49 protein-coding genes and 1 riboswitch are annotated in these 56830 nt (G+C 54.8%); of the genes, 21 read left to right on the forward strand and 28 right to left on the reverse strand.

Translation table 11 applies throughout. The features are described from left to right. The 12 genes from FDX01_RS23855 to FDX01_RS13950 form a co-directional block, all read right to left on the reverse strand. The coding region (locus FDX01_RS23855) for a fatty acid desaturase (RefSeq protein ID WP_249360988.1) at window positions 1–585 on the reverse strand (585 nt) is incomplete at its 3' end. Further along, window positions 572–1696, reverse strand: coding sequence for a sterol desaturase family protein (locus FDX01_RS13900; protein WP_137399954.1), 1125 nt, complete (start codon window positions 1694–1696; stop codon window positions 572–574). The genes FDX01_RS13900 and FDX01_RS23855, both read right to left, overlap by 14 nt. After that, window positions 1689–2306 carry a phosphatase PAP2 family protein gene (locus FDX01_RS13905; protein WP_137399955.1) on the reverse strand — a complete coding sequence of 206 codons (618 nt, stop codon included), beginning with the start codon at window positions 2304–2306 and terminating at the stop codon, window positions 1689–1691. The genes FDX01_RS13900 and FDX01_RS13905 overlap by 8 nt, the downstream gene beginning before the upstream one ends. Next, the gene (locus tag FDX01_RS13910; protein WP_137399956.1) at window positions 2303–3589 is read right to left on the reverse strand and encodes a F390 synthetase-related protein; all 1287 of its coding nucleotides are present in this window, start codon (window positions 3587–3589) and stop codon (window positions 2303–2305) included. The genes FDX01_RS13905 and FDX01_RS13910 overlap by 4 nt, the downstream gene beginning before the upstream one ends. After that, entirely contained in the window at window positions 3586–4392 is an 807-nt protein-coding gene (locus FDX01_RS13915) for an MBL fold metallo-hydrolase (protein WP_137399957.1), read from the reverse strand. Before FDX01_RS13915 ends, FDX01_RS13910 begins: the two co-directional genes overlap by 4 nt. After that, on the reverse strand, window positions 4370–5386 hold the full coding sequence (locus FDX01_RS13920) for an NAD(P)-dependent oxidoreductase (protein ID WP_137399958.1): 1017 nt from the start codon (window positions 5384–5386) through the stop codon (window positions 4370–4372). The genes FDX01_RS13915 and FDX01_RS13920 overlap by 23 nt, the downstream gene beginning before the upstream one ends. Further along, the gene (locus FDX01_RS13925; RefSeq protein WP_137399959.1) at window positions 5383–6390 is read right to left on the reverse strand and encodes a 3-oxoacyl-[acyl-carrier-protein] synthase III C-terminal domain-containing protein; all 1008 of its coding nucleotides are present in this window, start codon (window positions 6388–6390) and stop codon (window positions 5383–5385) included. The genes FDX01_RS13920 and FDX01_RS13925 overlap by 4 nt, the downstream gene beginning before the upstream one ends. A gap of 101 nt (window positions 6391–6491) precedes the next feature. Beyond that, entirely contained in the window at window positions 6492–7169 is a 678-nt protein-coding gene (gene narI / locus FDX01_RS13930; RefSeq protein ID WP_115258301.1) for a respiratory nitrate reductase subunit gamma, read from the reverse strand. Next, complete coding sequence (gene narJ / locus FDX01_RS13935; protein WP_096756787.1) at window positions 7169–7879, reverse strand: nitrate reductase molybdenum cofactor assembly chaperone; 711 nt, start codon at window positions 7877–7879, stop codon at window positions 7169–7171. The genes narI and narJ overlap by 1 nt, the downstream gene beginning before the upstream one ends. Beyond that, window positions 7876–9414 carry a nitrate reductase subunit beta gene (gene narH / locus FDX01_RS13940; protein ID WP_096756786.1) on the reverse strand — a complete coding sequence of 513 codons (1539 nt, stop codon included), beginning with the start codon at window positions 9412–9414 and terminating at the stop codon, window positions 7876–7878. The genes narJ and narH overlap by 4 nt, the downstream gene beginning before the upstream one ends. Next, the gene (locus tag FDX01_RS13945) at window positions 9411–13154 is read right to left on the reverse strand and encodes a nitrate reductase subunit alpha (RefSeq protein WP_135911913.1); all 3744 of its coding nucleotides are present in this window, start codon (window positions 13152–13154) and stop codon (window positions 9411–9413) included. Before FDX01_RS13945 ends, narH begins: the two co-directional genes overlap by 4 nt. Before the next feature lie 515 nt (window positions 13155–13669). Next, a complete protein-coding gene (locus FDX01_RS13950; RefSeq protein WP_115258300.1) occupies window positions 13670–15061 on the reverse strand; it encodes a NarK family nitrate/nitrite MFS transporter in 1392 nt (463 codons plus the stop codon). A gap of 339 nt (window positions 15062–15400) precedes the next feature. Between FDX01_RS13950 and narX the strand changes: the two genes are divergently transcribed. Both narX and narL read left to right on the forward strand, forming a co-directional pair. Next, window positions 15401–17197, forward strand: coding sequence for a nitrate/nitrite two-component system sensor histidine kinase NarX (narX, locus tag FDX01_RS13955; protein ID WP_117342901.1), 1797 nt, complete (start codon window positions 15401–15403; stop codon window positions 17195–17197). Beyond that, window positions 17190–17840, forward strand: a complete 651-nt coding sequence (gene narL / locus FDX01_RS13960) for a two-component system response regulator NarL (protein ID WP_003020756.1) — start codon at window positions 17190–17192, stop codon at window positions 17838–17840. The genes narX and narL overlap by 8 nt, the downstream gene beginning before the upstream one ends. A gap of 19 nt (window positions 17841–17859) precedes the next feature. On the opposite strand, the gene FDX01_RS13965 is transcribed toward narL, so the two are convergent. The 7 genes from FDX01_RS13965 to nasR form a co-directional block, all read right to left on the reverse strand. Then, on the reverse strand, window positions 17860–19245 hold the full coding sequence (locus FDX01_RS13965) for a YchO/YchP family invasin (RefSeq protein WP_137399960.1): 1386 nt from the start codon (window positions 19243–19245) through the stop codon (window positions 17860–17862). A 103-nt stretch (window positions 19246–19348) separates the two neighbouring features. Beyond that, window positions 19349–21949, reverse strand: coding sequence for a nitrate reductase (locus tag FDX01_RS13970; RefSeq protein ID WP_137399961.1), 2601 nt, complete (start codon window positions 21947–21949; stop codon window positions 19349–19351). Further along, a complete protein-coding gene (gene nirB / locus FDX01_RS13975) occupies window positions 21946–26013 on the reverse strand; it encodes a nitrite reductase large subunit NirB (protein ID WP_137399962.1) in 4068 nt (1355 codons plus the stop codon). Before nirB ends, FDX01_RS13970 begins: the two co-directional genes overlap by 4 nt. A gap of 9 nt (window positions 26014–26022) precedes the next feature. Beyond that, window positions 26023–26811, reverse strand: coding sequence for an ABC transporter ATP-binding protein (locus tag FDX01_RS13980; protein ID WP_115258295.1), 789 nt, complete (start codon window positions 26809–26811; stop codon window positions 26023–26025). A gap of 9 nt (window positions 26812–26820) precedes the next feature. After that, on the reverse strand, window positions 26821–27696 hold the full coding sequence (gene ntrB / locus FDX01_RS13985) for a nitrate ABC transporter permease (protein ID WP_117342905.1): 876 nt from the start codon (window positions 27694–27696) through the stop codon (window positions 26821–26823). A gap of 1 nt (window position 27697) precedes the next feature. Beyond that, on the reverse strand, window positions 27698–28957 hold the full coding sequence (locus FDX01_RS13990) for a CmpA/NrtA family ABC transporter substrate-binding protein (protein WP_137399963.1): 1260 nt from the start codon (window positions 28955–28957) through the stop codon (window positions 27698–27700). A gap of 226 nt (window positions 28958–29183) precedes the next feature. Further along, window positions 29184–30365: a nitrate regulatory protein NasR gene (gene nasR, locus FDX01_RS13995; protein WP_115258292.1), complete on the reverse strand. Its 1182-nt coding sequence runs from the start codon at window positions 30363–30365 to the stop codon at window positions 29184–29186. Window positions 30366–30438: 73 nt separating this feature from the next. Between nasR and FDX01_RS14000 the strand changes: the two genes are divergently transcribed. Next, window positions 30439–30792 carry a DsrE/DsrF/TusD sulfur relay family protein gene (locus FDX01_RS14000; RefSeq protein WP_096756774.1) on the forward strand — a complete coding sequence of 118 codons (354 nt, stop codon included), beginning with the start codon at window positions 30439–30441 and terminating at the stop codon, window positions 30790–30792. A 263-nt stretch (window positions 30793–31055) separates the two neighbouring features. Then, window positions 31056–31301: a DUF1883 domain-containing protein gene (locus FDX01_RS14005; protein ID WP_096756773.1), complete on the forward strand. Its 246-nt coding sequence runs from the start codon at window positions 31056–31058 to the stop codon at window positions 31299–31301. Between the two features lie 47 nt (window positions 31302–31348). Here the strand turns inward: FDX01_RS14005 and FDX01_RS14010 are convergent, their stop codons facing one another. Further along, window positions 31349–32044 carry a gamma-glutamylcyclotransferase gene (locus FDX01_RS14010; protein ID WP_137361821.1) on the reverse strand — a complete coding sequence of 232 codons (696 nt, stop codon included), beginning with the start codon at window positions 32042–32044 and terminating at the stop codon, window positions 31349–31351. 398 nt (window positions 32045–32442) lie between these two features. Here FDX01_RS14010 and chaA point away from each other — a divergent pair, with 398 nt between their 5' ends. Then, window positions 32443–33543, forward strand: a complete 1101-nt coding sequence (gene chaA / locus FDX01_RS14015) for a sodium-potassium/proton antiporter ChaA (RefSeq protein WP_115258290.1) — start codon at window positions 32443–32445, stop codon at window positions 33541–33543. A gap of 105 nt (window positions 33544–33648) precedes the next feature. On the opposite strand, the gene kdsA is transcribed toward chaA, so the two are convergent. The 6 genes from kdsA to hemA are packed head-to-tail and all read right to left on the reverse strand — an operon-like array spanning window position 33649 to window position 38953. After that, on the reverse strand, window positions 33649–34503 hold the full coding sequence (gene kdsA, locus FDX01_RS14020) for a 3-deoxy-8-phosphooctulonate synthase (protein WP_096756770.1): 855 nt from the start codon (window positions 34501–34503) through the stop codon (window positions 33649–33651). A 35-nt stretch (window positions 34504–34538) separates the two neighbouring features. Then, window positions 34539–35348 (reverse strand): invasion regulator SirB1, encoded by an 810-nt coding sequence (gene sirB1, locus FDX01_RS14025; RefSeq protein WP_137399964.1) that lies wholly within the window; start codon window positions 35346–35348, stop codon window positions 34539–34541. Window positions 35349–35350: 2 nt separating this feature from the next. Further along, window positions 35351–35743, reverse strand: coding sequence for an invasion regulator SirB2 (sirB2, locus tag FDX01_RS14030; protein ID WP_096756768.1), 393 nt, complete (start codon window positions 35741–35743; stop codon window positions 35351–35353). Continuing rightward, window positions 35740–36573, reverse strand: coding sequence for a peptide chain release factor N(5)-glutamine methyltransferase (gene prmC / locus FDX01_RS14035; protein WP_137399965.1), 834 nt, complete (start codon window positions 36571–36573; stop codon window positions 35740–35742). The genes sirB2 and prmC overlap by 4 nt, the downstream gene beginning before the upstream one ends. Continuing rightward, on the reverse strand, window positions 36573–37655 hold the full coding sequence (gene prfA, locus FDX01_RS14040; RefSeq protein ID WP_137399966.1) for a peptide chain release factor 1: 1083 nt from the start codon (window positions 37653–37655) through the stop codon (window positions 36573–36575). Before prfA ends, prmC begins: the two co-directional genes overlap by 1 nt. Window positions 37656–37696: 41 nt before the next feature. Then, window positions 37697–38953, reverse strand: coding sequence for a glutamyl-tRNA reductase (gene hemA / locus FDX01_RS14045; RefSeq protein ID WP_096756765.1), 1257 nt, complete (start codon window positions 38951–38953; stop codon window positions 37697–37699). Between the two features lie 212 nt (window positions 38954–39165). On the opposite strand from hemA, the gene lolB reads away from it, so the two are divergent. The 12 genes from lolB (at window position 39166) to FDX01_RS14105 (ending at window position 50971) form a co-directional block, all read left to right on the forward strand. Further along, entirely contained in the window at window positions 39166–39789 is a 624-nt protein-coding gene (gene lolB / locus FDX01_RS14050; RefSeq protein ID WP_137399967.1) for a lipoprotein insertase outer membrane protein LolB, read from the forward strand. Further along, the gene (gene ispE / locus FDX01_RS14055) at window positions 39786–40637 is read left to right on the forward strand and encodes a 4-(cytidine 5'-diphospho)-2-C-methyl-D-erythritol kinase (RefSeq protein ID WP_135911905.1); all 852 of its coding nucleotides are present in this window, start codon (window positions 39786–39788) and stop codon (window positions 40635–40637) included. Before lolB ends, ispE begins: the two co-directional genes overlap by 4 nt. Before the next feature lie 266 nt (window positions 40638–40903). After that, entirely contained in the window at window positions 40904–41851 is a 948-nt protein-coding gene (prs, locus tag FDX01_RS14060; RefSeq protein ID WP_001518537.1) for a ribose-phosphate diphosphokinase, read from the forward strand. 124 nt (window positions 41852–41975) lie between these two features. Then, window positions 41976–43655, forward strand: coding sequence for a C4-dicarboxylic acid transporter DauA (dauA, locus tag FDX01_RS14065; protein WP_137399968.1), 1680 nt, complete (start codon window positions 41976–41978; stop codon window positions 43653–43655). Window positions 43656–43761: 106 nt separating this feature from the next. Then, a complete protein-coding gene (locus tag FDX01_RS14070) occupies window positions 43762–44304 on the forward strand; it encodes a GNAT family N-acetyltransferase (protein WP_135911904.1) in 543 nt (180 codons plus the stop codon). A gap of 216 nt (window positions 44305–44520) precedes the next feature. After that, window positions 44521–44748: riboswitch (cobalamin riboswitch) on the forward strand. Window positions 44749–44948: 200 nt separating this feature from the next. Next, the gene (locus tag FDX01_RS14075) at window positions 44949–46001 is read left to right on the forward strand and encodes an ABC transporter substrate-binding protein (RefSeq protein ID WP_137361825.1); all 1053 of its coding nucleotides are present in this window, start codon (window positions 44949–44951) and stop codon (window positions 45999–46001) included. A gap of 65 nt (window positions 46002–46066) precedes the next feature. Then, window positions 46067–47131: an iron ABC transporter permease gene (locus FDX01_RS14080; protein ID WP_137399969.1), complete on the forward strand. Its 1065-nt coding sequence runs from the start codon at window positions 46067–46069 to the stop codon at window positions 47129–47131. Then, on the forward strand, window positions 47128–47949 hold the full coding sequence (locus tag FDX01_RS14085) for an ABC transporter ATP-binding protein (RefSeq protein WP_135911902.1): 822 nt from the start codon (window positions 47128–47130) through the stop codon (window positions 47947–47949). Before FDX01_RS14080 ends, FDX01_RS14085 begins: the two co-directional genes overlap by 4 nt. 18 nt (window positions 47950–47967) lie before the next feature. Further along, entirely contained in the window at window positions 47968–48408 is a 441-nt protein-coding gene (locus FDX01_RS14090; RefSeq protein WP_096756757.1) for a pseudoazurin, read from the forward strand. A gap of 26 nt (window positions 48409–48434) precedes the next feature. Beyond that, a complete protein-coding gene (petA, locus tag FDX01_RS14095) occupies window positions 48435–48983 on the forward strand; it encodes a ubiquinol-cytochrome c reductase iron-sulfur subunit (RefSeq protein ID WP_115258279.1) in 549 nt (182 codons plus the stop codon). A 1-nt stretch (window position 48984) separates the two neighbouring features. Further along, complete coding sequence (locus tag FDX01_RS14100) at window positions 48985–50157, forward strand: cytochrome b N-terminal domain-containing protein (RefSeq protein WP_137399970.1); 1173 nt, start codon at window positions 48985–48987, stop codon at window positions 50155–50157. 4 nt (window positions 50158–50161) lie between these two features. Next, window positions 50162–50971 carry a cytochrome c1 gene (locus FDX01_RS14105; RefSeq protein WP_137400029.1) on the forward strand — a complete coding sequence of 270 codons (810 nt, stop codon included), beginning with the start codon at window positions 50162–50164 and terminating at the stop codon, window positions 50969–50971. A gap of 46 nt (window positions 50972–51017) precedes the next feature. Here the strand turns inward: FDX01_RS14105 and ychH are convergent, their stop codons facing one another. Further along, window positions 51018–51296, reverse strand: a complete 279-nt coding sequence (gene ychH, locus FDX01_RS14110) for a stress-induced protein YchH (protein ID WP_045443721.1) — start codon at window positions 51294–51296, stop codon at window positions 51018–51020. Window positions 51297–51570: 274 nt separating this feature from the next. Between ychH and pth the strand changes: the two genes are divergently transcribed. The 3 genes from pth (at window position 51571) to FDX01_RS14125 (ending at window position 54583) form a co-directional block, all read left to right on the forward strand. Beyond that, window positions 51571–52155, forward strand: a complete 585-nt coding sequence (pth, locus tag FDX01_RS14115; protein ID WP_046275292.1) for an aminoacyl-tRNA hydrolase — start codon at window positions 51571–51573, stop codon at window positions 52153–52155. A gap of 115 nt (window positions 52156–52270) precedes the next feature. Continuing rightward, window positions 52271–53365 carry a redox-regulated ATPase YchF gene (gene ychF, locus FDX01_RS14120; protein WP_096756754.1) on the forward strand — a complete coding sequence of 365 codons (1095 nt, stop codon included), beginning with the start codon at window positions 52271–52273 and terminating at the stop codon, window positions 53363–53365. 501 nt (window positions 53366–53866) lie between these two features. Then, entirely contained in the window at window positions 53867–54583 is a 717-nt protein-coding gene (locus FDX01_RS14125; protein WP_096756753.1) for a YebC/PmpR family DNA-binding transcriptional regulator, read from the forward strand. 232 nt (window positions 54584–54815) lie between these two features. Here FDX01_RS14125 and FDX01_RS14130 read toward each other — a convergent pair whose 3' ends face one another. After that, window positions 54816–55913 (reverse strand): alkene reductase, encoded by a 1098-nt coding sequence (locus FDX01_RS14130; protein WP_137399971.1) that lies wholly within the window; start codon window positions 55911–55913, stop codon window positions 54816–54818. A 102-nt stretch (window positions 55914–56015) separates the two neighbouring features. On the opposite strand from FDX01_RS14130, the gene FDX01_RS14135 reads away from it, so the two are divergent. Then, window positions 56016–56830 (forward strand): LysR family transcriptional regulator (locus FDX01_RS14135; protein ID WP_249360989.1); only part of this gene is annotated, 815 nt, incomplete at its 3' end.

Below are 56830 nucleotides of genomic sequence, written 5' to 3' on the forward strand. Positions count from 1 at the left end.
AACCGGCGTCAGTCCGCAGCGATCCAACCAGTCGACCACCCAGATATACCAGGGAAATGTCAAACCGGCCACCAACGGCCAGTAAAAACGCTGCGCACGCATAAAAGGTTGCCAGCGCTGCCAGGGGGTCTGGCGCAATAAACCGTTTTCAGCGGTATCCGGATCGTAACACTCAATATTGGTAAACCCGTGATGAAATCTGACGTGACGCACGCGCCAGCTGTCAGCATCCAGGCCCAACGGCAGAGCCGCCAGAAAACTGAGTCGAGCATTGGCACGCTTCCCTCGCACAAACGCATTATGCGAGGCATCATGCACCACGTTTACGGCCAGCAACATCGCAAATAGCATCATTGCGAGATACGCCAGCGCAAAGACCCATTTTGCCTGCGCCCCCAAGGCAATGAGATAGCAGGAAAGCCAGGCCACAACCAGCACCATCGCTTTAAAGATGGCCCATCGGTCGGCGTAGCGTCGATCGTTATGCGCAGTCAGCAAGGCGCGAGACTGAATCTGCAATGCATTAACCAACGCCGGGTCATCCGCAGGAAAGGTCAGTCGTGTCTGCGGATTAAACAGATTCACGCGCCGCTCCTGCTGTTCGGCTACCAACCCCGCAGAGGACCATCATGCCGTGGATAACCAGCAGGACAGGCGTCACCTGCCAGAGAAGTTCATGCCACGCAAACAGCAGCGGATGGACCAATAACAGTAGCGTCACCCCACCCCAGACGCGATTCCCCCAGCGCTGTCCGTCGCTGATACCACCGAGCGCGACTGTGCCTGCCGCCAATAGTACAACCAGTAGCGCCTGTTCAGGCGACATGCTTTCGATTTGGTAGCCATACCGCTGGATATAGCCCAGAACCAGAACAAATAATAACAGCGCCCCCGTAATAAGGATCATCACCCCGCCACTACCCTGACGCTCGATCTGACGTTGAGAAGGCGCTAGCCCGAGCAGCTTGCGAAAAGGCAGATTGCTTTCGCGTAGCGGGTTACCTGAAAGCTGGCTGCCTTTCACCCCGTACTCAACCGATCCTACCGGCGGCGCTTTACAATACGTGCCGAATAGTCGATCCCAGATAAGAAAGGTGCCGCCATAATTGGTATCGGCATAGCGTTTTTCATTCAGGTGGTGTACACGATGGTGAGACGGCGTAATAAATATCTTTTCCAGCCAGCCAAGACGGGGGGTAAGCGCATTATGGTTAAAAAACTGAATAGTGTAGTGGATGACCGAAACGGTCAGGTACACCGTCAGCGGAACGCCGCACACCGCCAGCACCATAAAAAATGGGATCCCCGTAAGCGATGAATACCAGGAATTTCTGACCCCCAGAGACAGGTTATAGTGTTCCCCCTGATGATGGACAACATGCACCGCCCACAGCCAGCGCCGCTCGTGATGGAGGCGATGCAACCAGTAGAAGCAGAAATCCCACGCGACCACCGTAAACAGCCAGATCCAGCCTGCGGCAACCCCATCAAAAAGATGCAAATTTGCGTACTGGAGGAGCAGCGCATAACACAGCACTTCCAGGCAGCGAAACATCCACAGCACAATATGCCCGGAATTGAGATTGAAAATAACATCGCGCCAGTCGATTTTCTTCTTGTGCGACCATTGCAGAAAACACGCCTCGCACGTCACCAGTATTAACATAAAAATAATGGGGTACAATAATTCACTCATAACGGATTTCCCTGTGTTGCTTTTTCCCTGCGTCGATATACATTGCCAGCCAGCCGCTTCCTCCGGCCAGTAACACGCCACCCACTAAATCGATAAATAAATGTCTACGCAACTGAAGGATCGCGATAGCAATCGCCAACGCCCACACCAGACTCACCGTAGTTATCACCGTCTGCCGCCGCACAGCGATGGCCCAGACAGTAAGCAACGTTAACCCAGCATGAAGGGAGGGAAAGCAGTTTTGCGGTGAGTCGATACCGATCAACCAGCCCAGTACCTGAGACGACAGTCCGTCACCGGTCAGTGGTGGATACTGCATCGTCGTCGGCCACATAAGATAAATACTCCCGGCCCCTATTGCCGCAATCTGCATGGCACGCGTAAGCCAGCGTAATTGCACCAGCGGCACCAGAAAATAGCCTGCTGGAATAAGCAGAAAGAACGATAAATAAAGCCAGACCGCCGTGGGCGAAAAGGGAATCACCCGATCGATGGCCCAAGGCGTAAGCAGCGATCCCTGCCCCTGCAAACGATCGCAACACGAATAAACGATCCCCACTGTGCCCCAGCCCAGCAGCATCTGTTTAAGTCGCAAAAATATCATTCTCATACTGCGTCCCACTGGCGGATAATCCGCCGCCGTTTCGCGTCAAACTGCGTCGGTGGCGATGCTGATATCCGCGTCCACGCCAGACGCGACACATCCACGCCCTGACGGGAAAAAAAATCATTCAGCGCCTGCTGGCACGCTTGTAACGTCGTCGGATCGCAATCTGCGGTAAGCAAGAGCGCGTCGGCGGCCGTCTGCGCCAACCGATAATCGGCCGTGGGGGGCAACGCGATAGCCAGCACCCGGCTGCAGGCATCGGCAAATACGACCTGCTCTCCACCCGCCACGTCAGGTAGCAGCAACTGATCGTCCTGTCGACCCTCAATACGGACAATCGCCCTGGCCGCACTGCCGCAAGGGCACGGCTTATCACTCGCCACCAGTACGTCATTAAGCCGGTAGCGAACCACCGGCTGCGTGCTGCGGGTAAAGTCAGTGATAATCGGAATAAACCGCTGCTCATCCAGCCATTCCGGCTCGACATGAATAAACTCTTCGTTCAGATGCAGCGTACCGCAGGCGCAGGTTGAGGCCAGAAAGCCCTCAGTAGCCTGATAAATTTCACCGACCTCGCCGAATACGTCGCGCAGCAAAGTGCGATCCTGCTCTTCCAGCACCTCCGCCACCGAAATTACTTTTTTCACCTTCAGAGTCAGTGTTCCGGCATGTACGGCCAGCGCCAGCGCGCGCAGTACCTGCGCGGGAGCAACAATCAGCGTCGGTGTCTGCGCCTCAAGCCGTGCGAGCTGCGGCTGAAATGGGGCAAGAAGATCGTAATATTCCAGACTGAGCCAGCGATTATTCACTCTGCGATACAGATTATTATCTGCGCGCAGGAACAATGCCACGCGTTCACCCGCCAGCAATCCATCGGGCAGGACTTTTGCCAGAATAGCCCCCGCCCACAGCAGTTGCTCCTGTGGACTCACCACAAACAGCCCACGTTGTCCGGAGGTGCCGGACGACAGACCCACGCTAAACTCACCGACTCCAGGCGAGAAATCGCGATTGTGCTCACTACGCAACGCACATGCCATCAGGGCATCACGCTGTAGCCCGGCCGTGTTCATCTCATCAAAATGGGTCATCATCCGCGTTTTGTCCATCGTCGGCCATTCGCAAAAAGGCCGCGCGAGATAATCGCGGAACCACGGGCTTTTCACTAACACCCGGCGGCGGAAAGCCTGCATTCTTTTTTGCTGCCAAGCCTCAAGAGAGGCCCTGTCGGTAAAGCGCAGTTTGCGGGTGCAGAAATAGCGCCAGAGAAGCGCGAATGGGATCATAAATCACCCTCATGGCATAACTGAATATCCGTAGCGCCGTTCTGCCAGAGTTGATTTAACCGCGCAAGGGTCTGGTAATATGCAGTGGGATCAGACATGACCAAATTTGCCAGCCGGGACGGGCCTCGCAGCTCACGGTAACTGGCGGGCGACCAGGCCGCATCAGCCGCCAGCAATGTCCATCCATCGTCCGTCAACACAAACGCGCCAATATGCCCAGCAGCGTGTCCTGGAAGCGGAACCAGGATTATCTGCCCATCGCTTCCCGGAAGCACATAGCCACGCTCAAAAGGTGCCAACGCGGCGGGTAATGTCAGGGTCTCAAAACGCTCAATAAACGTTAACGACGACTCGAATTCTGCCGGAAACAGTCCAGGCACAAAGGCCTGGCGCAGGGCGCAAAATCCGCGTAGCGTCCTGACCTGCGCCCACCCTTCACCCGAACAGATGCAGCTAACGTCGGGGAAATCACGTAGTCCGGCCACATGATCGGCATGAAAATGCGACAGAATAATAGCGCTGATATCACCGCTGACCAGCCCTCGTGCAAGCAACTGTCGGGCCAACGAGGCGTTTGGGTCGAAATAGACTGGCGTCACCTGGCGGTAGAGTCGAAAAACGCCAGAACGGGTGTATTGCTCAAACCACGAGGCGTAACCGGTATCCCATAGCCAGCGTTGATCGCCAGCTTCCAGCAAGTACGCCCGCGACGGGAATTTGCAAACGCGCAACCCGGCGCCTTTTAGCGCCATACACCCTATATGTGTGCAGTACCCAACCTCAAAAGCGGTGATAGTTGCCATGCTTTCTCATCCATTCGCCGGTCATCGCAATGCCTTCCGTCATTGAAATTCGCGGCCGATAACCCAGTTCATTGGTGGCTTGTTGTGTACTCAGTGTCATATCAAAACAGACGGTGCCTGCACTGTAGCGGGTTACCGGCGGCTCTTTATCAAGACAGCGTCCGATGAGTTCCATTCCGCTGGCGAGCAGAGACAACAGTGGCCACGGCACCTGACACAGGCGATAACGTAGCCCAAGCTGTTCTCGCAACAGCGCATCAAGCATCACCTTCAGCCGCTGGGGTTGATGGTTAGTCACGTTATAGACGCGACCAGAAGGCAGCGACGCCACCGTCGTAGCCAGCTCCATGGCATACACCACGTTCTGCACGAAAGTGAGATCCAGCAGCACCTCACCGCCGCGCGGTAAACGTAGCACGCCGCCATCCCGATGAAGCTGCTGTAGCAGCCGCGGGACAATCACATTATCGTATGGGCCAAACAGGCCGCGCGGACGCAGCATAATAAATGTCGTCGCTGAAAACGTGCGCACCGCGTCGGTAATCACCTGCTCTGCGGCATATTTACTGTCGGCATAGTGACTGCTAAAGCGGCGTGCAAGGTAGCTCTCTGGCAGATCATAGTGGTGACGGAAATCGAAATACACCGCCGGGGTGGAAATATGAACGAAGCGCGGGATCTGCGCCCTGCCCGCCGCCTGCGTCAGCCGATGCGTGACCAGAACGTTGTTCTGGTAAAAATCAGTGCGGCTACCCCACGGCGACGACTTTGCCGCACAGTGCCACACGGCGTCACAGCCGTCGACCAGCCTGAAAAAGTCCTTATCGCTGGCGCACGTTAGATTGAGTGGCACAAACTTCGCGCCCCATTGCGTAAGCGCTGCACCCTGAGTCGAATTACGCCCGATAGCCACTACGTCGTGTCCGGACATCAGTAAAGATTCTGCGGCGTTGCGTCCCAGTCCACTGGTTGCGCCGGTCAGCAGAATTTTCACGGTATAAAGACCATACCCGCCAGCGTCAGCCCTGCTGCCGTCCCTATCAGCATTGCCGGTTGACCTGCGACCAGTCGTCCACTAACGATAGCCTCGTGCAGCGCGGTTGGTATAGACGCCGCGACCTGATTGCCATAATGGCGGTAGATGTCAATGAGAGCGGATTCCGGCACGTGCAGCCGTTTACGCATATGTTCCAGCGACAGATGGCTGGCCTGATGCGGTACCACCGTGGCAATATCGGCCAGCGTAATGCCGCTTTTCGCCAGCAGGCGGGCAAAATAATCCTCAATCAAGGAAGAGGCATAACGAAACAACGATTTCCCTTGCATGTGAAACAGAAAATCACTCTCGATCATCCCTGCACGAGGGTTACGCCGCGTGCCACCCGCGCGAATTTCACACAGCTCGCTACCGTCCGGATACATCTCAATCAGGCTTGCCAGAATGCCGGTTGAACCGTCGCCACGTTCGACAATAACGCATGCCGCGCCATCGCCAAAAATCAGCGAGGATTCTTCATGCCCCCAGTCAATACCGCGCGAGGCAATATCTGCTGACACGATGGCGATACGACGATACGCACCGGTATTTACCAATCCGGCTGCTACTTCCAGTGCGGAAATAAAGCTAACGCAGCTGCTGTTGATGTCGAAACCCGCCATTCCGGCAGGCATACTTGCAGCTTTTAGAATATGGGTCGCACTGCACGGGAGAGCCTGAAACGGAATGGCCGACGCGCAAATCAGCAGATCAATGGAAGACGGTGATAACGCCCCGGCGTCAAGCGCATGGTGTAACGCCTGTGCCGCCAGCTCAGCCTGGCTGGCATCGTTGGCCACGTGATAGCGCCAGACAATGCCCGAACGTTTTTCCACATAGCCCGAGGGCTTACCGAGTTGAAGGTCAAGCATTGATGAAGTGATCCGTGTCGGCGGCAGAGCAATACCGGTCGAGACGATTTTTAGCGCCATGTTAACGCCAGGGCGAGCTGAATATTCCATTATGCTTCATTTCTTTATCCCACGATTCGCAGCATGATATCGAAATAAAATACAAAAAAAACCAGGACTTTTGTCCTGGTTTTTTTCATTAATATTTTACCTTAGTGGCGTGCGCGAACAATCTGATACTTGCGGGTCAAATACTCGACCGGCACGCTCCAGATGTGTACCAGACGCGAGAACGGGAACAGCAGGAACAGCGTCATACCGAGCACCAGGTGCATACGGAAGATAAACGCCACACCGTCCAGGTACTGGGACGCGCCGCCGTGGAAGGTCACCACGGACTGTGCCCAGTTGACCAGCTTCATCATCTCACTCCCGTCCATATGCTGGGCGGAGAACGGGATAGTCAGCAGCCCCAGCGCACACTGGATAACCAGAACGGACAGCACCAGAATATCTGCACCGGTGGTAGTGGCACGCACGCGTGGGCTGAACAGACGGCGTTTGAGCAGCAATACACCACCGACCAGACACATCACGCCGGACGCACCGCCTGCAAACATGGCCATTTTCTGTTTCACTTCCAGCGGCAGCCACGCTTCGTACATCCAGTGCGGCGTTAACATCCCCAGGAAGTGGCCGGCGAAAATACCCAGGATCCCGATATGGAACAGGTTTGACGCCATGTTCATCCCTTTGCGATCCAGCATCTGACTGGATGCCGCACGCCAGGTGTACTGCCCGTAGTCATAACGCAGCCAGCTACCAATCAGGAAGACAGAACCCGCAATGTACGGATAGATGTCAAAGAAGAACGTATTCAGGAAGTGCATTATTGCTGTCCTCCGGTGGTGATATTCAGATACTGCGGCGCGACGGCCCCGGCAAAACGACGCTGGTGAGCGGAGATCTCAGATTCACCGCACCCCTGATCGGCAAAGAATTTCACCTGCTCTTCTTCCCAGACAGCGTCCAGCGCCTGCGGAGTATCATCGCGAACTTCATCCGCAATTTTCTCCGCCACTTTGTCGCTATCGATAGCCGCATTCGCCAGTTTCAACAGCAGATCGAACAGCACGGCGTAGCGACTTTCACGCTGTTGCAGACGAGCACTGAGCAGGGCCAGAATCGGGGCGATATCCTGCAAACCACCCAGCGCCTCTTCCTTCGGCAACTGCGCCAGATATTCCAGGTACAGCGGCAGATGGTCCGGTAATTCGCGGCTGTCGAGCTGTAAACCGTGCTGCTCGTACTGCGCCATCAGGTCAACCATCGCCTGACCGCGGTCGCGGGATTCACCATGCACATGTTCAAACAACAGCAGCGAGGTTGCACGGCCACGGTCGAACAGTTCACTGTAGCGGGACTGTGCGTCCAGCATGTCCTGCGCGGTTAAATCGCGCAGGAAGACGCCCAGAGTCTGGGCATCATCTTTGTCCAGGTTTTCAGATGACGCGAGTGCATCGAAAAGTTCCTGCTGATGCTGCCATAAGGCAGCATCCGGGTACTCGAGCAGACGCGAAACAATGACGAGTTCAATCATTGGTGCGGCTCCGTTTTGCTGGTCACATCGACAGCATCGATGCGGCGACTGTTGAACAGATTGAATTTGGTGTCCGAACCGTGGCAACCGTCGCCGAAGGTAAAGCCACAACTGCTTTTCTCCGGGAACGCTTCACGCGCCAGCTCACGATGGCTGCTCGGTACCACGAAACGATCTTCGTAGTTCGCGATGGCCAGGTAGCGGTACATTTCCTGTGCCTGCGCTTCAGTCAGACCAACTTCTTCCAGCGCACGGGTGTCGACTTTACCGTCAACGGTTTCCGCACGTTTAAAGTGACGCATCGCCAGCATGCGCTTCAGCGCCAGTACCACCGGCTGCGTATCCCCTGCAGTCAGCAGATTTGCCAGGTACTGAACCGGAATTCGCAGGCTGTCCACGTCCGGCAGAATACCGTTGCTACCAAGTTCACCTGCATCAGCCGCAGACTGAATCGGTGACAAAGGCGGAACATACCAGACCATTGGCAGCGTGCGGTATTCTGGGTGCAACGGCAGCGCTAGCTTCCAGTCCATCGCCATTTTGTACACCGGAGACTGCTGAGCCGCGTCGATCACGCTCAGCGGAATACCGTCTTTCAGTGCCTGCTCAATGACCGCCGGGTCATTCGGATCGAGGAACACGTCCAGCTGACGCTGGTACAGATCTTTCTCGTTCTCGGTGCTTGCCGCGCTTTCAATGGCGTCAGCGTCATACAGCAGTACGCCTAGGTAACGAATACGTCCGACGCAGGTTTCGGAGCATACGGTCGGCTGACCGGCTTCGATACGCGGATAGCAGAAGATGCACTTCTCTGACTTACCGCTCTTCCAGTTGAAGTAGATTTTCTTGTACGGACAACCGGTAATACACATACGCCAGCCGCGGCACTTGTCCTGGTCGATCAGAACGATGCCGTCTTCTTCACGCTTGTAGATGGCACCGCTTGGGCAGGTCGCCACGCACGCCGGGTTAAGGCAGTGCTCGCACAGACGCGGCAAATACATCATGAAGGTATTTTCGAACTGGCCGTACATCGCCTTCTGCATGTTCTCGAAGTTTTTGTCTTTTGACAGCTTCTCGAACTCGCCGCCCAGGTCGTCTTCCCAGTTCGGACCTTTGGTTATCTTGTCCATACGCTTGCCGGTGATCAGCGAACGTGGACGTGCAATCGGCTGCGCTTTGCTGTCAGCCGGAGCGTTGTGCAGCGTCTGGTAATCGAAGTCAAACGGTTCGTAGTAATCATCGATACCCGGCAGATGCGGGTTAGCGAAGATTTTACCCAGCAGCAGCGCTTTGTTACCCATGCGCGGTACCAGCTTACCGTTGATCTTGCGGATCCAACCGCCCTTCCATTTTTCCTGGTTTTCCCAGTCGGTCGGGAAACCGGTGCCCGGCTTAGTTTCAACGTTGTTGAACCAGGCGTACTCGGTCCCTTCACGGCTGGTCCAGACGTTTTTGCAGGTTACTGAACAGGTGTGGCAACCGATGCACTTATCGAGATTCAGCACCATGCCGACTTGTGAACGAATTTTCATTTTACGCTCTCCTGTACCTGGTCATTGCCTTCGCCATCCAACCAGTCAATGTTCTTCATCTTACGGACCACCACGAACTCATCACGGTTTGACCCTACGGTGCCGTAGTAGTTAAAGCCGTAGGCCAGGTGGGCATAACCACCAATCATGTGCGTCGGTTTCGGCGTAATACGGGTCACAGAGTTATGGATCCCGCCGCGCTGTTCGGTTATTTCCGACCCTGGAATATTCACAATACGTTCCTGGGCGTGGTACATCATGGTCATCCCGGCCGGGACACGCTGGCTGACTACCGCACGGGCGGTTAGTGAACCGTTGCTGTTAAAGACTTCGATCCAGTCGTTATCTTCGATACCCAGATCTTTCGCATCCGCTTCACTCATCCACACGATCGGACCGCCGCGGCCTAATGTCAGCATCAGCAGGTTGTCGCTGTAAGTGGAGTGGATACCCCACTTCTGGTGTGGCGTCAGGAAGTTGAGCGCTTTCTCCGGATTGCCGTTGGATTTCTCGCCCATCACGGCTTTCACCGAACGGGTGTCAATTGGCGGACGATAAACCAGCAGGCTTTCACCGAAGTCGCGCATCCACTGATGATCCTGATACAGCTGTTGACGACCGGTCAGCGTACGCCATGGGATCAGCTCGTGAACGTTGGTGTAACCGGCGTTGTAAGAAACATGCTCATCTTCCAGGCCAGACCAGGTCGGGCTGGAGATAATTTTACGCGGCTGCGCCTGAATATCGCGGAAGCGGATTTTCTCGTCTTCTTTATTCAGTGCCAGATGCGTATGGTCACGGCCGGTAAATTCACTCAGCGCAGCCCAGGCCTTCACCGCCACCTGACCGTTGGTTTCCGGCGCCAGTGTGAGGATCATCTCGGCGGCATCAATCGCCGTATTCAGCATCGGCTGACCTTTAGCCGGGCCTTCTGCCTTGGTGTAGTTAAGCTTACGCAGCAGGTCCATTTCGCTCTGGGTGTTCCAGGCAATCCCTTTCCCGCCGTTACCGACTTTATCCATCAGTGGGCCGATGGAGGTGAAGCGTTCGTAAGTTGCGGGGTAATCACGCTCAACGGTCATGATGTGCGGGGCAGTAACGCCTGGGATCAGATCGCATTCGCCTTTTTTCCAGTCCTTCACGTCCAGCGGCTGCGCCAGTTCGGCAGCAGAATCGTGCTGGATAGGCAGCGTCACCACGTCGGTTTCTTTACCGAGGTGACCGACGCAGACTTCAGAGAATTTCTTGGCGATGGCTTTGTAAATTTCCCAGTCGCTTTTCGATTCCCAGGCCGGATCAACAGCGGCAGACAGCGGATGAATAAACGGATGCATGTCCGATGTATTCATGTCGTCTTTTTCATACCAGGTGGCGGTAGGCAACACGATGTCGGAATACAGACAGGTGCTCGACAGACGGAAGTCCAGCGTCACCACCAGATCCAGCTTGCCATCGAGACCGTTATCCTGCCATTCCACTTCTTCTGGCTTCACACCACCCTGTTTGCCCAGATCCATCCCCTGAATACCGTGTTCAGTACCCAGCAGATACTTCAGCATGTACTCATGACCTTTACCGGACGAGCCCAGCAGGTTAGAACGCCAGATGAACAGGTTACGCGGATGGTTTTTACCGTTTTCAGGTTGTTCTGCCGCAAAGCGAATAGAACCCTCTTTCAGCGATTTCACGGTGTAATCCACCGGCGTCATCCCGGCTTTTTCCGCCTCACGGGCAATGTACAGCGGGTTGGTGCCCAACTGCGGCGCAGATGGCAACCAGCCCATACGTTCAGCGCGCACGTTAAAGTCGATCAAATGACCGCTATAGCGGGACTTGTCCGCCATCGGCGACAGCAGTTCCTGCGCAGTTACCGTCTCATAACGCCACTGGCTGGAGTGGTTATAGAAGTAGGAGGTGCTGTTCATGTGACGTGCCGGACGCTGCCAGTCAAGGCCAAACGCCAGCGGCTGCCAGCCGGTCTGCGGACGCAGTTTTTCCTGACCCACATAGTGCGCCCAACCGCCGCCGCTCTGACCAACGCAGCCGCAGAACACCAGCATGTTGATCAATCCACGATAGTTCATATCGAGGTGATACCAGTGGTTCAGACCGGCACCGACGATGATCATTGAACGACCGTGCGTTTTGTCAGCGTTATCGGCAAATTCACGGGCGATACGCACGATTTGAGCGCGTGATACACCGGTAATTTTTTCTGCCCATGCCGGGGTATATGCTTTGATGTCATCGTAGCTGGTGGCGCAGTTTTCATCGTTCAGACCGCGTTCCAGACCGTAGTTCGCCATGGTCAGGTCATAAACGGTGGTCACCAGCGCGGTAGAGCCGTCCGCCAGTTGCAGGCGTTTGACCGGCAGTTTGTGCAGCAGAACGTTTTCCAGTTCGACTTTATTAAAGTGCTCGGTGCCTTCGCCGCCAAAGTATGGGAAGCCGACTTCAGCGATGTCATCCTGGCTGCCCAGCAAGCTGAGCTGCAGTTCGGTTTCTTTACCGGACGTGCCGTCGCGCTGCTCAAGGTTCCACTTCCCTTTTTCGCCCCAGCGGAAACCAATCGAACCGTTTGGCGCGACCATCTCGCCGTCGGTATTGACGGCAACGGTTTTCCACTCTGGGTTATTTTCCTGGCCCAAAGAATCGACCAGATCGGCGGCGCGCAGCATACGGCCCGCCGCATAGTAACCGTCACGCTCTTCGAGCATCACCAGCATCGGGAAGTCGGTGTAACGACGCACATAGTCGGTGAAGTACTGGCTTGGGTTATCAAGGTGGAACTCACGCAGCATGACGTGGCCCATTGCCAGCGCCATCGCGGCATCGGTGCCCTGCTTCGGTGCCAGCCACAGGTCGCACAGCTTGGCAATTTCGGCGTAGTCCGGGGTGATCGCGACCGTTTTGGTCCCTTTGTAGCGAACTTCAGTGAAGAAGTGGGCATCCGGGGTACGGGTCTGCGGAACGTTTGAACCCCAGGCGATGATGTAGCTGGAGTTGTACCAGTCGGCAGATTCCGGAACGTCGGTCTGCTCACCCCAGGTCTGCGGAGACGCAGGCGGCAGGTCACAGTACCAGTCGTAGAAGCTCAGGCAGGTACCGCCAATCAGGGACAAGTAACGTGCACCGGAGGCGTAGGAAACCATCGACATTGCCGGGATCGGCGAGAAGCCTGCCACGCGGTCAGGGCCGTAGGTTTTGACGGTGTAGACGTTAGAAGCGGCAATCAGCTCATTCACTTCCTGCCAGGAAGAACGTACAAAACCACCACGACCGCGCGCTTGCTTGAAGCTTTTTGCTTTATCGGCGTCTTCGATGATGGATGCCCATGCGTCTACCGGATCGCTGTGCAGTCTTTTCGCTTCACGCCACATTTTCATCAGGCGTTTACGCATCAGCGGGTATTTCAGGCGGTTAGCGCTGTAGAGATACCAGGAGTAGCTCGCACCGCGCGGGCAGCCGCGTGGTTCGTGGTTTGGCAGGTCTGGACGGGTGCGCGGGTAGTCGGTTTGCTGGGTCTCCCAGGTCACCAGACCATTTTTCACGTAGATTTTCCAGCTGCATGAGCCGGTGCAGTTTACCCCATGAGTTGATCGCACGACTTTGTCATGCTGCCAACGCTGGCGGTATCCATCCTCCCAGTCCCGGTTAGTATTGAGAAGCTGGCCGTGCCCATCGGCAAAGGTTTCGCCCTTCTGCTTGAAGTAGCGAAACCGGTCCAGGAATTTACTCATCGGTTGTCTCCTGTAGGAGCCTGACGGCTCTCTGATAAATCGACATTGCTTGATTGAGAATGAAGGTAACGCTATGAAAGCGCGTGGGAATTGATAACGATCAAGGCAGGCAGGGATGGGAAAGAGAGGTTAAATTTTATATACCCCTTAAGTGGGATGAGGTAAAAGTCAGTAATCAATTGATTTTAAATATGATTTTAAAATTAACTCATCATACAAATGTTAAATTCTTTACAAGTGAGTATTAAGGGGTATCCCCCCTGGCAGGCCTCTTTCTGTGTACCGTTCTGACAGACGATAGTCTCTGTAGATAAATAAGTATGTTGTAACTAATTACAGACAAAAAAAAGCGCGGTCTAACACCGCGCAAAGGATAATCAACCTACACGTCATCCTTCAAACTGCTTCCGCGTTGGCTGTGCTCGTTCTCCCCAGTCACTGACTTGAGTATGCTCCTGGGGATTTCTCACTTGCCGCCGTGATGCAGTTTGAGTGATTTTGTGTACATTACTTTTTTATTTTTTAGAATGACGTCCGTATACCACCCAAGTGATGACCACGCAGGCGACATAGAAGATCAGGAACACTTTCATCGCATCCACCGGCGAACCGGTTAACGCCAGCGACGTACCAAACGCTTTAGGAATAAAGAAACCGCCAATCGCGCCGATGGCTGAGATAAAGCCCAGTGCTGCCGCCGTGTCGGTTGCCGCTTCACGCATCGCTTTCTCTTCGGAGCCACCTTCGGCTTTCACTCGGTCCATCGTCAGTTTACGGAAGATCACGGAGATCATCTGGAAGGTAGAACCACTACCCAACCCAGCCGTCAGGAACAGCGCCAGGAACACCGCAAAGAAGGCGATAAAGTTGCCACCCTCACCGTTTGTTGGCAGCGTCAGGAACAGCAAGGCGCTGAAAATGGCCATCAGGACAAAGTTCACCAACGTCACACGCGTCCCGCCCAGTCGGTCAGAAATTGCCCCACCAGCAGAACGAGCCAGGGCGCCAATCAGCGGACCAAAGAAGGCATAATGCAGGATCTGTACCTCAGGGAACTGCGTTTTTGACAGCATGGCAAAACCGGCAGAGAAGCCGATAAAGGAGCCGAAGGTTGCCAGATACAGCAGACTCATAATCCACAGATGTCCGCGTTTCAGCACCGGTAATTGCTCTTTCAGTGACGCTTTAGAGGTTGCCAGTTCGTTCATACCAAACCACGCAGCCAGCGTCAGCACCGCCAGGAACGGTACCCAAATCCACGCGGCGTTGGCCAGATACAGTTGCGTGCCATCCGGTTGTTCAACGCCGTGGCTACCGAATGCCGCGAAGATAGACAAGGAGACCACCAGCGGCGCAAGCAACTGCATCACGCTGACGCCCATGTTACCCAGACCGCCGTTCAGCCCCAGTGCACCGCCCTGTTTCTGTTTCGGGAAGAAGAAACTGATGTTAGCCATGCTGGAAGCAAAGTTTGCCCCGGCAAAACCGCACAGCAGAGAGATGATAATAAACGTGCTAAACGGCGTGGTGGTATCTTGCACGGCAAAACCTAACCATACGCAAGGAATGATCAGGATACCGGTGCTGAATGCCGTCCAGCGACGTCCGCCAAACAGAGGAACCATAAAGGAGTACGGAACACGCAGCAGCGCACCGGAAACCGACGGTAATGCCGTCAGCATGAACAGCTGCTCGGTGGTAAAGTCAAAGCCAACCTTCGGTAAGTTCACCGCTACGGCGCTAAATAACATCCATACGCAAAATGCCAGCAGCAGACAAGGGACGGAAATCCACAAGTTGCGGCTGGCAATACGATGACCTCTTTGTTGCCAAAAGGCGGGATCTTCCGGCCGCCATTCTGTAATTACAGATCCAGATGCCCTTTCCGGGGCAGATGAGTGACTCATAGACACCTCTGATACTTGTTTCGATGCCTGCAACATTAGGGTTTACAGCGAGAGGTAAGTTGATATAAATCAAAGGAAAAGATGTCATTATTAGTGCTTAAAATTTATCATTACCCCAAATGAGTACATAACATCGCTAAAAAAGATGTGGTTTTTCACGCTTCTGTCGCCCCCTACTCCCCTCAGCCGGGGATCTCTCCCACCTGCGGCAATTAAGGGGTAGCCCGTTTGAGGTATGGGTATACTCCAGTGTATAGCTGAGAATAACGCCACTGCTTGCAGCAGTATCGTCATTCATAAGGTTTTCGCTACAACGAAATCCTGAAGGAAGAAGTCACCATGTTAAAACGTTGTCTCTCTCCGCTTACGCTGGTCAACCAGGTAGCGCTGATTGTTTTACTGTCCACCGCAATCGGCGTGGCAGGTATGGCCGTCTCCGGCTGGTTGGTTCAGGGCGTTCAGGGCAGCGCGCATGCGATAAATAAAGCCGGCTCCCTGCGTATGCAGAGCTATCGTCTGCTGGCAGCGGTTCCGCTGGATGCCAATGACCAGCCGCTGCTGGAAGAGATGGAAAGAACGGCCTTCAGCCCGGAACTCACGCGCGCCGCTAAGCGCGACGGACAACAGGCACAGCTGAAGGCGTTACAGGATTACTGGCATACCGAACTGGCGCCAGGGCTATCACATGCACAAAACGCGGACGCCGTTGCCGAGGACGTTACGCAGTTTGTGGCAGGACTGGATAAGCTGGTGACCGCCTTTGACCACACCACGGAATTGCGTATTGAGCGCGTGGTGATGCTGCATCGTCTGATGGCCGTGTTTATGGCACTGCTGCTGGTTTTCACCATTATCTGGCTGCGTGTTCGTCTGCTGGAACCGTGGAAACAGCTGCTGTCGATGGCGCGAGCCGTCAGCCAACGTGATTTTACCCAGCGCGCATGCATTAGCGGGCGTAATGAAATGGCGGCCCTGGGATCGGCACTGAACAATATGTCAGAAGAGCTGGCAGAAAGTTACGCGGTACTGGAACAGCGGGTGCAGGAGAAAACCGCCGGTCTGGAGCATAAAAACCAGATTCTCTCCTTCCTGTGGCAAGCCAACCGCCGTCTGCACTCTCAGGTACCACTGTGTGAACGTCTTTCCCCGGTACTCAACGGGCTACAAAATTTAACGCTGTTGCATGATATCGAACTGCGGGTGTACGACCTGGAAGATGAAGATAATCACCAGGAGTTTACCTGTCAGTCGAACGTCAGCTGTGATGAAAAAGGGTGTCATCTGTGTCCGCGCGGCACGCTGCCCGCCATTGACGGCGGAATCACACTGAAATGGCGACTGACCGATGCGCATACTCAGTATGGTATTCTGCTGGCCACATTGCCGCACGGACGTCATCTTAGCCACGACCAGCAGCAACTGGTTGATACCCTGGTTGAACAACTGACCGCGACGCTGGCGCTGGACAGGCAGCAGGAGCGTCAGCAGCAGTTGATTGTGATGGAAGAGCGTGCCACCATTGCACGTGAACTGCATGATTCTATTGCACAATCGCTTTCTTGTATGAAGATGCAGGTCAGCTGTTTGCAAATGCAAGGCGAGGCGCTGCCGGAAAACTGCCGCGACCTGTTGAGTCAAATTCGTAATGAACTGAACACGTCCTGGGTGCAGTTGCGTGAGCTGTTAACCACCTTCCGTTTGCAGTTAACGGAGCCTGGATTGCGCCCAGCGCTGGAAGCCAGCTGCCTGGAATACAGCGCCCGATTTGGTTTTACGGTGAAGCTGGATTACCAGCTGCCGCCGCGTCTGGTGCCTTCGCACCAGGCTATTCACCTGTTGCAAATTGCCCGTGAAGCCCTGAGTAATGCCCTGAAACACTCTCACGCCGATGACGTTGTGGTGACGGTGGTGCAAAATGGCAAGCAGGTCAAACTGACAGTGCAAGATAACGGCTGCGGCGTACCGGAAAACGCCGAACGCAGTAACCACTACGGCATGATTATTATGCGCGATCGTGCGCAAAGCTTGCGCGGCGATTGCCGTGTACGCCGTCGCGAGACTGGCGGTACTGAAGTTGCTGTCACTTTCATTCCCGAAACAAACTTCACAGAAGTCCAAGGAGATACCCATGAGTAATCTGGAACCGGCAACCATCCTGTTGATCGATGATCATCCGATGTTGCGAACCGGTGTAAAACAGCTTGTCAGCATGGCGCCCGATATTACCGTGGTCGGCGAAGCCAGTAATGGCGAGCAGGGTATCGAGCTGGCTGAGTCTCTTGATCCCGATCTGATCCTGTTGGATCTCAATATGCCCGGTATGAACGGTCTGGAAACGCTCGATAAGCTGCGCGAAAAATCCCTGTCCGGCCGCATCGTCGTATTCAGCGTCTCCAATCATGAAGAAGACGTGGTCACCGCCCTGAAACGCGGCGCGGATGGTTATTTGTTGAAAGACATGGAACCGGAAGATTTGCTGAAGGCATTACAGCAAGCGGCCGCCGGTGAAATGGTGCTTAGCGAAGCTTTAACACCCGTACTGGCCGCCAGCCTGCGTGCTAATCGTGCCACCTCAGACCGCGATGTCACCCAGCTCACGCCGCGCGAACGCGACATCCTGAAACTGATTGCCCAGGGCCTGCCTAACAAGATGATTGCCCGCCGTCTGGACATCACCGAAAGCACGGTCAAAGTCCACGTGAAGCATATGCTGAAGAAAATGAAGCTCAAATCACGCGTAGAAGCCGCGGTATGGGTACATCAGGAACGCATTTTCTAATTTTTAATGCTGCTTATCGTCAACGAGGATCATTTTCCGACACCGCGCTAAACGGTTCGGTCAGTGATAGCGTGATCTCATTGGAAGAGACACGCTGACCCTGTTCGTCTTCCACCACCACCGACAGCCGCCAGCGGTTTGTTGCCCCGTCACTGCTGTCCCACTTTGGCATAATAATCGTCCAGCCTTCTGCACTCCGGGTAGTTGTTCCCGCCGTCAAACTCAGCGCTTGCGTATCCCCCTGCCACGTCAGGTGGCGAATACCGTGCTGACTGCGCACTTCCAGCTTCAGCGCTACCGACTCGCCAGGCGTGAGATCCCACGGCGGAGTTGCCAGAAACACAGCCAGGGTTTTGCGCTGGCGATATTCCATCGTCGGCAGATTGTTACGCTGTGGTAAGTCATAACGACTCCCGCGCAAGGACTGACTGCCAGCCACTTCGCTGACCATCAACTGTTTTTTTAACGGCACGCCAAAGCGATAGTTAAGCTTTACACCGACGCTGTTCTGGCTGACCCCGCTTTCCCCCTGCTTATGCTGCGCGGTCACCGTCACCAGCGGCACCGGCGTGTAGCTCAGCCCCAGCTTGACCGCCACCGGATTATGGTAGCCGGTTCCGGAATGAAACAGATCGACCTGGTCGCCAAAGTATTGCTCCACGCTAACGCTGGTATTGAGATGTTCATAAAACGGGACCCGCATCAGTGCAGTAAGGTCATATCCCCGCGCCATGCGCTGCACCTGCGTCGCAGAACGTTCCTGCCAGGACGAGAACGGCTGGTAATAATTGGCAGATAAGCGCAGATACTCGCCCCACGCTTCGGCACCCACGCCACCGCGCGGCAGGTTTTCATCCAGCAGAGTGTCATAAAAGGTGTTGTAACCTAACAACCAGCCGTTGCGTACCCAGCGCTGCCCGATGCCCAGATTACTGACCAGCCCCTCATCTTGCTGGGTTATCCCCATCTGGCTCCAGGTCAGGTAGCGTTGATTATCCTGCCACGGAATAAACCAGCTTCCCCGGCTGCCGGTAAAGCGACCCTCGTTATCCACCTGTAGCCCAACGCTGGCATTACCCCAGGGAGAAAGCAACGACTCCAGTTGTTGATTCACCTGCTCACTGACCGTGTCACGCACCTGGCCAAACGCAAACTGCTTCGCCTGTTCACCGGTATCAAGACCATTATCGGTCATGCTGGCTTCGCCAAACGCTTTGACCATTTCGGCAAAATGCTTTTCACCGGCCCGGGACTCCGCTGCCATGCCAAGATCGGGTAAGCCATCATGATTGTTGTCAAACGGGTTGGCGGCCTGCTGGATAAACGAAGACTGCGCGCTGGCAGTACCGCCTGCCAGCGGCAAGAGTAGGAGGATACTACGTGTACAACTGAAAAAACGGCTCAAATCGTCGGTGGCTTTTACATCATTAAAATCAGGTCTCTCGACCGTTAACCATACCTTTCAGGCCGGCAATTTGCAGCCTTTTCCCAAATTTTCAGGAATATCCTTACTCTTTAAGCGTTAGCGTTTGTTTCAGTAAGGCACGCAACTCCGGGATGCACGACCCACAGTTGCTGCCGCAGCGCAGCTGTTGCCCCAACGTCTGAACCGACTGGCAACCGTCGGTGATCGCCCGGACGATCGCCGTTTCACCTACGCTGAAACAGCTGCACACTATCGCCCCCTCGTCAGGCGCTATACCTGCGGGTTTGCCGCTCAGCAGCGCATGGCGTATTTCAGCATTGTCTGGCGCTCGCACAAACGCGGCGAGAATAGTGACGGTGTCAATCTCAGGCTGCGTCGCCGCCGACCAGAATCCCAGCATCAGTTGCCCCTCACGCCAGGCCAGGATATTCAGCCCCTGGCCCCAGTGCGCCTGCTGGATTTGCCAGCCTTGTGCTGTGCAGTACTGGCATAGCCAGCTGGCGAATTCCCTGTCACCCGCCAGGGTATAGCGAAAAACCGTGTCCGCCGCTTTGCGCCACCAATGGACAAAACCGGGCAGTGTTAATTGATGCCGACTAAACATCTCCCCCTGCCATTGCGGCTGCCAGGGCATGATACGCACCGCAGTCTGTTTGCTTTCTGGCTGTCCGGAATGGGGATCGCACACCGGCGCGACCAGCGTGTTTACCCGGCCCTGACGGGCAAAGCTGTTGTTCCAGTGCATCGAGGTAAACGCGCTGCCCGCCCGCTGACCTGGCTGGATTGCCACCCTGCCCACCATCAGCCCGCGCGGGGAACTGATACGACACAGCGCTCCCCCGGTCAGCTGAAATCGTACGGCGTCCTCGGGTGACACCTCGACCAGCGGTTCGCTGATGTGCTGCATCAGGCGCGAAACGGTGCCGGTGCGGGTCATGGTGTGCCACTGGTCACGGATACGCCCGCTGTTTAACACCAGCGGATAGAGCGCATCACAGGCGGTTGTCATCCCCTGCGGCGTGACCGGCACCAGCCGCAAACGCTGGTTCGCGTGCCAGCCCTGCCAGAGGTTTAGCGGCGCTAGACGTCGACTGACCGGCCAGCGAACCGGGGTCATGTCTTCCCACTGCGCGTACGTCATTTCGGCCAGGGCACCAATATCAAAGGCGCGTTCCCCATTATTTTCAAAACCGGAAAGCGCCGCATGTTCACAGAAGACCTCCCACGCGTTTTGCCAGCTAAACGCCCCGGCATACCCCAACTGTTTAGCCATCTGGGCGATAATCCACCAGTCTGCACGCGCCTCACCGGGAGAGGACAAAAAGGCGCGCTGGCGAGAAATGCGCCGCTCTGAATTGGTCACCGTACCATTCTTCTCTCCCCAGGCCTGCGCCGGAAAGCGAATGTGGGCATAGCGACTGGTATCGGTGTCGGCCACCACCTCGGAGACAATGACCAGCGGGCAGGCCGCCAGCGCCTGACACACGGCATGGCTGTCCGGTAACGATACCGCCGGGTTAGTCCCCATGATCCACACCGCTTTAATCTCGCCGTTGCCAATAGCCTCGAACAGCTCGACCGCCATCAACCCCGGCGTTTGTGCCAGCCGCTCAGCGCCCCAGAAGCGGGCCACGCGCGACAGGTCCTGCGGGTCAAAACTCATCTGTGCTGCCAACTGCGTCGCCAGCCCGCCTACCTCGCGACCGCCCATCGCGTTTGGCTGTCCGGTCAGCGAAAATGGCCCGCACCCGGCGCGGGCGTATTTACCGCTGGCCAAGTGGACGTTGATGATCGCATTGCATTTATCGCTGCCGCTGGCGGACTGGTTAATGCCCATGGTGTACAGCGTGACGGCCTTTGGCGCATACATAAACGCGTCATAAAACGCGGTGACTTCCGCCACCTCCAGCCCACAAAACTCCGCCACCCGCGCCACGTCCCAGTCACGCGCGATAGCCAGCGTTTCCGTTGCCCCGTCAAAATCCCCCAGCGCTGCACCGTCGGTGGCAATTCTGTTGAGTAAACCCACGAACAGCCCACCGTCGCTGCCAGGCAGCAGCGGCAGATGCAGATCCGCAATATCACAGGTGGCAGTACGTCGGGGATCGATAACCACCACCTTCAACAATGGATTGGTTTGTCGTGCCTGCACCAGCCGTTGGTACAACACTGGATGCGTCCACGCGGCATTCGATCCCACCAGCACCACCAGATCGCTACACTCGATATCTTCATAGCTGCAGGGCACCACGTCGGCACCCAGCGCCCGCTTATAGCCGGTCACCGCCGACGACATGCAAAGCCGCGAGTTGGTATCGATATTGGCCGCACCGATAAAACCTTTCATCAGCTTGTTGGCCGCGTAGTAATCTTCCGTCAGTAGCTGACCGGAAGCGTAAAAGGCCACCGCCTGCGGGCCGTGCTGGGCGATAATGCTGCGCAGACGCGTGCCTGCGGTTTCCAGCGCCTGCGACCAACTGACCTTCGCCCCGTCAACCGTCGGCTGTAACAATCTGCCGCTCAGCCCGGTGGTTTCCGCCAGCGCCGCGCCTTTGACGCACAGGCGACCAAAGTTTGCCGGATGGTCAGGATCGCCCCGGACGTTAACGCCTTTTTCGCTCACCTGGGCGATCACCCCACAGCCGACGCCGCAGTAGGGACATGTGGTACGTATCTCACTCATGAGGCCTCCGCGCGCAGAATCAATGCCTGATTGCCCACCCACACTTTTCCATCCACCACTTTCACCGGCCAGGCGCGTACCGCCTGCTCGCCGCTGTCATACTGGCGACCATCACGCAGGCGAATGCGCTGTTTATACAGCGGCGAAATCACAACAGGCTCACCGGCCACATCCCCCAAAATGCCGCGCGAAAGTACCTGAGCGTCACTGCCGGGTTCACGATTATCCAGCGCATAAATCGACTGACCAAAACGGAAGAGTGCGATTTGCAGGTCACCCAGTAGGGCACCAATCCCTGCCTGTTCCGGGATCGCCTCAAGCGGGCAGATCGCCTGCCAGGGTTTCACCGGCAATGTCTCACGAGCATGGCGTACAGGGGGGGCCAACTGCGGCTGGCCGCGTAAGGCTTGACGCGCGATGGCGTCATCCGGGGCATCGCTGTTGACGTAAGAGCGAAACAGCGCCAGACGTTGCGGACTGCTGAGCGTGGTTTGCCACTCGCACTGGTAGCTTTCCACTACCCGCGCCATCTCTTGTTCCAACTCGCTGGCAATACCTAAGCTATCGTCCATGATCACCTCGCGCAGGTAATCAATACCGCCTTCGAGATTGTCCATCCAGGTACTGGTGCGCTGCAGGCGGTCCGCGGTGCGGATGTAGAACATCAGGAAACGATCGATGGTCTGAATCAGCATGGCATCATCCAGATCGCTGGCAAATAGATCGGCATGGCGCGGCTTCATGCCGCCGTTGCCGCACAAATACAGGTTCCAGCCTTTATCCGTGGCAATGACGCCGACATCTTTCCCTTGGGCTTCGGCACACTCACGGGTACAGCCGGAAACCGCCATTTTGATTTTGTGCGGTGCGCGCAGGCCCTTGTAGCGATTCTCCAGCGTGACTGCCAGTCCAGTTGAGTCTTGAACACCGTAGCGACACCAGGTTGAGCCGACGCAGGACTTCACCGTACGCAGCGACTTCCCGTAAGCGTGCCCGGTCTCGAACCCCGCCTCGACCAGCTCGCGCCAGATATCGGGCAACTGTTCAAGCCGCGCACCGAAGAGATCAACCCGCTGCCCGCCGGTAATTTTGCTGTACAACTGGTAGCGTTTAGCAATCTGACCAATGGCAATCAGGCCATCCGGCGTCACTTCCCCCGCTGGCATGCGCGGGACCACCGAATACGATCCGTCTTTTTGAATGTTGGCAAAATAGCGATCGTTCGTATCCTGCAACGGCAGATGCGCAGGTTTAAGCAGATACTCATTCCAGCAGGAGGCCAGCACCGACCCCACCAGCGGTTTACAAATTTCACAGCCGTGCCCGTGTCCATAACGGGCAATCAACTGTTCGAAAGTGTGAATATGATTCACCCGCACCAGATGATAGATTTCCTGACGCGACCAGGGAAAGTGTTCACAGATATCCTTTTTGACCTCCACACCCTGTGCAGCCAGCTGATGCTCCATCACCTGTTTGACCAGTGCGCTGCACCCGCCACAGCCGGTTGCCGCTTTGGTACACTGTTTTATTGCACCGATATCCGTCGCCCCAGCGCTGACCGCCCGGCAGATATCGGCCTTGCTGACGTTATGACAAGAACAAATCTGTGCGGTGTCAGGGAGTGCCGCCACCCCAAGCACTTTCGGTGCGCTACCCGCCTCGGCTGGCAGGATCAGCAATTCCGGCTGCGCGGGCAGCACCAGTCCGTTCAACATCATTTGTAGTAGCGTGGCATAGTCACTGGCATCGCCCACCAACACGCCGCCCAGCAGCGTTTTGCCGTCGGCGCTGACGACGATTTTCTTGTAGATTTGCTGCGGGCCGTGGGTCCACTGATAGCTTTGCGCCCCCGGCGTGCGCGCCTGCGCATCACCAAATGACGCCACATCAACGCCGAGCAGCTTGAGCTTAGTGCTCATGTCCGCCCCGCCAAAACTGGCCTCTTCCCCGGCCAGCCGCGCGGCGGCAACGCGCGCCATCTGATAGCCCGGCGCCACCAGTCCAAATATCCGCCCTTCCCACAGCGCGCACTCGCCAATGGCGTAAATGGCATCATCTGACGTGCGGCAGTGGCTATCAATGCTTATTCCACCGCGATCGCCGAGGTGTAAGCCACTGCGGCGAGCCAGCGTATCCTGCGGGCGGATACCGGCGGAAAACACCACCAGATCGGTGTCCAGCCGCTCTCCGTCGGCAAAATGCAGCACCAGGCCGTCTGGCGTACGCTCAATTTCGCGGGTGGATTTTGCGGTATGCACCCCCACCCCCAGCGCCTCAATTTTTTCGCGCAGCATAGCGGCGCCGGCATTATCCAGTTGCACCGCCATCAGGTTCGCGGCGAATTCAACGACATGTGTTTCCAGTCCAAGCTGGCGCAGCGCATTGGCCGCCTCCAGCCCAAGCAGCCCACCGCCAATCACCACCCCACGCCGGGCATTTTTCGCTTTTTCCGCAATGGCATCGAGATCGTCGAGCGTACGGTAAACAAAACAATCCGCGGAATCACCGCCTTTTACCGGCGGCACAAACGGGTACGATCCGGTGGCCAGCACCAGCGCATCCCAGTGGGTTTCATGGCCGCTGGCGGTACGGATAACCCGAGCTTCACGGTCGATTTGCGTAACACACTGCGCAAGACGCAGCTCGATACCGTGACGCGCAAAGAAGTCCTCGTCCACCAGTGACAGCGACTGCGCGCTGCGCCCGGCGAAATACTCGGAAAGATGTACCCGATCATAGGCGGCATAACGTTCTTCGCCGAACACCACGATGTGATACTGCATATGCAGGTTGCGGCTTACGCATTGCTCGAGAAAATGGTGGCCAACCATACCGTGTCCCACAACAGCCAGCGTCGGTTTTGTCATCGTCATCAGTCCTGCAGCCGGTGGCTGCGTATCAAAGCGGTCAAATAGCCAGGCGGAATTTGCCGGCGCGTGTGCATCCAGCAAGTCGGTGAGCGGCGCAGCGCTGCGGCAATTGCCCATTAACAGCACGCCATGGAGTTTTCCGTCGCGAATCAGCAGACGGCGGTAGTGTCCGCTGAGCGGATCCCAGCTACTCAACGCGGTATCCGTGGGTTCGGCGTCCGTTACCCCAGCGCTGAACAGTTCGATTCCCGTCACCTTCAGACGCGTGCCGCGATCCTGCCAACGAAATCCCTCGCCGTTCTGGCCTGCCAGGCGTGCAGCCAGCACCTCGGCCTGCTGCAGGCAGGGTGCCACCAGCCCCCAGGTCTGGCCGTTAATTTCACAACACTCGCCCACCGCGCTGATGCCTGCGACGGTGGTACGCAGTTGTGCGTCCACTACGATCCCCCGTTGGCAGCTCACACCGCTCTCCTGCGCCAGGTGGATATTGGGTTTGACGCCGGTCGCCATCACCACCCGCCGCGCGGCCAACTGCTCACCATCCAGCAATGTGACGCGATCTCCTTCAATGCTCGTAATCCCGGAATTGAGTACGCAGCGAATACCGCGCGCTGTCAGCTGGGCCTGCAACAGATCGCTGGCCTGCCGATCCAGCTGGTGCTCCATCAGACGTTCGGCGCGATGAATTAACGTGACGTTGTCACAGTTTAGCCGTAGCGCTGCCGCTGCCTCCACGCCGAGTACGCCGCCGCCAAACACCACCACCGAACCTGGTTGTTGCAAGATGGCCTCCACATCCGCCATCGTGCGAAACGCGTGCACATGCGCCTGCTCACCGCCGGGAATTGGCGGAATAAACGGCACCGAGCCGGTGGCAAAAACCAGCTCATCCCACTCAAGGATGCGCGTGCAGGTCGTCAGCCGGCGGCGAGTCGCATCAACGGCCAGCACGCGTTCCCCGCTCAGCACCGTCACGCCGTGGTCGGTATACCACTGGCGCGGATGAAGTAGCGTGTGGGCAAACGTCTTCTCCCCACCCAGCACCGGTGATAGCTGGATGCGGTTATAGGCCAGCTGCGGTTCCTCACCGATAAGCGTGATCGCGATGTCGCTGCACTTGTACGCCAGCAGCGCCTCGGTCAGGCGCGTCGCCGCCATGCCGTGCCCCACAATGACCAGTCGTTGCGTCATATCGCCCCCTTACGCCGCCTTCGGCTGTTTCTCATACAGGAAGTGGAGGATGCGTTGCCGCAGGTGGTGATAACGGCTGTCATCCGCCAACTGGACGCGGTTACGCGGGCGCGGCAGATTTACCGCCAGAATCTCGCCCACCGTGGCCGCCGGGCCATTGGTCATCATCATCACCCGATCAGAGAGCAGCACCGCCTCATCGACGTCATGGGTAATCAGCACAATGGTGGTGTTCAGCGATTGCTGGATCTGCATCACCGTGTCCTGCAAATGTGCTCTGGTGAGTGCATCCAGCGCGCCAAACGGTTCATCCATCAGTAGCACTTTGGGTTTCATGGCCAGCGCACGGGCAATACCCACTCGCTGCTTCATGCCGCCGGAAACCTCGCCTGGATGTTTGTGCATCGCGTGGCCCATCTGCACCCGTTCAAGATTGTGCGCAATCCACTCGCGCCGCTCGGCCTTGTTCATGGTGCGGCGAAAGACCTGATCGACCGCCAGCGCCACGTTGTCAAAGCAACTCAGCCACGGCAGCAATGAATGGTTCTGGAATACAACCGCCCGCTCCGGCCCCGGCCCGGCAATTTCGCGGTTATCGCAAAGCAGGCCGCCTTCAGTGGGTAACGTGATGCCCGCGATCAGATTCAGCAACGTCGATTTCCCGCAGCCGGAATGACCAATCAGGCTGACCGTTTCCCCTTCATGGATATCAAACGAGACGTTTTGCAGCGCCAGAAACTCGCCGCTGGCGGTGGAAAAACGTTGGCTCACTGCCTGTACCTGAATAATGGGTTTCATGCTGTCTCCTTATTTTTCCTGCCAGCTAAAACGACGGGCGACCCGCATCAGCCCCTGCTCAAGCAGCAGGCCCACGACGCCGATAATGACAATGGCGATAAGAATGTTTTCGACGTTGAGGTTGTTCCACTCATTCCAGATCCAAAAGCCAATGCCCAGTCCACCGGTGAGCATTTCGGCGGCCACAATCACCAGCCAGGCAATACCGATAGACAGGCGCATGCCGGTGAGGATCGCAGGCAGTACTGCGGGAAAAAGAATGCGGCGCATCACCGTCCACTCGGAGAGTTGGAGCACACGGGCGACGTTGAGATAATCGTCAGGAATTCTGCGCACCCCTTCGGCGGTGTTGATCACCATCGGCCAGATGGAGCAGATAAAAATAGTCCAGCTGGAGGCCGGTTCCGCCTTTTGAAACAGCAGCAACCCAATGGGCAGCCAGGCCAACGGGCTGACCGGGCGCAGCAGCGCGACCAGCGGTGAAAACATGTGTGAGGCGAAGGTAAATCGGCCAATCAGAAATCCGAGCGGGATGCCGACTAGCGCCGCGAGGCCAAAACCAATGGCCACCCGCTGCAATGATGCCAGCACGTTCCAGCCGATGCCCATATCGTTCGGCCCATTGTTATAGAACGGGTCAGCAAACAGCGTTAGCGCCGAGTCCAGCGTGCTGAGCGGCGTCGGAAATCCCTGGCTGTTGATCGCCGCCAGTTGCCAGCACACCACCAGTAGGCCCATCCCCAGCAGCGCGGGCACGGCTCGTCTGACCCACGCGTGCAGCCACAAATAGGCCGGCGTTTTGCGTTTTCTCACCGTCACGGCAGCCAGCGTGATCACCTCACCCACAGCCGGTTCAGGGGTTTTTAGTTGCGTGTTTTGTTTCATCTCAGGCTCCTTTACGGTGGAGGGTAAAGCGGTTGGCATACGCTTCCGGGTCGCGACCGTCCCACACGGTACCGTCCATCAGCGTGCTGGTACGCAGTAGCTGCGCTGGCGGGGTTATGCCGCCTACGGCCGTCGCCGCGTCGCGCCAGATATCAATACGGTTGACCCTGGCCGCAATATCCGCATAGTCCGGTGCCTGCTTAAGCAGCCCCCAGCGGCGGAACTGCGTCAGGAACCACATGCCGTCCGAGTGCCACGGGAAGCTGACTTCTCCGTCACGAAAGAATTGGATCGGGTGCGCGTCCTGCCAGCGATGACCAGCACCGTTGTCGTATTCGCCCAGCATGCGCCCGGTCAGGTACTGTGCTTTGGTATTGAGCCAGGCGCGCCCAGCAAGGATTTGCGCCGTTTCACGTTTGTTGGCCTCGCTGGCGTCAATCCAGCGCGACGCCTCAAGTACGGCGCTGACCAGCGCCCGGGCGGTGTGCGGATGCTTCTCCACCCATTCCCGGCGCGTGCCGAGCACTTTTTCCGGATGATCGGGCCAGATTGCCTGCGAGGTAGCGGCGGTAAATCCGATGCGGTCGTTAATGGCCCGCGCATTCCACGGCTCGCCGACGCAGAAACCGCTCATATTGCCGATGCGCATGTTCATCACCATTTGCGGCGGCGGCACCACCACGGTACGGATATCGGTAAACGGATTGATGTCGGCGCTGGCCAGCCAGTAATAGAGCCACATGGCGTGCGTGCCGGTAGGAAAGGTATGCGCGAAGGTGTAGGTTCCTGGCGCCTGCCCGGCAATCAGCTTTTTCAGCGACGGCGCGTCGGCGATCCCCTGCTCCTGCAGCGCAGCAGACAGCGTGATGGCCTGGCCGTTTTGGTTCAGCGTCATCAGATTTGCCATCGCCTGCGGTTTGCTGGCGATGCCCAACTCCAGCCCGTACAAGAGTCCATACAGAACGTGGGCGGCGTCCAGTTCGCCGGAAACCAGTTTGTCACGTACCGCCGCCCAACTGGCCTCTTTGCTGGGCACCAGCGTAATGCCGTACTTTTTATCAAAACCTTTCAACGCGGCAATCACCAACGGTGCGCAGTCAGTGAGGGGAATGAAGCCCACTCTGACCGTGTTCATTTCTGGCGCGTCAGACCCTGCAGCCCACACCGATGGCATCAGGCCGGAAATCAGGGATGCCCCCCCGATGGCGGCGCTGGCCTGCAGGAATCGCCGCCGCGTTAGCAAAACTGTTCTGTCACCCATACATGCTCCCCATAACAAAAAAAAAGCGCCCGGCAATGCCGAAGCATTGCAGGACGCCTTTATCCTCAAAGCAGACAAACCGCCGTTGGTCTGTTGCTAAACTGTCTGTAGAGATGAATGCAATTCGGATGCCAGAATTTCGCTGGCGCGCTGAGCGGCTTTTACCTCCCGGTGACGTTATTTTGCACCCGAATATGGCAGAGGCTGCTCGTCTGTTGTGCAGCCGCTATCCCTGAATGAGTGATTTCACGGTCAACAGCGCACGGGCGATATCCACCATCCGCTGATTTTTATCCATCGCCATTTTGCGCAGCCGTTGCCAGGCCTGTTCCTCACTCATATTGTGATGATTCATCAGTACACTTTTCGCCTTATCAATCACTTTCCGCTCTTCTAACGTATCCTGTAGCGACGCCAGTTGGCCGCTCATCTGCTCGAGCTGGCGTGCCTGCTGGCGAACCAGCAGCAGAAGCTGTTTGTCGCGACGCAGGCAGAGGTTGTCATCGGCGCTATCATCAAGCCAGTTATCGAGCGGCAGCGCGTTGGCGTCTTCCGCCAGACGCCGCTCAACGGCCTGCATCAGCTCGCCGATCAGCCTCTCCTCCACGTCGCGTAAACGTTCCAGCCGCTGGGTCTGCAACGTAAACCAGCGCAGCGTGCTTTCGCCGTTATCGGCCTGCGGGTGTCGCGTGCAAACCTGTCGACGCAACTGTTCAATCGTGCCAGAGGCTTCACACTGCTGGCGAAAATGCTGCACCAGCGCCGGTGAGGCCAGTGAGCTAAAGGCTTCAAAGCACGGCTGCTGTCCGTCGATCCGATCCACCAGCGCCTGGCGCATAGGCGGCTCAAATTCGCCAAGCGTAAAGCCAATCGCGCCCAATGCCCGTTCTTGCCCCACCAGCTCTTTGCCCTGCATAAAGCTGTACAGGGCCACCATCCCGCGGGCAACGTAGGGGTCATCAATGCTGTCATTAAGTTGCGGGACAATACCGAGCACATGCCGCAGCGCACGGTTGTACTGCGCCATGGCCTGTTGCGCATCTAACGCCTGCCCGCTGACCGCTTCACGCAATGCGGGCAACTGCGCCAGGCACCAGACGGTACCGGCAATGCGATGGCATAGCGTGCTGCTGGCCTGCGGCATAAGCTGCGTAAACAGCGCGTGCAGTTGTCGACATTCCTCATCCACCAGTGCGCGGCTGGCACGGACCTCCGGACCGTAAAGTGCCCCACGGGAGCACAACCAAATGTTGGATGCACCGCGTTCGCACTGTAGCATATGCACCAGATGGCTAATGCGCGTCACCAGTTGGCCTGACTGCGCCAACTGGCGAAGCTGGGTATTCTCAAGCTGACGTGCGTGGTGAAACCATTGCGTGGCACCGGGGTCTTGCGCATGTGTCATCATCTCTGCTCTCACGGATAACGGGTTTTCCCAAAGAGCTAGCAATATCCATGCCCCCCTGACAACAGGAGTCAAAATGCAAAAGATAGTGATCGTCGCGAACGGTGCGGCCTATGGAAGCGAATCGTTATTTAACAGTCTGCGTCTGGCCATTGCCCTGCGCGAACAGGATGACAGCCTCGATCTGCGACTTTTTTTGATGTCGGACGCGGTAACGGCGGGAATACGCGGGCAGAAGCCGACGGAAGGCTACAATATTCAGCAAATGCTGGAGATCCTGACCGCACAAAATGTGCCGGTGAAACTGTGCAAAACCTGCACCGATGGTCGTGGCATCACCACGCTGCCGTTAATCGACGGCGTTGAAGTCGGGACATTGGTGGAATTAGCCCAGTGGACGCTCGCGGCGGATAAGGTGTTAACCTTCTGATAGCCGACTTTTCAGGCAAGCGCACTGAAAGAGCCGGATATTTCCAGATTTAATCTGCCAGGGGCGCGGTTTCGCTAAACGTAAGCACGCCCTTTCAACGCTTTTCAGGGATTTTGTCATTTTTGTTTAATCGTTATGCCATTTTTTGATCAAAATCAGCATCCTGTCCCTCCCCCTTTGGTGTTATGCCATGAGTGAAATGTGAACAACATCACGCAGCACTTTCGACAGAAAGTACGTTGTTTTCAAGAACGGGGTGAAAAATGGCATTAGTGAAGGCAAGTTTGAAATTGTTTGGTGGAGATACCGTGGTGGTGCGCTGTTCTGAGCGCTGTCACATTCATCTGATGAGCGAAAAAAATCACGTCAAAGACACGCAGACCGACATTTTAAGCGTGCAGGATCGTGATAACGCATGGTTGACCGTGCCGTATACCGGCACGTGGAATGTTCTGATCGACAGCCACAGCCAGTCGCTGGAACATTCCATCAGTTATATCGCCGCCTGACAGTTAGCTGCCCGAAAGCACTCTCGCTTATCGGGCAGTTCGCCGACTCAGGCAAATCCTGGCCGCATGACCCCTTCCGGTAACACCTCGCCCAACAGTCGTTTGACCGTGACGATCAGTTCGTTCAGGCAATCATCCTGCATGCCTAACCGGGACAATTCCTGTTCCAGCGAGAACAGATACTGCGCATTGGTTCCCAATGGTCCGCTGGCGGTAGCGATAAGCGGCGCGATCACCTGCGCGCGCGTATCTGCCTCAAACAATGGATGCCGCGGATCCATAATAAAGACCAACGCATTGACCGTCCGCCCGTCATCAAGCGTGAGCTGACACCAGGTCGGAAGATAGCAGCCGGTGATCATTTCGCGCTTCCACAGCAACGTCAACTCTTGCTCCAGCGAGGCGTCCGGTAAGCGGTAGGCTACACCGGTGGTGCGGCCCCCTTCTTTCAGGGCCAGCATCCGTCCAGGCTGACACGCCGTGCCTCGTCCCGCCGTCAGGCGCAGGCAAAATGCCCGGTGCCAGCCGACTAACGTGCCGGTACACGACTCCTCAAACTCTAAGGCCGGGTTCCACATCAACGATCCATAACCAAAGATCCACACCGGTCCATCATCTGGTCGGCAAGCGAGTGTGGCAGCCAGTGAGGCTGCCCGTTGTTCCGCTGACCAGAGTAGTGATTCTTCAATAGCACCAAATGCCGTCTTACAGTCGGCATTCAATAAAAAATCACGCGTTAACACCTTACACCTCCGCCACTGCAACGTCCCTGCGACAACTTTTTGACGCCTTCCGGGCTTTTTTGCTGTTCATTTTGAAACCAATATCAGGACAATAGGCAATTCACTGGCTGCATGCAAGGCAACAAAGGCTCAACGGCACTTTATATCCTGTACTGATGGCGCGATCGGTACCGACATGTTGCTCGTTATGAGTGTCAATATTTGTGCACCATTAAAACTAACACCTTGTTATTTAAATCGTCTCTAAACAAGATAAATGATTATATTCACTTTGAAGCAAGAAACGGGCCACGCCGTAAAATTACGTAAAAACAGATCGGAAATACCGAGATATCTGTTATTTTTTACATTCTTTAATACATTTATAATTATAAATACCTGCAGAGATGGAGAAGTGAATGACACATGCACATGAGGCGGTAAAAACCCGCCACAAGGAGACCTCGCTCGTCTTCCCGATTTTGGCGCTGGTAGTTCTGTTCTTATGGGGGAGCAGTCAGTCACTACCAGTGGTTATCGGCATTAATGCGCTTGCCCTGGTGGGTATATTAAGCAGTGCATTTAGCGTTGTACGTCACGCAGACGTATTAGCCCACCGACTCGGTGAACCCTATGGTTCCCTGATCCTGAGCCTGTCGGTGGTTATTCTTGAAGTCAGCTTAATTTCTGCATTAATGGCAACGGGCGACGCCGCGCCAACCTTGATGCGCGATACGCTCTATTCAATCATTATGATTGTCACCGGTGGTCTGGTCGGTTTTTCATTACTGTTAGGCGGGCGTAAATTTGCCACCCAGTATATGAATCTGTTTGGTATTAAACAGTATTTGATCGCCCTGTTCCCGCTGGCCATTATTGTGCTGGTGTTCCCGATGGCATTGCCGGGCGCGAATTTCACCACTGCACAGGCGCTACTGGTGGCGTTAATTTCTGCCGCAATGTACGGCGTATTTCTTCTGATTCAGACAAAAACGCACCAGAGCCTGTTTATTTACGAACACGAAGACGAGGGTGACGACGACGACCCGCACCACGGTAAACCATCAGCGCACAGTAATATGTGGCATGCGGTTTGGCTTATCGTCCATTTAATTGCGGTTATCGCAGTGACCAAAATGAACGCCAATCCGCTGGAGACGCTGTTAACGGAACTGAATGCGCCGGTTGCGTTCACTGGTTTCCTTGTCGCATTGCTGATCCTCTCTCCTGAAGGGCTGGGTGCGCTGAAAGCGGTGCTGAGCAATCAGGTACAGCGTGCGATGAATTTGTTCTTCGGCTCCGTGCTCGCCACCATTTCGCTGACAGTTCCGGTTGTAACGCTGATTGCGTGGGCGACGGGCAACGACCTGGTGTTTGGCTTAGGTTCGCCAGAGATGATTGTGATGGTTTCTTCGTTGGTACTGTGCCAAATTTCCTTCTCGACCGGGCGCACGAACGTGCTTAACGGTGCGGCACATCTGGCACTGTTTATCGCCTATCTGATGACGATCTTTGCTTGATTCATAAAAAAGCCGGATGCGACGCAAAGCGTCATATCCGGCCTACAGTGATTTTTGCGTCGTAGGCCCGATAAGCGTAAGCGCCATCGGGCACACAAGCCAAACTTAGTTCTCAGTATCCAGTTCGTCGAAGCTTTTCACCAGATCATCAACCGCTTTGATCTGGGTGAGGAACTGTTCCAGCTTCGCCAGCGGCAGCGCGGAAGGACCGTCACATTTCGCATTGGCCGGATCCGGATGTGCTTCAATGAACAGACCCGCCAGACCCACCGCCATACCGGCACGCGCCAGTTCAGTCACCTGCGCACGACGACCGCCGCTTGCAGCACCGAACGGGTCACGGCACTGCAGCGCGTGGGTAACGTCAAAAATAACCGGTGAGTTACCGGAAACTTTCTTCATCACGCCAAAGCCCAGCATATCCACAACCAGGTTGTCGTAACCGAAGTTTGCGCCACGATCGCACAGAATAACCTTGTCGTTGCCACCTTCATGGAATTTATCCACGATATTACCCATTTGACCTGGGCTTACGAACTGCGGTTTTTTGACGTTGATAACGGCACCGGTTTTCGCCATCGCTTCAACCAAGTCGGTCTGGCGAGCGAGGAAGGCCGGAAGCTGAATCACGTCCACAACGTCAGCCACAGGCTGCGCCTGGCTGGCTTCATGCACGTCGGTGATCACTTTTACGCCAAAGGTTTGTTTCAGTTCCTGGAAGATTTTCATCCCTTCTTCAAGGCCCGGACCACGATAAGAGTGGATGGAAGAACGGTTGGCTTTATCAAAGGAGGCTTTGAACACGTAAGGGATACCCAGTTTCTGAGTAACGGTTACGTAGTGCTCACAAATGCGCATCGCCAGATCGCGGGATTCCAGCACGTTCATGCCGCCAAACAGCACGAATGGCAGGTCATTTGCCACGTTGATGTCGCCAATGCTAACCACTTTTTGTTTCATAGGATCGCCTTAAACGGTAGGTAAAGTGTCATTAATCAATGCAATACAATATGCTTGTGCGAAATAGTATTTATCTGCGCACGGATCATTTCGCTGATCGGGTCTTCCGGACACTGCTCAACGAAATAACTTAAATCGGTTAACGCAACATGTTCACATTCCAGCTGCGCGTAGATCAATCCGCGATCGCGTATTTCATACGGATCTTCAGGATTAAACTGCAATAAGGCCTCACTGGCGCGCAGTGCCAGCTCCATTTGCCGTTCTTCCATCAGCGATGATTTCAGCGTGTCGAGCAGTTTGCGGATCACTTCCGCGTTATCCGCCTCATCGAGATCTTCGTTAAACAGCTCAGCTACCGGGCTGATATTGCCCTTTAGCCACACTTCCAGCGTGTGCTCATTTAACGTTTCGCCATTGAACGGGTTAATCAACCACATTTCGCCTTCCAGTGATTCAATGCGCAGGATTAACTGCGTCGGGAAAATCACCGGCACCAGCGGCAGATCCAGCCGATTGGCCAGCCACAACAAGATGGCGCCAAGCGACACCGCGCTGCCCTGACGATTTTTCAGGACCTTGTCGAGCCAAAGTGCATCAGAAAGACGATAGACGCCGCGGGTATCCGTAAACCCCCAGTCGCCGTAAAAAAGTGCCAGCAATTTTTCCAGTTGCTCATCCTGAGACAGGAGCTGGCTAATTTCTTCATGCGCGAGGCTGGCCAGACGTTCCAGTTCGTCGTAGACAGATTGCGTAGGGAAATCCAGGCGGATAGACTCCGATGCCAGGATCATCCCATCGCACAATGGCGCTTTATTAAATTCGAAATCAGCTAACGACCTCATGATTACCCCAGTAACGGTATTTTTGTGGTGGCGAGTTTAATGATGATGTACAGCACCACCAGCGCCAGCGGAAAGGCGATTAAACGCGCCTGCTGGCTGCGCGCCCGACGATAATCGAGCGCAATAAAACCCAAAACGATGTAAATGATAACCCCAAACAGCTTTTCAGTCAGCCATGTCCCCTGTTCGGTGAATGGCAGGATGTGCGTTTTAGCGATCAACGCTACGCCGCTGAGTAACAAAACGGTATCAATGACCGGCGGAGCAATCCGCGTCCAGCGCGCTGACGCAAGGCGTGCTTGCGTGTAACGCCACCAAAAACGCAGCGTGAGCAGCCCCACGGACAGCGCAATGCTAATAAGATGAACGCCGAGCAACAAGCTGAAGGTGGTCATGCAGCGAGGCACCCGAGCGTAATGCGCTCGTTGCCGCCGTAATCACGACAGGTTTCGACCGCCTGGTATCCACTGCGCGTAAACGCGTCACGCACCGCCTGCCCCTGCTGCCAGCCGTGTTCCAGTAGCAAATAACCGCCAGGGGTTAACATGTGTTTAGACTGTTCGATGATATGCACGATATCCGCCAGGCCATGATCGCCGGCCACCAGCGCGGTCAGCGGCTCAAAACGTACATCGCCTTGTGCCAGATGCGGGTCCTGCTCATCAATGTACGGTGGGTTACTGACGATCATGTCGAACTGCTGCCCCTGTAAAGCGCTGAACCAGTCGCTTTGCAGCACGCGCACATTGTTGATGCCCAGATGCTGCGTATTGCGGATCGCCAGCGCCACGGCGTCCGGCATCCGATCAACCGCCGTCACGTCGCAGTCCGGGCGCTCGGAAGCCAGCGCCAGCGCAATAGCGCCCGTACCGGTCCCCAAATCCACAATGCGGCACGCAGAGGCAGGCAGGCGTGCCAGCGCCTGCTCGACTAAGCATTCGGTGTCCGGACGTGGAATAAGCGTCGCCGGTGACACGAACAGCGGCAGCGACCAGAACTCGCGAACGCCGGTTAAGTGCGCCACCGGCTCTCCCCGTTGACGACGCGCCACCAGCGCGTTCAGCTGTTCCTGCTGTGCCACGGTTAATACCGTTTCACCAAACGCCAGAATAAAGGTACGCCCTTTGCCGGTAACGGTCTCGAGTAAGATCTCGGCGTCGCGGCGCGGGCTTTCGCTGTCCTGTAATTGGGCTATTGCTTCACGCAACCAGTGCTGATAATCCATTAATCCTGCTCGGACAACGCCGCCAGCTGGTCGGCCTGGTATTCCTGGACAATCGGCTCAATGAGCATATCCAGTTTCCCTTCCATCGCTTCGTCCAGACGGTAGAGCGTCAGGTTGATGCGGTGATCGGTTACGCGACCCTGTGGGAAGTTATAGGTACGGTTACGATCGCTGCGATCGCCGCTGCCTAACAGGTTGCGGCGCTCGGAGGCTTCCGCCTGCTGGCGTCGCGCCACTTCGGCGGCACGAATACGTGAGCCCAGCACCGACATCGCTTTAGCTTTGTTTTTGTGCTGTGAACGTTCGTCCTGACATTCAACCACAATACCGGTCGGTAAGTGGGTAATACGAATAGCCGAGTCGGTGGTGTTAACGTGCTGACCACCGGCCCCCGATGAACGGAAGGTATCAATGCGCAGGTCAGCCGGATTGATGTCCGGCAGTTCCGCTTCCGGCAGCTCAGGCATCACCGCGACCGTACAGGCAGAGGTATGGATACGTCCCTGAGATTCGGTGGCCGGAACGCGCTGTACGCGATGACCGCCGGACTCGAACTTCAGTCGACCATACACGCCATCGCCGCTCACTTTGGCAATAATTTCTTTATAGCCGCCGTGTTCACCTTCGTTGGCGCTCATGATCTCCACGCGCCAGCGGCGGGATTCAGCGTAACGGCTGTACATACGGAACAGATCGCCTGCAAACAGCGCCGCTTCATCGCCGCCGGTTCCGGCACGCACTTCAAGAAACGCATTACGTTCGTCATCCGGATCTTTCGGCAGCAGCAGCACCTGCAGATGCTGTTCCAGCTGTTCACATTTTTCTTTTGCTTCGCGCAGTTCATCCTGCGCCATCTCACGCATTTCAGGATCGTCGAGCATCATCTGTGCTGTTTGGATATCATCCTGAACCTGTTGCCAGTCCGTGAAACAGCGAGAAACATCGCTTAACTGGGCATATTCGCGCGACAGCGCACGAAAGCGATCCTGGTCTGCGATGGTTCCCGCATCGCCGAGCAGCGCCTGAACTTCTTCATGGCGTTCATGCAGGGCTTCCAGTTTGGCAACGATAGAAGGCTTCATAGGCGTAAATGCACCCTGTAAAAAATAAGATTGGTGTGCTGCTACTCCAGCCCGAGGCTGTTGCGCAGAATATTCAGGCGTTCACTATCCCCGTCACGGGCAGCCTGTTGAAGAGATTTGGTTGGTGCATGGATCAGGCGGTTAGTCAGTTTCCAGGCCAGATCTTGCATAATGGCTTGCGCATCACCGCCCTGTTGAAGAGCAGCCAACGCTTTGGCGGTCAGTTCATCACGCACTTGTTCTGACTGACTGCGATATTCGCGGATGGTGTCACTCGCGCTTTGGGCGCGGAGCCAGGCCATAAATTCGCTGGTTTCCTGCTCGACGATCGTTTCGGCTTCCACCGCCGCCGCTTTACGCTGCGCCAGATTATGCGAAATGATGCTTTGCAGGTCGTCAACGCTGTACAAGTAAGCGTTCGACAGTTTGCCGACCTCCGGCTCAACATCGCGCGGTACGGCGATATCGACCAGCAGCATCGGCTGATTGCGGCGGTTTTTCAGCGCGCGCTCCACCATCCCTTTACCGATAATCGGCAGCGGGCTGGCGGTAGAACTGATAATGATATCGGCGTCCTGTAAACGTGCGTCGATATCACTCAATGAGATCACCTCAGCGCCGACTTCGTCTGCCAGCACCTGCGCACGTTCACGCGTACGGTTGGCGATGATCATCTTCTTCACTTTGTGTTCGCGTAGATGACGCGCCACCAGTTCGATGGTCTCACCTGCGCCAACCAGCAGTACGGTTACCGTGGACAGCGATTCAAAGATTTGTCGCGCCAGCGTACAGGCCGCAAAAGCAACGGACACGGCACTGGCGCCGATGTCGGTTTCGGTGCGGACACGTTTGGCGACGGAGAACGATTTCTGGAACATGCGCTCCAGCGCACTGGCGTTCAGGTGGCCTTTTTGCGAATCCGCAAAGGCTTTTTTCACCTGGCCGAGAATTTGTGGCTCGCCGAGTACCAGCGAATCCAGGCCGCTGGCAACCCGCATCAGATGGCTGACGGCGTCGTTGTCCTGATGCCAGTAAAGGCTGCTGCGCAGTTCTTCTTCATTCAGATTATGGTATTCGCACAGCCAACGGATCAGCGCCTCTTGCAGGTTATCCTGCTCTTCGACGCTGAGATACAGCTCCGTGCGGTTACACGTCGACAGCACTACCCCGCCTTGCACCATTGGCTGCGCAAGCAGGCTGTCCAGCGCCTGATCGAGCGTATCCGGCGAAAACGTTACGCGTTCTCGCAGCGATACAGGTGCCGTTTTATGGTTAATACCAAGCGCTAAAAGGGTCATGTGTGCGGGAATAGTACCAGCGTTGATAAGGTTAGACTGCGGGCATCATACAGGATGCGTGCGGCCAATAAAAGAGACTGCCCCCCTTTTGGAGTAATAGCTTAGTGCACAAATTTTAGTGATTTAAGATAACGTGAACGTAGACGAGGTCAGATGGCGGCGCTAGCATTAAGAACTATAACTGCAACGTATCTCAAGGATTTGTCATCATTATGACCCTGCCTGATTTTCGCCTGTTCCGCCTGCTGCCGCTGGCAAGCCTGGTCCTCACCGCCTGTACACTCAATGCGCCGAAAGGTCCTGGCAAAAGTCCGGACTCCCCGCAGTGGCGTCAGCACCAGCAGGAAGTGCGTGCGCTGCACCAGTATCAGACGCGCGGCGCGTTTGCCTACATTTCCGAACAGCAGAAGGTCTATGCCCGCTTCTTCTGGCAGCAAACCGGTCAGGATAACTATCGTCTGCTGCTGACCAATCCGCTGGGCAGTACCGAACTGGAACTGAAAGCCCAGCCGGGCAACGTCGAGCTTGTCGATAATAAAGGCAAGCATTATACCGCCGATGATGCCGAAGAAATGATTGGCAAACTGACCGGGATGCCGATTCCGCTCAATAGCCTGCGTCAGTGGATCCTCGGTCTGCCGGGCGATGCCACCGATTACAAACTTGACACGCAGTACCGTCTGAGCGAAGTCAACTACAGCCAGAACGGTAAGCGCTGGAAAGTGGTGTACAGCGCCTACGACAGCAAAACGCAGCCAGCGATGCCCGCTAACATGGAACTGTCCGACGGCGACCAGCGCATTAAGCTGAAAATGGATAACTGGATCGTGAAATGATGACCCATTGGCCCTCTCCGGCAAAACTGAATCTGTTTTTATACATCACCGGACAGCGTGCGGATGGTTATCACACGCTGCAGACGCTGTTTCAGTTTCTCGATTACGGCGATGATATCCGCATTGAGGTGCGCGATGACGGCGACATTCATCTACTCACCCCGGTTGCGGGTGTGGAGCATGAAGATAACCTGATCGTGCGCGCCGCGCGTTTGCTGATGAAAACTGCCGCAGAAAGTGGACGCTTGCCCGCCGGGCGCGGCGCGGCCATCAGCATTGATAAGCGCCTGCCAATGGGCGGGGGTCTGGGCGGAGGCTCCTCGAATGCCGCAACGGTTCTGGTGGCGCTGAACCACCTCTGGCAGTGCGGGCTGTCCGTCGATGAACTGGCAACCATCGGATTAACTCTGGGTGCCGACGTGCCGGTATTTGTACGCGGACACGCGGCCTTCGCCGAGGGGGTGGGAGAAATTCTCACGCCGGTCAATCCACCGGAAAAATGGTACCTGGTTGCTCATCCTGGCGTCAGTATTCCGACGCCGGTGATTTTTAAAGACCCGGAACTCCCGCGCAACACGCCAAAAAGGTCAATAGAAACGTTACTAAAATGTGAATTCGGCAATGATTGCGAGGTTATCGCAAGAAAACGTTTTCGCGAGGTTGATGCGGTGCTTTCTTGGCTGTTAGAATATGCGCCGTCGCGCCTGACTGGTACAGGGGCCTGTGTCTTTGCTGAATTTGATACAGAGTCTCGTGCTCGCCAGGTGCTTGAGCAAGCCCCGGAATGGCTCGAAGGCTTTGTGGCGAAAGGTGTCAACCTCTCCCCATTGCACAGAGCGTTACTCTAAATCATTCGGGTTTCAGGAAGATGGCGAGATGACGAATCGCCAGGAGCATACAAAAGTATGTGACTGGTGTGAGGAATTGATGCCAGCGCACATGAAACGCGAAAGATAACGAGTAAGCCGGGCAAGCTGAGTTGCGGTGACAACGTCACCCCGTTCCAGACGTTGCATCGCGCTCTTTAATACACCGCCTGGAGAGGATACTGCCTGGCCCGCACAGTTTTCGGCAGATTCTTTCCACCAATGGACGCATGCCTGAGGTTCTTCTCGTGCCTGATATGAAGCTTTTTGCTGGTAACGCCACCCCGGAACTAGCACAACGTATTGCCAACCGCCTGTACACTTCACTCGGCGACGCCGCTGTAGGTCGCTTTAGCGACGGCGAAGTCAGCGTACAAATTAATGAAAATGTACGCGGTGGTGATATTTTCATCATCCAGTCCACTTGTGCCCCTACTAACGACAACCTGATGGAATTGGTCGTTATGGTCGATGCTCTGCGCCGTGCTTCCGCAGGCCGTATCACCGCCGTTATTCCTTACTTCGGCTATGCACGCCAGGATCGTCGCGTACGTTCCGCTCGTGTACCGATTACCGCAAAAGTCGTCGCTGACTTCCTGTCAAGCGTTGGCGTTGACCGCGTCCTCACCGTTGACCTGCATGCTGAACAGATCCAGGGCTTCTTTGACGTACCGGTTGATAACGTATTCGGTAGCCCAATTCTGTTAGAAGACATGCTGCAGCTGAACCTGGACAACCCGATTGTGGTTTCTCCGGACATCGGTGGCGTCGTGCGTGCCCGCGCTATCGCTAAGCTGCTGAACGATACCGATATGGCTATCATCGACAAACGTCGCCCGCGTGCGAACGTTTCTCAGGTGATGCACATTATTGGTGACGTTGCAGGTCGTGACTGCGTCCTGGTTGATGACATGATCGATACCGGCGGTACGCTGTGCAAAGCAGCAGAAGCGCTGAAAGAACGTGGTGCCAAACGCGTATTTGCTTACGCAACTCACCCGATCTTCTCAGGCAATGCGGCAAACAACCTGCGCAACTCGGTGATTGATGAAGTCGTGGTTTGTGACACCATTCCACTGACCGACGAAATCAAAGCACTGCCGAACGTGCGTACGTTGACCCTGTCGGGTATGCTGGCCGAAGCGATTCGTCGTATCAGCAACGAAGAATCCATCTCTGCTATGTTCGAGCATTAATCGAGCCCGGCTCAAAAACCCGCTGCGGCGGGTTTTTTTATCCGTTTTATTTATTTGTATGATTTATGCCAACTTCAACTATCATTTTCTAGATAGATGATGCGCTCATGGATGAAACATTATTGTGAACAGACTATTTTCCTCACATGTGATGCCTTTCCGCGCCCTCATCGACGCTTGTTGGAAAGAAAAATATACCGCCTCGCGCTTTACCCGTGATCTGATCGCCGGGATAACCGTGGGCATTATTGCTATCCCGCTGGCAATGGCGTTGGCAATTGGCAGCGGCGTTGCGCCACAATACGGCCTGTATACCTCAGCCGTTGCCGGGATTGTTATCGCCCTTACCGGTGGTTCACGTTTTAGCGTCTCCGGTCCTACCGCCGCCTTCGTGGTGATTTTATATCCGGTGTCGCAGCAGTTCGGGCTGGCAGGTCTGCTGGTGGCTACGCTGATGTCCGGGATCTTCCTGATCCTTTTCGGCCTCGCCCGATTTGGCCGATTGATCGAATATATCCCGGTCTCCGTTACCTTAGGCTTTACCTCAGGTATCGGTATCACCATCGGTACCATGCAGATTAAAGATTTTCTCGGTCTGCAGATGGCACACGTCCCGGAACACTACCTGCAAAAAGTGGGTGCGTTGTTTATGGCCCTGCCGACCATTAACCTTGGTGATGCCGCCATTGGCGTGGTCACGCTGGGGATCCTGATTTTCTGGCCGCGTCTGGGGATCCGCCTGCCTGGTCATCTTCCGGCGCTGCTGGCCGGTTGTGCGGTAATGGGCATCGTTAACCTGACAGGTGGCCATGTCGCGACCATCGGTTCTCAGTTCCACTACATTCTGGCGGATGGTTCGCAGGGCAACGGTATCCCGCAACTGCTACCACAGCTGGTGTTGCCGTGGGATATGCCGGGGTCAGACTTTACGCTAAGCTGGAGTTCATTACGGGCGCTGTTACCGGCAGCCTTCTCGATGGCGATGCTCGGCGCGATTGAATCCCTGCTGTGCGCTGTGGTGCTCGACGGGATGACCGGCACCAAGCACAAAGCCAACAGCGAGCTGGTGGGTCAAGGGCTGGGGAATATCGTCGCGCCATTCTTTGGCGGCATCACCGCCACCGCCGCAATTGCCCGCTCTGCGGCTAACGTTCGCGCCGGGGCCACCTCGCCCATTTCTGCGGTGATCCACGCGATTCTGGTGATCCTCGCCCTGCTGGTGTTAGCTCCGTGGCTTTCCTGGCTGCCACTTTCCGCCATGGCGGCCCTGCTGCTGATGGTGGCGTGGAACATGAGTGAAGCCCATAAAGTGGTGGATCTGCTGCGTCACGCACCGAAAGACGACATCATCGTGATGCTGATGTGTATGTCGCTGACCGTACTGTTCGATATGGTAATCGCCATCAGCGTCGGTATCGTCCTTGCCTCGCTGCTGTTTATGCGCCGCATTGCGCGCATGACGCGCCTGGCACCGGTTAACGTAGACGTACCGGACGATGTGCTGGTGCTGCGCGTGATTGGCCCGCTGTTCTTTGCCGCAGCGGAGGGATTGTTTACCGATCTCGAAACGCGTATTACAGGCAAGCGCATCGTGGTACTGAAGTGGGATGCCGTCCCGGTACTGGATGCCGGTGGTCTGGACGCCTTCCAGCGTTTTATTAAACGACTGCCGGAAGGCTGTGAATTACGTATCAGTAATCTGGAGTTCCAACCGCTACGCACCATGGCGCGTTCGGGTATCCAACCCATCCCCGGCCGTCTGGCGTTCTTCCCGAACCGTGACGCCGCACTGGCTGATATTTAGCGTTTAGTGATGGCCGGCAGGCTTTGCTTGTCGGTCACTCTTCACTTCTGCAATCCCCGCTGAGTTGCTATTATCATTTCCCCTACTCCTGATAATACCCACAACAATGAACCCTAATGCTACGTATACCTTTCGCGAAATTACCGAGTCGGATATTCCCGCCGTTCAGTCATTTATTATCCGTCATTTAAATCTCTATTTTCAGGCTAACAGGCCCACTCCACGTCCTGACGAAGACATATTAGATTTACGTTCACACTACCTGCACCACCCCCGAAATCTACTGCTCGGCGCGTGGGATGCACACCAGCAACTTATCGCTACGCTGGCAGTGTGTCAGTACGATGACAGAATCATGGCATTGCGCGGGCGCTATGATTTAGCCAACACCGCAGAAATTTGCCGCTGTTACGTGGAACAGGAACACCGCCGTCGAGGTATAGGCCGCCAACTTATGACGCTGGCAGAAGCATATTGTCAGCGTCAGCAATATAAAACGCTCTACTTGCATACCCATCATTTTTTACCCGGCGGCTATCAGTTTTGGTGCAACAATCACTTTAACGTGTTCCTTGATGAAGGTGGCGAGCAACAAATTGTCCATATGGAAAAACACATTGAAAAATGTGATGTGGCGCAGATTATTTAATAAGCGTGTATTTCTCACTATTCATTTTATTCTTTTTCAACACCACATCGTTAATTGATCAACATCAAATAATTCTCATTTAATTTACCAAATATTTATTATCTTCGGCACATCACAATGAACCATTAAAGATTAACCACATGATTTAAAAGGAATTAAAAATGACAATTAAATACTACCTACTTATTACAGCGGTTGACGCAATATTAGCATACCGATACAGTCCGCTCCGACAGTATTTCAAAGCGCAGTCATGCTTTTGAAACGGAATATGGTGCGGATGATTTCTCTCTTATGCCATAGCTGCCCCCGCAACTGTAAGCGGATGCTGAATATCCCTGTGTAGTGATGATTCACTACAGGTCACTGTAAAATATTTTTATGGGAAGGCCGATATTCTGATTACCGTAAGCCAGGAGACCTACTGTCATGGTTTTATACATTGAGTGGACGGGATGGTCCATGGGGTGATTTATTTGACGAATGAACAAAATTGATTCCTGATCAAACTGGCAACAATATGTTTTATTTTCATATTATTTTGCCTGAATGTCATGATGAAATGTCATCTATCGTCATGCGCCTGTCCCGCGAAATAAATAATGACCAGACGCTGAAGCGCTGGCATCAACGGGACAATGATAATGTATTCTGTTTTTACCTCTGCTTATTGCAAATATTCACTTCTGGCGCTGACCGGCGCGGCACTCTTCCTGACCAGTAATATGGCGACGGCGGCAAAGACGCAATATCCGCTGACTATCAAAAACTGTGGTCGAGATATTACCTTTAATAAAGCCCCGCATCGCGTGACCACAGTGGGTCAGAACAGCACTGAAATCCTCTATTCTTTGGGTCTGGCCGATCGCGTTGTAGGCACATCGCTGTGGTTTGGCCCGGTTCCTGAACAGTACAAAGCGGCGAATGACAAGATTGCAGTCATCGCACAAAACATACCCAGCTTTGAAGGCATTATCGCCAAAAAACCAGACCTGGTTGCCAGCCAGTTTGAATGGCAGATTGGCCCCGCGGGGACGGTTGCCTCTTATGAACAATTCAGTGAACTCAACGTTCCGGTTTATACCGCCCCTGCCGATTGTGCAAAAGACAATGAAGACGGCGGCGATGGTGTGCGTAAAGGCATGTTTGATATCGCCATGGTCTACCAGGAAGTTGCCGATCTGGCCAAAATCTTCGATGTGCAGGACAAGGGCGATGAGCTGATAGCCAGCCTCAAAGCCCGCGAGGCCGCAGCCAAAACGAAGATCACCGGCATGGAGAATAACGTTTCTGCCGTATTCTGGTTCTCCAGCGCCGATCTGCAGCTTGATCCGTATGTTGCCGGTAAATTTGGCCCCGCCGCGTGGATCGCACAAACCCTTGGGGTAAAAAATGTCATTGATTCCGCGGAAGAGTGGCCGACTGTCGGCTGGGAAACCATTGCCAAAGCCAGTCCATCGGTGATTGTTCTCGGCGAGATGGGCCGTCGCCGTTTCCCGGCGGATGACTGGAAAGTCAAAATGGAATACCTCAAGTCTGACCCGGTTACCCGTCTTATCCCGGCGGTGAAAGACAACCACCTGCCGGTGATTGATGTCCAGACCATGAATGCGGGCATCAGAACCCTTGACGGGCTGGAAAAACTCGCCGATGCGCTGGTGCAATACGGTCTGGCACACCCGCAGGCCACTCATTAATCCTCGTCGCGCGTGATGTCATGCACGGGCATCACGCGCTTTCGCACTCAGGAAAGCCATCAACAATGAGCGAATTACGCAGGACGCGTCGGGCGATGAGTCAGTTTACCCAGCGAACGCTGCTGCACAGCCTGTGGGTCAGCGTGGTGATGTGCGGGGTGCTGCTGGCGGGGATCTCCATCGGTGAGACGTTTATCCCGTGGCAGCATGTCACCCACACGCTGGCAAACCACCTGTTTGGCAGCCAATATCCGGTAGACGCGCTGGATGCTGGGATCATCTGGAACTACCGCCTGACCCGTGCGCTTGTCTCTGCCTGCTGCGGTGCCTGTCTGGCCGTTTCCGGCGTGGTGCTGCAATCACTACTGCGTAATGCGCTGGCCGAACCTTATCTGCTGGGGATCTCGGCAGGGGCATCGACGGGAGCGGTGCTGATCGCGCTGACCGGGTTGGGTGCGGGGATTATCAGCATGTCGCTCGGGGCGTTTATCGGCGCGCTGACGGCATTTCTATTTGTCGCACTGCTGGCCGTGGCCGCAAGGGGTAAAAACGGGTCCGCCACCACGCAAATTATTCTCGCCGGGATCGCCAGCTCGCAGCTGTTCAATGCCATTACCTCGCTCATCATTACCCGTTCGGCCAATGCCGAACAGGCACGCGGCATTATGTTCTGGCTGCTCGGCAATCTGAGCGGCGTACGCTGGCCCGATGTGGTACTGGCCATCCCGACCGCGCTGGTCGGCATCATCGTCTGCTTTTGCTACGCCCGCCATCTGGACGCATTTTCATTTGGCGCCGAGTCGGCGGCCTCGCTGGGCATCCCGGTTAAACGCACTCGCGGCGTACTGATTACCGCGGTGACGGGGATGACCGCCATTATGGTGTCGATTGTCGGGGCCATTGGCTTTGTTGGACTGGTTATCCCTCACGCTGCGCGTTTACTGGTGGGTAATCAGCACCACCGCTTGCTGCCCGTCAGCGCCCTGATTGGTGCCATTTTTCTTATTGTCGCGGACGTCATTTCACGCACCATACTACCAGGGCAAGTACTGCCTATTGGGGTGATCACTGCGCTGGTTGGCGCGCCCGCATTTTCGATTATTTTGATCCGAGGGAACCCGAGCAAATGACGGTTAACCCACGTTTTACCACGCCGCTACGCGCGGTAAATACCGCCAACGATGTGGTCTGCGCCCAGCATCTGCACTGGGAGGTGAAAGGCAAGGCCATCGTCAATGATGTCTCTTTTCAGGTCGCACCCGGTGAGTTTGTGGGCATTATCGGCCCCAACGGTTCGGGGAAAACGTCGCTCATTTCCCTGCTGGCCGGTTTACTCAAGCCCTCCAGCGGCAGCGTTTCGCTTAACCGCAAAGATATTCGCCGCTACTCACGCCGCCATCTGGCGCAAAAGGTCGCCCTCGTTGAACAGCAGGCGGAAACCAGCGAGCGTCTGACCGCCATCCAGGCCGTATCCCTTGGCCGCACGCCGTGGTTAAGTCTGCTGTCGCCGTGGTCACGGACCGACGACGATATCGTGCAGACGATGCTGGAGAAAGTCTCCCTGCAAAACGTCCAGCATCGCTGCTGGCATACCTTCTCCGGCGGCGAACGCCAGCGCCTGCATATTGCCCGGGCTCTGGCACAACAGCCGCAGGTATTGCTGATGGATGAGCCAACCAATCATCTCGACATCCAGCATCAAATTGGCCTGCTTAACCTGGTTAAACGCGAAAAACTGACCGTGATTGCCGCCCTGCACGATCTGAATCATGCCGCGATGTTTTGCGATCGCATCATGGTGATGACAGCGGGACGACTGGTCATGCAAGGCTGCCCTGCAGCTGTCTTCACCCGAGAAAATCTTAACAACTGGTTTGGCATCGATGCGATTGTCGAACGAGCTGCTGATGAGGCGAGCTGCTTTATTCGCTACCAACGGCCAGCGTAAATATCACAAGGAACCGCAATGAAATGTATTAAACAACGTTTACTCATCCTGTGCCTGTGCGCGTTCACCTCGACGGCGTTCGCACAAACGTATGAAGTGCTGATGAAAAACCGCGGTACCGGCGGACCGATGGTCTACGAGCCGGATTTTCTGGCGATCCAGCCGGGCGATAGCGTGAAGTTTGTTCGCAAGCACAAAAGCCACAATGCGGCCTCAATTGCCGAGCTGTCTCCTGCCGGGTACCCCGGTTTCATCGGCAAAATCGATGAGGAGATTGAAATCAAATACGACGCAGCAGGCTTCTACGGCATCAAATGTTCACCGCACTATGCGCAGGGGATGATTATGCTGATCAAAGTCGGCGACGCCGTTTTACCCGACAGCTACCGCGCGTTTAAAGCCCCCGGCCTTGCCGATAAACGCTTTCAGGACATTTATACCCGCATTGAGAAACCCTGACAGCGCAATGAAAAGAGGAGACGGCGGTGAATAAAAAAACGGACAGTGAGGCAATCCATACCCAGCGACGCGATTGCCTGTGTAAGTTGACAAAATTTGTCGGCGCTGCGGGGGTGACCGCAGCCGTCTGGCCACTCATTTCGGCGCTAGGGCCGGACGATAAAACCGTGGCAGAAAATGAGCCGGTGGATGTCTCTCTTGCGGGAGTAGCGGCTGGACAGACGGTGAAACGAATCTGGCAGGGGAAACTGATCCTGATTCGCCACCGTACGCCAGACGAGGTCACGGCGGCGCAGCAGGCCGACACCCGACTGTTGCTCGACCCGCAGGCAGACAGCGAGCGGGTCACGGCGGCGCATCCGCAGTGGCTGATCGTTCAGGGTTACTGCCCGCATGCCGGATGCGTGCCTAACGCCAACCCCAGCGGTCAGGGCTGGATTTGTCCGTGTCACGGCTCAGAGTTTGACACCTCCGGGCGCGTGACGCGGGGTCCGGCCACGGTAAATTTGGCGATCCCCGACTATGCCCTGGCCGCCGATGGTCTGAGTGTACGCCTTGGCACAAAAGAGGCCTGACATGAACGCAACGTCCCCGACAGCACCCCAGCGTCATGTGCAATTTCGCCTTCCGTTCCCCCGCTCCATTACCGGCGTGTGGATCTTTGCCGTCGGCATCATCTTGCTGGTCATGCTGGGCGTGCAAATTCTCTCCGGCATCGTGCTGGCAATGTTTTATGTGCCCACGGCAGATTCCGCGTTTGATTCCATTGTGCATATTATGCGTGCGGTCAGGCAAGGGGAGCTGGTGCGTAATCTGCACGCCATTGGCGCCTCGCTTTTTTTCTTCGCCTGCTACCTGCATATCTTTCGCGCAATGTATTACAACGTATACCGCAAACCGTATCTGAAGATGTGGGCCATCAGCGTAACGCTGTATGTGCTCCTGATGATCACCGCATTTCTCGGCTATAGCCTGATTTGGGGGCAAAAAAGCTATTGGGCCGCCACGGTTATCACCAGTTTCGCCCGCGCAATACCGTTCGTTGGCGATACGCTGTACACCTTTTTTGTCGGCGGGTATGCGCCCGGCACGCCGATGTTAGGCCGTTTTTATGTGCTGCACTTTATTATCCCCTTCGCCATTGTTGCGATGACGATATGGCATGTACGTACCGTCCAGTCAGCGTTCGCCCACGCGATGAAAAAAACGTTCACCGCCCGCGAGTCGCAACGTCTGCTGTTTGATTTTCGCGTCACCGAACGCGATGCCCTCAAGCTGACACTGTTTTTAATGCTGTTTGCGTGGTTCTTATTTTTTGCGCCGCACTACCTCAGCAGTGCCGATAACTTTATCCCCGCCGACCCGACGGTCACGCCCGCCGTTGTCGCGCCCGAGTGGTATTTTCTGCCCTTCTTCTCCATTCTGCGCTGTTTTCCCAATGAGCTGGCGGGCATTGCCGCCATGTGCGCATCGGTGCTGATCTTCTATTTGTTACCCTGGCTGGATACCTCCCGCGCACGGTTTCGCCATTACAGCAAATGGATCAAACTCGGTTTCTGGGTCTGGGTCGGTAATGTGTTCTTTTTAGGCTGGCTGGGTTCAAAAGCACTGGTCGGGCCCGACCTGCTGGACGGATTGAGTAACGATGACGGCTGGATCCGTGCCGCGTCTCAGCTTTCAACGCTTATCTATTTCGCATGGTTTCTACTTGTGATGCCGTGTCGACGCTTACTGGAAAAACAGGACTGACATGATGGGACGATGGTTAACCTTTGCGGCCCTGAGCCTGGCGTCACTCTTCAGTCATGGGTATTGCGCGCCGCTTCCGCCCCCGCAGCCGTGGGTATTTAGCGGTGTGAACGGCGCTCACGACACTGAACAGTTACGTCGTGGTTTACAGGTTTACGAAGAAAAATGCCGGGCCTGCCACGGTATGAAATATCTCACCTTCAAAGAGCTGACCCAACCTGGCGGGCCGCAACTCACGCAAGCAGAAGCCAAAGCGCTGGCCAGCGGCTATCTGTTTGCAACGATTGAGGACGACGGACAACCGGGTGAACGTGACGGCAATCTGAACGATGTCTTCGCCTCCCCTTATCTGAACGATCAGGAAGCCAAATACCTCAACAATGGCGCACTGCCGGTGGATCTCAGCTATATCGTGCGGGCACGAAGCTACGATCGCGGGTTTCCGCAGTTTATCCTCGATGCGTTTATTCCCTACACTGACAGCGGTGCGGATTATATTTATGCGCTGCTAACGGGTTATTTACCCGACGATCCTGAGATGAAGGCAAACCGGTATTTTCCTGGTGGGATAATCAATATGCCAAAGCCGCTGGCAGATGGTGAGATTACCTGGTCCACGCAGTCTCATCTGCCACAAACCGAGCAACAGTACGCGCGCGATGTCACCGCGTTTCTGGCGTGGGTTGCCGATCCGCAGCTGGCGTCAAGAAAACATCAGGGAATGTATGTGATGGGGTATCTGGCGGTGGTTGTGGCATTATTAGCACTATTACTGCGAATTCAGTCCCGCTCGCGCAAAAGCAAGACGAACTGAAAACCAGTCAGCGTAAGGCTGGCTGGTCTGCAGACAATGTCACGGTTTAGCTATGGCGTTGGCTATTATTACGACGACAGCGTTTGTCGTAATGGCGAACCCACCAGTAGCGGTCGCTGATTTGTTCGTGACCGCCGACGCGAGCCCCCGCCAGCCAAAGCACGCCGCCAACAAAAATACTGAGCACGGCACCGTGTGCAAAAAATTGTGGTAGGTTAAATTGCGGCAGCTGATTTAAGATTGAATAGCCCACACCGACAACCATCACCACCAACCCTAAAGCCATGAGCACGTTACCGAGTAACGAAGCGTTTTTGCGTTTCATGTGTCACCTCCGGAACTTTGGGTTGCTACAGGGAATACCCCTAATCCTTATGTGTAAAGTATAGACAACACTGCCGCTCGCAAGTGCGCCTGCGATCACAATTACAAACACTCATGCAACAAAACTTTACAAATAACCCACTGAACACACTCATTTTCTAATAGTCCAGCGAGGCAATTATTCAATTTTTGCCGGTACGCACGCAGTTTTTTGTCAAGCGCGCCGTCAGACAGTAAACTACACGCCGGTTATGGACACACTCAGGACAAAATACGTGACGATTAAATTGATTGTCGGTCTGGCAAATCCCGGCGCTGAATATGCGGCTACGCGACACAATGCCGGCGCATGGTACGTCGATTTACTGGCAGAGAGATTACGCGCCCCCCTGCGCGATGAGCCGAAATTCTTCGGTTACACCTCCAGAGTGACGCTCGAGGGTGAAGATGTCCGTCTGCTGGTGCCAACCACATTTATGAATCTGAGCGGCAAAGCAGTCAGCGCGATGGCCAGCTTTTACCGGATCAATCCTGATGAGATTTTGGTCGCCCACGACGAATTAGATTTGCCCCCCGGCGTTGCCAAGTTTAAGCTCGGCGGCGGCCACGGCGGGCATAATGGCCTGAAAGACATCATCAGCAAGTTGGGCAATAACCCGAACTTTCATCGCTTACGCGTTGGAATTGGTCATCCCGGCGATAAAAACAAAGTTGTCGGCTTTGTTTTAGGCAAACCGCCTGTTTCAGAACAAAAGTTAATTGATGAAGCCATCGACGAAGCGGCACGTTGTACCGAGATATTGTTCAAAGATGGCCTGACCAAGGCAACCAGCCGGTTACATACCTTTAAAGCACAATAAGCAGCGATGTGCGGCATTTTTCCCGCGTGCTGTGTATAATAGGCAAAGTTATTTACTTTTCTACAATCTGTTTTCCATAACAGGTTGAATATCAAAAGATTAAGGTGATTTAAACATGGGATTCAAATGCGGTATCGTCGGTTTGCCAAACGTAGGCAAATCCACCCTGTTCAACGCGCTCACCAAAGCGGGTATTGAAGCGGCTAACTTCCCGTTCTGTACTATTGAGCCGAACACTGGCGTTGTACCGATGCCCGATCCGCGTCTGGACCAGTTGGCTGAGATCGTCAAGCCGCAGCGTATTCTCCCGACTACTATGGAATTCGTCGACATTGCCGGTCTGGTAAAAGGCGCATCCAAAGGTGAGGGTCTGGGTAACCAGTTCCTGACCAACATCCGCGAAACCGAAGCGATCGGTCACGTGGTACGCTGCTTTGAAAACGACAATATCATTCACGTTAATAACAAAGTGGATCCGGCTGACGATATCGACGTCATTAATACCGAGTTGGCACTGTCTGACCTGGATACCTGCGAACGCGCGATTCACCGCGTGCAGAAAAAAGCCAAAGGCGGCGACAAAGACGCTAAAGCCGAGCTGGCCGCGCTGGAAAAATGCCTGCCGCATTTGGAAAATGCCGGGATGCTGCGTTCACTGACCAACCTGACGGACGAAGACAAAGCTGCCATCAAATACCTGAGCTTCCTGACCCTGAAGCCAACCATGTATATCGCTAACGTTAACGAAGACGGTTTTGAGAACAACCCGTACCTCGATAAAGTGCGTGAAATCGCGGCAGCTGAAGGTTCTGTGGTGGTTGCCGTGTGTGCGGCAGTTGAATCCGATATCGCCGAACTTGACGATGCCGATCGTGAAGAATTTATGGCTGAGCTGGGCATTGAAGAACCCGGTCTGAACCGCGTGATCCGCGCCGGTTACGAGCTGCTGAACCTGCAGACCTACTTCACCGCTGGCGTAAAAGAAGTCCGCGCGTGGACCATCCCTGTTGGCGCAACCGCCCCGCAGGCTGCCGGTAAAATCCACACCGACTTCGAGAAAGGCTTTATCCGCGCGCAGACCATCGCATTTGAAGACTTCATCACCTACAAGGGTGAGCAAGGCGCAAAAGAAGCCGGTAAGATGCGTGCAGAAGGTAAAGATTACATCGTCAAAGATGGCGACGTAATGAACTTCCTGTTCAACGTCTAAATAAGCTTTGTAGTCTCATGAGGTTTCGCTGAATCTCATAGGAATCGCAAAAAACTTTAAAACCCACGCAATTGCGTGGGTTTTTCATTTCATAGAGTCTCATGTAACCTCAACGGCATCAGTCCAGAAAACGTCGAACATACCTTGTCGTGAGGACAGGAAATACCTACTGCCGCGGAGTCAGTCCAGTTTTCCTGATATTTTTGTCCACTCAGCGCAATTTAATAGTGTTTATTATCTGGATTATCACAGTTATTTTTCCTGACTTATTTATTATTACTTCAGCTCAATTGTTAACAATAAAAATAAAGCACCAAATGTAAATTTTAAAATGACCACCAAAAACACTAACCATTTATAAAATTAAAGTAACATCACGTAATATTGTCGTTTTTTATTTCTCATAGACGAGTATTTACATATCATGATATAATCTCGCGGAAAAAATGCAGGTTAACAACCTGCATTTAATGTAAATAAATTTTTGAGGAGAGCATTCCAGTGGGACGTAAATGGGCCAATATTGTTGCTAAAAAAACGGCTAAAGACGGTGCGACGTCTAATATATATGCAAAATTCGGTGTAGAAATCTATGCTGCTGCTAAGCAAGGTGAACCAGACCCAGAATCAAACTCATCTTTAAAATTCGTTATTGAACGTGCGAAGCAAGCACAAGTCCCGAAACACGTTATTGATAAAGCAATTGATAAAGCCAAAGGCGGCGGCGATGAAACATTCGTGCAAGGTCGTTATGAAGGTTTTGGACCCAATGGCTCAATGATTATCGCTGAAACCTTGACGTCAAATGTTAACCGTACGATTGCTAATGTCCGCACAATTTTCAATAAAAAAGGCGGGAGTATCGGAGCAGCAGGCTCTGTCAGCTATATGTTTGACAATACTGGCGTCATTGTATTTGCAGGAACAGATCCAGACCGTATTTTTGAAATTTTGCTTGATGCTGAAGTTGATGTTCGTGATGTAACCGAAGAAGAAGGAAACATCGTCATTTATACTGAACCTACAGATCTTCACAAAGGAATTGCAGCTCTAAAAGCAGCTGGAATTACTGAATTCTCAACAACAGAATTAGAAATGATTGCTCAAGCAGAAATTGAACTCTCACCAGAAGATTTAGAAATCTTTGAAGGACTTGTTGATGCCCTTGAAGATGATGACGATGTTCAAAAAGTATATCATAACGTTGCAAATCTCTAATTATATATTAAAGAAATCTGTCGTTGTGGCAGATTTCTTAATTTTACAACTTTGTATATTAAAGCATATCCAGCCAGATGCATTGTTTTAAATTCACCCTGTCATTATCGCGCACAAAATATATCTTTTTGCCCATAGCATTATAAAATTAATAAATCCACGCAATTGCGTGGATTTTTCATTTACCCTGTTATTGATGCCCGCCGTGATGGCCGTTAATACATCGCCATAGTTAATTCAGAAATGGGTAATCGGTATAACCCACTTCGCTACCGCCAAACAGCGTCGCTGGGTTACCCATTTCTGAAAGTGGCAGGTTTTCTTTCAGGCGACGTGGGAAATCTGGATTAGCGATAAAGGGACGTCCGAAAGCGACCAGATCTACGATCCCTGCCGATAACAGTTTGTCGGCTTTTTCACGGGTGTAATTCCCCGCCACAATAATCGTACCGCTAAAAGTCGCCCGTAAGGTCTCCCGGAACGCATAGGGCACCTGCGGCGCATCATCCCAATCCGCTTCCGCCAGATGAATAAAGGCAATACCTTTTGATTCACACCAGGCCGCCAGAGCCAGAATAGCGTCAATAACCTGCGGGTCATCCATGCCACGCTGGGTGATGTACGGGGCCAGACGGATACCGGTACGCTCTGCACCAATGGCCTCGCTGATCGCTTCCAGTATCTGCTGGGCGAAACGCACACGGTTTTCCAGACTACCGCCGTATTCATCGGTTCGTTGATTTGAAGAACGGCGCAGGAACTGGTCAATCAGATACCCGTTGCCACCGTGAACTTCTACGCCATCAAAACCCGCTGCCACCGCATTGAGGGCCGCCTGCCGGTAATCTGCTATTACCCGTTGAATATCAGCTGTCGTTAGCTCACGTGGAACCGGGCAGTCGACCATTTCACCGATACCCTCATTGTTTACCACCCACACCTGTGCGTGCGGTGATAACGCAGAAGGAGCTACAGGTTGGCCGTCCGGGTGAAAACTTGCATGGGACATACGCCCCACATGCCACAACTGGGAGAAAATCGTACCTCCTTCGCGATGGACCGCATCTGTTACCAGACGCCATCCCGCCACCTGTTCAGCAGAATGAATGCCTGGTGTCCAGGAGTAACCCTGCCCTTGGGCAGAAATCTGTGTTGCTTCGGTGATGATAAGACCGGCGGTGGCGCGCTGCTGATAATACTCAGCCATAAGTGCGCCAGGAATATTACCGGGCTGGACAGTACGGGCACGAGTCATCGGTGCCATGACAATACGGTTTTTTAGTACACGTTTGCCAATAGATGTTGTCTCGAAAAGGGAATGTTGTGGCATGTTCTGCTCTCCTGAGCGGTTAACTATGGCTTGACTTTATGTCATGCAAGTCGCTTTGATAATGGCAGTAATAATTGATTATCTTTTCAGGAAAACGGAATAATGGGTAAATTCGAAGATATGACGTTACTGGTGGAAGTGGTTGAAGCTGGTGGTCTGGCCGCTGCAGGGCGTCGGATAAACCTTTCCCCCGCCACCATGACTGCACGATTAAAGGCGCTGGAAGAACGTTATCAAACCCGGCTGTTTAATCGTTCAACCCGGGCTATCGCATTGACACGAGCCGGGGAGGAGTTTTACCACGCCGCACTTCGTGTGCAGGAGGAGATGACACAGGCAGAATCAAAACTGACGCAGAAGGACGGACTGCTCAGCGGCAGCCTGCGTATTTCAGCCCCCTCGGACTTTGGCCGACAGTATCTTTCCCCTGCGATTCTCGATTTCTCCCGTTTGCATCCTGAAGTCAGAAGCTCCGTTTATCTCAGTGAGAGCGTGGTGGATTTGATTGTCAACCGTCTGGATATGAGCGTGCGTTTCGGGAACTTGCCGGACAGTAATCTGGTCACAAAATTCATCCGTCCTAATTATCGGGTGCTGGTTGCGTCAAAAAGCTACCTTGAAGCACACGGAACGCCTCAGTATCCGGATGAATTACACGGGCACCGCTGCCTGGTGATGGAGCAGCGCGGCACGCTGATGAACGAGTGGCGTTTTGAAGAGCAAAATGAAACCGCGGTGGTGCAGGTCACGCCGGCAATGGTATGTGATGACGGCGCCTTGCTTCGTCAGTGGGTACTTGCGGGAGCGGGTATTGCCAGCAAATCCTGGTGGGATGTGAAGCGAGATGTGGAACAAGGGCGGCTGAGCGTTTTATTTGCTGAGACTTTTATCGGCTTCAGCCGCCATGACAAGAAACA

This window comes from Citrobacter sp. wls613 (assembly GCF_005281195.1).
GTDB lineage: Bacteria > Pseudomonadota > Gammaproteobacteria > Enterobacterales > Enterobacteriaceae > Citrobacter > Citrobacter gillenii.

Bases quoted from the DNA above. Each gene is read 5' to 3' on its own strand.
- FDX01_RS13970 (WP_137399961.1), bottom strand. From the start codon at position 21,949: ATGAGTGAGATACGTACCACATGTCCCTACTGCGGCGTCGGCTGTGGG.
- FDX01_RS14090 (WP_096756757.1), top strand. From the start codon at position 47,968: ATGAAATGTATTAAACAACGTTTACTCATCCTGTGCCTGTGCGCGTTC.
- narI (WP_115258301.1), bottom strand. From the start codon at position 7,169: ATGCACTTCCTGAATACGTTCTTCTTTGACATCTATCCGTACATTGCG.
- prmC (WP_137399965.1), bottom strand. From the start codon at position 36,573: ATGGATTATCAGCACTGGTTGCGTGAAGCAATAGCCCAATTACAGGAC.
- FDX01_RS14080 (WP_137399969.1), top strand. From the start codon at position 46,067: ATGAGCGAATTACGCAGGACGCGTCGGGCGATGAGTCAGTTTACCCAG.
- FDX01_RS14100 (WP_137399970.1), top strand. From the start codon at position 48,985: ATGAACGCAACGTCCCCGACAGCACCCCAGCGTCATGTGCAATTTCGC.
- narJ (WP_096756787.1), bottom strand. From the start codon at position 7,879: ATGATTGAACTCGTCATTGTTTCGCGTCTGCTCGAGTACCCGGATGCT.
- FDX01_RS13900 (WP_137399954.1), bottom strand. From the start codon at position 1,696: ATGAGTGAATTATTGTACCCCATTATTTTTATGTTAATACTGGTGACG.
- nasR (WP_115258292.1), bottom strand. From the start codon at position 30,365: ATGATGACACATGCGCAAGACCCCGGTGCCACGCAATGGTTTCACCAC.
- FDX01_RS13925 (WP_137399959.1), bottom strand. From the start codon at position 6,390: ATGGAATATTCAGCTCGCCCTGGCGTTAACATGGCGCTAAAAATCGTC.
- FDX01_RS13915 (WP_137399957.1), bottom strand. From the start codon at position 4,392: ATGGCAACTATCACCGCTTTTGAGGTTGGGTACTGCACACATATAGGG.
- lolB (WP_137399967.1), top strand. From the start codon at position 39,166: ATGACCCTGCCTGATTTTCGCCTGTTCCGCCTGCTGCCGCTGGCAAGC.
- FDX01_RS14070 (WP_135911904.1), top strand. From the start codon at position 43,762: ATGAACCCTAATGCTACGTATACCTTTCGCGAAATTACCGAGTCGGAT.
- FDX01_RS14000 (WP_096756774.1), top strand. From the start codon at position 30,439: ATGCAAAAGATAGTGATCGTCGCGAACGGTGCGGCCTATGGAAGCGAA.
- FDX01_RS14130 (WP_137399971.1), bottom strand. From the start codon at position 55,913: ATGCCACAACATTCCCTTTTCGAGACAACATCTATTGGCAAACGTGTA.
- sirB1 (WP_137399964.1), bottom strand. From the start codon at position 35,348: ATGAGGTCGTTAGCTGATTTCGAATTTAATAAAGCGCCATTGTGCGAT.
- ychH (WP_045443721.1), bottom strand. From the start codon at position 51,296: ATGAAACGCAAAAACGCTTCGTTACTCGGTAACGTGCTCATGGCTTTA.
- narL (WP_003020756.1), top strand. From the start codon at position 17,190: ATGAGTAATCTGGAACCGGCAACCATCCTGTTGATCGATGATCATCCG.
- FDX01_RS13950 (WP_115258300.1), bottom strand. From the start codon at position 15,061: ATGAGTCACTCATCTGCCCCGGAAAGGGCATCTGGATCTGTAATTACA.
- FDX01_RS14005 (WP_096756773.1), top strand. From the start codon at position 31,056: ATGGCATTAGTGAAGGCAAGTTTGAAATTGTTTGGTGGAGATACCGTG.
- ispE (WP_135911905.1), top strand. From the start codon at position 39,786: ATGATGACCCATTGGCCCTCTCCGGCAAAACTGAATCTGTTTTTATAC.
- nirB (WP_137399962.1), bottom strand. From the start codon at position 26,013: ATGACGCAACGACTGGTCATTGTGGGGCACGGCATGGCGGCGACGCGC.
- hemA (WP_096756765.1), bottom strand. From the start codon at position 38,953: ATGACCCTTTTAGCGCTTGGTATTAACCATAAAACGGCACCTGTATCG.
- ychF (WP_096756754.1), top strand. From the start codon at position 52,271: ATGGGATTCAAATGCGGTATCGTCGGTTTGCCAAACGTAGGCAAATCC.
- narH (WP_096756786.1), bottom strand. From the start codon at position 9,414: ATGAAAATTCGTTCACAAGTCGGCATGGTGCTGAATCTCGATAAGTGC.
- sirB2 (WP_096756768.1), bottom strand. From the start codon at position 35,743: ATGACCACCTTCAGCTTGTTGCTCGGCGTTCATCTTATTAGCATTGCG.
- narX (WP_117342901.1), top strand. From the start codon at position 15,401: ATGTTAAAACGTTGTCTCTCTCCGCTTACGCTGGTCAACCAGGTAGCG.
- FDX01_RS13905 (WP_137399955.1), bottom strand. From the start codon at position 2,306: ATGAGAATGATATTTTTGCGACTTAAACAGATGCTGCTGGGCTGGGGC.
- FDX01_RS13910 (WP_137399956.1), bottom strand. From the start codon at position 3,589: ATGATCCCATTCGCGCTTCTCTGGCGCTATTTCTGCACCCGCAAACTG.
- FDX01_RS13945 (WP_135911913.1), bottom strand. From the start codon at position 13,154: ATGAGTAAATTCCTGGACCGGTTTCGCTACTTCAAGCAGAAGGGCGAA.
- FDX01_RS13990 (WP_137399963.1), bottom strand. From the start codon at position 28,957: ATGGGTGACAGAACAGTTTTGCTAACGCGGCGGCGATTCCTGCAGGCC.
- prfA (WP_137399966.1), bottom strand. From the start codon at position 37,655: ATGAAGCCTTCTATCGTTGCCAAACTGGAAGCCCTGCATGAACGCCAT.
- FDX01_RS14085 (WP_135911902.1), top strand. From the start codon at position 47,128: ATGACGGTTAACCCACGTTTTACCACGCCGCTACGCGCGGTAAATACC.
- FDX01_RS14105 (WP_137400029.1), top strand. From the start codon at position 50,162: ATGGGACGATGGTTAACCTTTGCGGCCCTGAGCCTGGCGTCACTCTTC.
- FDX01_RS14075 (WP_137361825.1), top strand. From the start codon at position 44,949: ATGTATTCTGTTTTTACCTCTGCTTATTGCAAATATTCACTTCTGGCG.
- kdsA (WP_096756770.1), bottom strand. From the start codon at position 34,503: ATGAAACAAAAAGTGGTTAGCATTGGCGACATCAACGTGGCAAATGAC.
- ntrB (WP_117342905.1), bottom strand. From the start codon at position 27,696: ATGAAACAAAACACGCAACTAAAAACCCCTGAACCGGCTGTGGGTGAG.
- chaA (WP_115258290.1), top strand. From the start codon at position 32,443: ATGACACATGCACATGAGGCGGTAAAAACCCGCCACAAGGAGACCTCG.
- FDX01_RS13980 (WP_115258295.1), bottom strand. From the start codon at position 26,811: ATGAAACCCATTATTCAGGTACAGGCAGTGAGCCAACGTTTTTCCACC.